This is a genomic window from Micrococcaceae bacterium Sec5.7 (genome assembly GCA_039636785.1).
GTDB lineage: Bacteria > Actinomycetota > Actinomycetes > Actinomycetales > Micrococcaceae > Arthrobacter.
The window spans coordinates 171,849-229,519 of sequence record CP144169.1 but is presented as its reverse complement, the minus strand read 5'-3'; the positions used below and the strand labels follow the sequence as shown (position 1 = coordinate 229,519).

Here is a 57,671-nt window from a genome sequence, read left to right as displayed (position 1 = left end):
GTTCGTGGCAGAATTGATACTCGTGCCGTGGGCTCCACGCCCGGGCATGGTCCGCCCTGGTGTAATGGCAGCACCCCGGCCTTTGGAGCCGTGGAGTATAGGTTCGAATCCTATGGGCGGAACTGCTGTGAATGGTGTCCAGTAGGATGAAGACGATGCTGCATCCGGACTGCCGGTCCGGACAGCATCGCGCACAGTCCACCGCGCAACCGAACAAGGAGAGCCTGTACGTGAGCCCCGAGAATACCGGCCCAGCCGCCGTTATCGTTTTAGCTGCAGGCGCCGGTACCCGGATGAAATCCCGTACCCCCAAGATCCTCCACGAAATCGGTGGTCGCTCCATGGTGGGGCATGCCTTGCTGGCCGCCCGGGCCATCAGCCCCCGGCAGCTTGCCTTGGTGGTGCGGCACGAGCGTGATCTTGTCGCAGCGCACCTCACGCAGCTCGATCCTGGGGCATTGATTGTCGACCAGGACGAGGTTCCCGGGACCGGCCGGGCAGTGGAAGCGGCGCTTGAGGCCCTCGATTCCCCGGAACCGCTCACCGGAACAGTGGTTGTGACCTACGGTGATGTGCCCTTGCTGACCGGGGGGATGCTCGCTGAGCTGGTTGCTGCTCACGAAGCCGATGGCAACGCCGTCACTGTCCTTACAGCGGTGCTCGACGACGCCGCCGGTTACGGCCGTATCCTTCGCGCCGAAGACGGAACGGTGACCGGGATCCGGGAGCACAAGGACGCTTCCGAGGCAGAGCGCGAAATCCGCGAGATCAACTCGGGCATCTATGCCTTTGATGCGGCAGTCCTGCGCGATGCTCTGGTCCACGTCACCACAGATAACTCGCAGGGCGAAAAATACCTCACTGATGTGCTGGGTCTGGCGCGGGAGGCCGGCGGCCGGGTTGCCGCCGTCGCCACCGCGGACCGCTGGCAGGTGGAGGGCGCCAACGACCGCGTCCAGCTGTCCGCCCTCGGTGCCGAACACAACCGCCGCACCGTTGAGGCCTGGATGCGCGCCGGGGTCACCGTGGTGGATCCCGCCACCACCTGGATCGATTCCACCGTCACCCTGCAGGAAGACGTCCGTATCCTTCCCAACACCCAGCTGCACGGCAACACCACAGTGGCGAGGGACGCCGTCGTCGGCCCTGACACCACTCTGACCGATGTCAGCATTGGTGAGGGCGCCAAGGTGACCCGGACGCACGGAACAGGGGCCACAATCGGTGCCAACGCCAGTGTCGGCCCTTTCACGTACCTTCGCCCCGGCACTGTGCTCGGCGAGACCGGCAAAATCGGCGCATTCTACGAAACCAAAAACGTAACGATCGGCCGCGGTTCCAAACTCTCCCACCTTGGCTATGCAGGTGACGCCGAAATCGGCGAGGACACCAACATCGGCTGCGGCAACATCACTGCCAATTACGACGGCGAGAAAAAGCACCGCACGGTGATCGGCTCGGGCGTCCGCACAGGTTCCAACACGGTCTTCGTTGCACCGGTCACGGTGGGGGACGGTGCCTACAGCGGCGCCGGCGCCGTGATCCGCAAGGACGTGCCGGCAGGCGCCCTGGCAGTGTCGCTGGCAGCCCAGCGCAACACTGAAGGCTGGGTTGTCAAGAACCGGCCCGGCACAGAGTCGGCCAGACTGGCGGAAGCCGCCACCAACGAATCCTCAAGAACCCCCGCAACTACAGAAGAGGTCAAGTAACAATGGCTGAAATTACGGCGCGCGGCGAAAAGAAGCTGGTGCTCGCCGCTGGGCGTGCACACCCCGAGCTTGCCCGGGAAATCGCCAAAGAGCTGGGAACTGAGTTGCTGCCGGTGGACGCATACGATTTCGCCAACGGTGAGATCTACGTCCGCGCAGGCGAAAGCGTCCGTGGAACGGATTGCTTCGTTATCCAGGCACACCCGGCACCGCTGAACAACTGGCTCATGGAGCAGCTGATCATGATCGATTCGCTGAAGCGGGCCTCTGCCAAGCGGATCACCGTGGTATCGCCGTTCTACCCGTACGCCCGGCAGGACAAAAAGGGCCGGGGCCGCGAGCCCATCTCGGCCCGTCTCGTGGCCGACCTCTACAAGACCGCCGGCGCGGACCGCATCATGAGCGTTGACCTGCACACCTCGCAGATCCAGGGATTCTTTGACGGCCCCGTGGACCACCTCATGGCCATCCCGCTGCTGGCGGACTATATCCGGACCCGGGTGGACGCCGAGAACATCACGGTGGTTTCCCCTGACACCGGCCGTGTCCGCGTCGCCGAGCAGTGGGCCGAGCGCCTCGGCGGTGCGCCGCTGGCATTTGTCCACAAGAGCCGCGACCTCACGGTGCCCAACCAGGCCATTTCCAAGACCGTGGTGGGCCAGATCGAAGGACGCACCTGCGTCCTCATCGACGACATGATCGACACCGGCGGAACCATCTCCGGCGCCGTCCAGGTCCTGAAGAACGCCGGAGCCAAGGACGTCATCATTGCGGCCACCCACGCAGTCTTCTCGGACCCCGCCGGCAAGCGGCTGTCCGAGTCCGGGGCGCGCGAAGTGGTGGTCACCAACACCCTGCCCATCCCGGCGGACAAGCGCTTCCCGCAACTGACGGTGCTGTCCATCGCACCGCTCATTGCGCGCGCCATCCGTGAAGTGTTCGACGACGGTTCGGTCACCAGCCTGTTCGACGGCAACGCCTGATTCCGGTGATCGTGCCCGTCTAGGCCCTGGTTTCGACAAGCTCAACCACAGGGTGTTGGGCCCGTTTACTGAAAACGGGCCCAACACTGGTAAGCTTCTTGACGATACCTTGGCGAGGGAGAGCACCTCCGGGAAACCGGACTGCATGTCTCCGTTATCGACTGGGTCTGAATCTCCTTCTTGAAGGGCCGTCATCCGGCCGCCCCGCGTTGAAGGTCGTGAACAGACCTCCGCCCTTGCTGAACACCGTTTAGTACTCAAGGAGAAACACATGGCTGAGCAGAAGTTTGCCGCAGAACTGCGCACCGAATTCGGCAAGGGCTACGCCCGCCGCGCCCGCATGAACGGCCAGATCCCGGCTGTCATCTACGGCCACGGCGCAGAGCCCATCCACGTTGCCCTTCCGGCCCGTTCCATCACCCTGGCCGTCCGCGCTGCCAACGCCCTTCTGACACTGGACATCGACGGCGAAGAGTACCTTGCCCTGGTCAAGGACATCCAGCGCGATCCGATCAAGCAGATCATCGAGCACATGGATCTCCTGACCGTCATTAAGGGCGAGAAGGTTACCGTGGACATCCCCGTACACGTCGTTGGCGAGCTTGCTCCCGGAAACGTCTTCAACCAGGAGCTCACGGTGATCTCCCTCGAGGCAGAGGCCACTCACCTGCCCAACGCCATCGAGATCGACATCGAAGGCCGCACCGCCGGCCAGCACATCCACGCTTCGGATCTCGTGCTGCCCAAGGGTTCTGTCCTGCTTGCCGACGCTGACGCCCTGGTGGTTCACATCTCCGAGGCCAACGAGTCTGCAGAAGATGAAGAAGCAGCCGCGGCTTCCAACGGGACGGCTGCAGCCGAGTAACAACTGTTCACTGCGTTGCCGTGGCCGGGTCCCCTTCGGGGCCCGGCCACGGCCGTTTCAGCGCACCCTGGCCGTCCGTAGCATTGCGCCCGAGCCGCCTCGGATCACGACGGCGGCTGCCCCACCTTAGGATTGATCCATGACTGACACCTGGCTGATCGTAGGCCTTGGGAACCCCGGAGCCGAGTACACCCGCAACCGGCACAACGTCGGCCAGATGGTGCTGGACGGGCTGGCCACCCGCATCGGCGGAAGCTTCAAGGCGCATAAGACCCGCGCACAGGTCCTCGAAGGCCGGCTGGGCATCGGTGGTCCACGCGTTATCCTGGCCAAGCCCATGTGCTACATGAACGTCTCCGGCGGCCCGGTCTCGGCTTTGGCGAAGTTCTACGGCATCGATCCGTCCCGGATAGTCGCCGTTCACGATGAGATCGATATCCCTTTCAACACGGTGAAACTGAAGACCGGCGGCGGCGAAGGCGGCCACAATGGACTTCGCGACATGTCCAAGGCCCTGGCCACGAAGGACTATCTCCGGGTCAGGGTTGGCGTGGGCCGGCCGCCTGGGCGAATGGAGACTGCGGACTATGTTCTCCGGGACTTCGCCACCTCCGAGAAAAAGGACCTGCCCTTCCTGCTGGACGACGCCGCAGACGCCGTTGAGATCCTGGTCAGGGAGGGCCTGCTTCCCGCCCAGCAGAGGTTTCATCCGGCCAAAGTCTGAGCTTGCGGGTTGAACAGGAGACCCGTCCGACTTCCACGGATGGAGCGGAGCGGAGGACCGGAATAATTGTGAAACGTTTCTCCCTGTCTTACTGTCGCTGGCAGGGAGTAGTCTTCTCCTAGGCGGGGGAGGCGGCGTTGCCTTAATCCGTCCACGGGGACGTAAGGACGAAGCATGTCAATCGAGCCACTCAGCTGGGGACGTGGGTCTACGGGGAGCACGCTGGCAGGGCCGACGCGCTTCACCGGCAGTGCTGAGCCTCAACGATGGTCGGTGCCGGCGCGAAGCGCAGACCTTGACGCCATACGGAACGCCCTTACCGATCCGGATTCCCTGGGAGTTGTTATTTCCGGCGCCCGCGGTGTTGGCAAATCGTCGCTGGCCCGTACCGCAGTTTCAGATCTTGGCCCGGATGTCTGGGCGCTCCAGCTGCGCAACACACTGGCCGGATCACGGACGCCGTACGGTTGCCTCGCCTTCCTGCTCGCCAGACTCCCGCAGGCGGCAATGGGATCGCCAACCGCCATTCTGCAGGGAATAACCTCCCTCATCCGCAGCGATGCTGCCGGCCGGGACTGCGTGATCACCCTGGACAGCGCCGGCAGTATCGACGACATGAGCGCGGGTGTCCTGCTCAATATCCTGCTCACCAGGACCGCCCGGATCATCGCAATTGCTCCTGGGACCAGCGACTTACCGGCAGACTTCCATTGGCTGCTGACGGAGCGCCGCCTGACCGAGGTCCGGCTGGACAACCTTAATGAGCTTCAAACCCGGCAAGTGCTGCTCACTCTGCTCGGGCACAGGGTATCCGCATCGCTGGTGAGTACTTACCACGGGATCGTGGGAGGAAATCCGTTGCTGCTCAAGGCCTTGGTGACGGAACAGCAGTTGTCCGGAAATCTGGTCCTTTCGGATTCGGTGTGGACGTTGCGGGACAAAGTGGTTCTGGACGGTGCCACCGGCCTGGACGATATTGTCAGGTCCCGCTGGTCCCGTGAAACCACGGACTCCCGTGAAGTCATTGAAATGCTCTCATGCGCCAGGAGCGTTTCGCTTGCCCGGCTGACCGCTATATTTGGCACCGATACCATCGCCGATATGGAGGACGCCGGACTGCTGGCGGTGGGGGACTCAGACGCACGTTGGGTCTCGCTGCGCGAGCAGTACCTCGGCGAGGTGGTCCATTCCTGGCTCAGCATTGCCAGGCGGCGTGAACTCCGCAGCCAGCTACTGGGCGGTGTGGAACCGGAGCTGTCCAAAATGACGGTGGAGGAGCTTATGGGCTTCGCCGCATGGACGCACGAATGCCAGGCCGAGCTGAGCCCATCGATGGCATTGGCGGCGGCTGAAGCTGCCGTCCATCTGTTCGATCCCCGCTTCGCCCTCAGATACGCGGAAAGCCTGAAGAGAACCGATATTGAGTGGGTGGCCGGGCAACGGCAGAAGGCCGCCGCTTACCTGTTGCTGGACCTGCCGTTGCAGGCAATGGCAGCTCTCGATGACATCTCCCAGCCACAGCTGGATCAGCTCGGCTCAGAGGACTTCGCCCAGGTTGTAGCCGCCAAGTGTGAGGTCATGGTGTGGCTGCCTGAGCTCAGCGGCAAAGTGCCGGGCCTGCTCACGCAAGCGCGTAGGCGTCTCGGTGTGGACGCCGGGGTGGCACCGCCCTGGCCGGAACCACTGGGCGCGGCCGCCAACCGCATCACTCTTAGCGAGTTTGAATATAAATCGTTCATCGGGGATTATGCCTCGATGATTCCCGCTCTGGAGCAGGCGGCGGATCCGCGGCTGAACGATGATCTCTGGTTCCGCATGAACTCGTCGATCATCCTGATGAGTGCGCTGTCTGTTACGGGCCGGGAGACGGACGCCCTGCAGCTGATGAGGCTGCTGGGGGGCCAGCTCTCGGATGCGGGACAGATAGTGGGCCTGCGGGAGAGATTCAGGTGGCAGGCATTCAACGTCCTGCTGCATGCCGGCCAATGGCGTCGGTGCATAGACCTGGTCAGCCCGCCGAAGGGTAGGGAAACCCACCGCCTGCCCTACCGGAGCGCGGCAACTGAGCTGGCCACCGGCCTGGCATACGTCTATTCCGGTCGGGGAGCTGTGGCCCTGGACTCGCTGTTGTCCGCGGTGGCCCAGCTTGAGCTCCGGCCGGTCCTGAACATTCTGCAGACCGCCTACGCCGCAACGGCTTTCGCTTACGCCCAGATCGGCAATGCCGGCCAGTCACGGAAGTACCTCGACAAGCTGCATTCATCGCGTGGGCCCACCGCCTTCGGCTCCAGGACCATCATCGAATTCTGTGCGGATATGGCGTGCAGATGGCTCGGAGATGCCGATGCCGTCAAGAGACTGCTGGCTTCCGCACGTCAGGACATCGCCCACGGACGCTATACCAAGGCAGGGATCAGCCTGCTGGGAGCCACCGTCAACGGAACTGACGAAGACTTCCGGCTGCTCGAGGAGGTTGCAGCTCACCGCCAGGGCGCGCTGGCCGAACTCTCCGGACTAATAGGCAGGGGCAGCCGCACCAAAGGCGCCAAAGTCCTCCTCACAGCCGGCGCATTGGCAGCAACGCTGGAACTCGATGCCGTGGAAGCCCGGTGTATGGCACTGGCAGTCGATTTCGCACGGCAGGCAGGCGATTCCGTGTCTGCCCGCGCGGCACAGGCACGATTGGATGACCTGGCATCCACCCTTTCGAGCCTGCCGATCGTTCCCAGCAGCGGCAGCCCGCTGTTAACAGCGAGAGAGCGGCAGATTGCCCGGCTTGCCGGGCGGGGTGCCTCCAACCGCGACATCGCCTTGGAGATGGGTGTCTCCGTCCGGACTGTGGAGGGCCATCTGTACCAGGTCTTCACGAAGCTCGGCGTCACGTCCAGGGGTGATCTGCCTGGACTCGTCTAACGGTCACAGTCCGAGACCCGGCCCGGTGCACAGGCAGCTCACAGGACGGCGTGATTCGCTGGACCGTGTCTGCCACATCATCCGCAGCCGCACCAGCCGTGCCGTGTTCCTGATGGCGGGGCCCGGCATCGGCAAGTCGATGCTGGCCGACGCCGTCACGGAACGGCTTTCCGCCGACATGACCGTCCTACGGATTCACGGCAGTTCCTCCCTGTCGTCGGTCCCGTACGGTGTGCTGGCGCCCTACACTTCGGGACTTTCGGCCGAGGAATCGGTGTCGCCTGTGGCCGTCCTCAGGTCTGTGTGGACATACTTCCAGCAGCTGAAGTCAGGCAAGGATGCCCCCATGCTCCTGGTGGTGGACGACGCCCACCACCTGGACGAATCCACGGCAAGCATTGTGGTGGACATGATCTCGGCCGGATGGGCCAGTGTGCTGGCTGCCGGCCGGCCGCGTCCCGGTCTTCCGCAGTCTCTCAACCAGTTGTGGTACGACGGCCTCGCCGAACGGATCGATCTGCTGCCCCTTGACCGGGATCAGGCCGCCGAAATGATGGCGCATGTCCTGGATGGGACGGTGCCGATGTGGACGGTCCAATGCCTTTGGTCCGCGTCGGGTGGAAATCCCCTGCTTCTGGACTGCCTTCTTGACGACGCCATTGCCGGGGGAGTGCTGGTCAAACGGAACGGAATCTGGCTGCTGCTCGGGCACCTTCCGGCTGACGGAGCCAGGCTTGCCGGCGTCGTCTCAAAGGACCTTCTCCGCAGGACATCGGAGGAGCAGGACGCATTGAAACTCATTGCACTGGCCGAACCCGTGAACCGGAGCATGATCGAGGAAGTATGCGGGGCCGCCGTCGTACGGTCGCTGCTGGACCAGCAGGTGATAACGGAGCATACCGGCGTTCCGTCCGAGCTTCGGCTGTGGCACTCCTTAATCGGAGAAGCCATACGGCGGCACGTGTCCATTTCGCGGAGCCTCCAGCTGCGCCAGAAACTCAGTAATCACCCGGATGCCCAGCCAGCCAGTCCCGAGGGACAGCTGAGGTGGGTTGAGTGGTCGCTTGAATGTGGCCTGGACGTCCCCGATCCGGAGCTGCTGCGTGCAGCGTCCCTTGCCCTGGCGATGTTCAGTAACACCAGCACCCGGAACCTTGCATCCCACATTAGTGATCCAGCACTCTTGCCCCACGCACAAGTAGTTATCGGCCGTGCCCTGTTCAACGCCGGAGACTACGGGGAGGCCGCACGCCTGCTGGATGCGTGTTGGCTGCAGCTGGAAGCGCACCCGGACGCCGCCCATATTCTGATGCTGAGGGCTTCGGCTCACCTGGCCCTGGGTCAGTCAGCGGAACTGCTTCGGGAAGAGTCGCGGGACCAGCATTCTGCGACGGCCGGCAACGCTGTCGACGGCGTTGCAGGCATCCCGTGGCAGGACAGAATACACGCGCTGCTGGACCTCGCCGCTGCCGGCGACCACGCGGGAATCCAACAAATAATCCGCGAGCTGGAAAGCGAAACAAGTGGACCCAGTGGCGCAGCTGCGCACACCATAGCGCTGGCCCTGTTGGCCCAGACCCTCGCCGCCTCAGGATGTGCGGAACAAGGAGTTACCGCGGCAATAGCTGCGGCAGCCGAGCTCCCGGGTCTGCAGGACGGACCCTATTTCTTCAACGAATTCGTCCTCGTCCGGCTGGTCATGGCATACCTCGGCATAGGGGACTGGACATCCGCAGAGCGGGAACTGGCCGGCTACAGCGCCCAGCAGACACAGGGCGCCACCACGTTCGGCGGCAGCATCGAGGTCCTTCGCGGGCTTGCCCTCCTGCGACAGGGCAGGATGGAACGTGCTTACCAGATACTGCTTCCTGCCACGGAGGCACTCCGTGTGAATGATCCGCTTCAACAGTTCCAGCTAAGTGCCGCCCTCGGATTCTACGCAGCCGCCCGGCTGGGGGATACGGACCAGGCGAAGCGGTTGGAAATGGACTACGAAGCAGCCCGGAACGCCGGCGGACCCGGTGAACTCCTGGAAGCGGCCTATGCGGCGGCAGCGTCAGAGTACTTGGACCGTGACGGGAAAGGGCTTGCCGAACTGCACGCCCTGGCCACAACCGATGGTGTGGTCATCAGATCTGCGACATTGCTGGAATGTCTGACGCTATGCTCTGATCTCGGCGACCACTCGGTGATGCCGCTCATCAGTACGCTGGCTGAAACAGTTGAGGGCCAACGGGCGGCGGGATGGCGGTCCCTGGCCCAGGCATGGGAATCAGGGGATGCCGATTTCCTGATGGGCACGGCTTCGGAGCTGGAGGAGTCCGGATTGGTCAATCTCGCACGGGAAGCCTACGCCAAAGCAGGAGCCCTGCTGGAGACTTCGGGGGAACGCCGGCGAGCCAGGCAAGCCGTGGCACTCCGGGAGAAATGTGACCACGAATTGGGTGAGCGGTTCAGGGAGAGTCCGTTCATTGATGCTCCGGCCATGGTCCATCTGACGCGCCGGGAGCAGGATATCGTGGAGCTGGCCGTAAAAGGCCTGACCGACAAGGAGATCGCCCAGCAACTCATGGTTTCGGTCCGGACCGTTGAAGGTCATCTGTACCGAAGCTACGTCAAGCTGGGAGTGCGCCGGCGTGATGAGCTCTCCCAGGTGCTCCCTAAGCCCTAGCGCTGCCAATTCTCACCAGAGCTCTTCCGGCGTGTTGCGGAGGCGAACACTGTGCGCCGGTACCAAGCAAGTGGTGCGGATACGAATCCGGGTATCGCCTGCCCGCACCCCGTAGTCGTTTCCCAGGAAAACGAGTACTCGCTACTCGTGCCGTGTCCCCCTCCACACGATTAACTGAGAGAGGCAACACAAACGGCTCCGAAAGATGGCCGCAAACGTTCCGCCAATGCAGTGCAGGCCTCGAATATGAAGATCTTCCGGTCCGAAAGGACCGGGTTCAGACGGGGCCGGCGACGTCAGAGTCTTCTGAGACCGAGGCTCTCCCCCCAGCCGTCGCCGGCCCTCAAATTTCCGGAGTTGACTCCTGACCGCCGTGGCGGCTTCCCTCATGTGGAAAGCCGCCATCGCCGTGTTGTGGGACAATTGAGTGTCTTCGATTGGCACCTCAAGGAGTTCCCATTGGCCCTAATATCAACGCCAACCACGCTGGAGCGCGCGCTGCCGGCCATGGACAACGCCGAGGTGCTGCGGATCAGAAATGACTTCCCGGTACTGGATCAGCTGGTCAACGGCCGTCGCCTTGTGTACCTGGACTCCGGCGCCACGTCGCAGAATCCGCTCAGCGTGATCGAGGCCGAGCAGGAGTTCTACGAGCAGCGCAACGCCGCTGTTCACCGCGGTGCCCATCATCTTGCGGTTGAAGCCACCGAGGTATTTGAGGATGCCCGCCAGACTGTGGCCGACTTTATCGGCGCGGACTATGAGGAAACCGTGTGGACCTCCAATGCCACGGAAGGCCTCAACCTGATCAGCTATGCGCTGTCCAACGCAGCTCTGTGGGCGAGCCAGGGCAGGGGGGACCCACGGCTGAAGGACCTTGCCGTGGGCCCGGGCGACGAAATCGTGGTCACCGAAATGGAGCACCACGCCAATCTCATCCCCTGGCAGGAACTGGCATTCAGGACCGGGGCAACTCTCCGGTACATTCCCATTGACGACTCCGGCGCGCTGCAGCTGGAACGGGCCAAGGAGATCGTGGGGGACCGCACCAAGGTACTTGCGTTCACCCACGCCTCCAACGTCCTGGGCATCATCAACCCAGTGCAGGAACTCGTGGCCCTCGCCAAGGGGGCAGGTGCACTCGTTGTACTGGACGCGTGCCAGTCCGCGCCGCACCTGGCCCTGGACGTCAAGTCACTCGGCGTCGACTTCGCTGTGTTCTCCGGCCACAAGATGCTCGCCCCCACCGGGATCGGCGTGCTGTATGGCAAGAAGGAACTCCTCGACGTTCTTCCGCCGTTCCTGACCGGTGGCTCCATGATCACCACCGTGACCATGGACAGGGCCGAGTACCTGCCGGCTCCGCAGCGCTTTGAGGCCGGCACCCAGCGTATCTCCCAGGCTGTTGCCCTCGCCGCGGCCGTCAACTACCTGACCGAGACCGGCATTGACCGCGTCCACGCCTGGGAATCCGAGCTTGGCCAGCGGATGGTGGCCGGGTTGGAAGGCATCGACGGCGTCCGGGTGCTGGGACCGGTCTCTGGCCAGGAGCGGATCGGGCTGGCGGCCTTTGACATGGCCGGAGTACACGCTCATGACGTCGGACAGTACCTGGATTCACGTGGCATCGCCGTCCGTGTGGGTCACCACTGCGCCCAGCCGCTGCACCGGCGCCTTGGACTGACAGCCACCACCCGCGCCAGCGCATACTTGTACAACACCACCGACGACGTAGATGAGTTTCTGGACGCCGTTTCCGGAGTCCGCGCCTACTTCCAGGCCTAGCGCCGGGATTCAAGAAACAGGTACCTGAGCATGAGTCTCGACCAGCTATACCAGCAGATCATCCTGGATCACTCCAAGGTCCGCCATGGAAGCGGACTGTCCACCACGGTTGCGCCGGACGGCGCTACCACCGGCCAGTCGCACCAGCTCAACCCCGTCTGCGGCGACGAAGTCACACTCCGCGTTGCCGTGGACCATGGCAAAGTCGCCCAGATCTCGTGGGACGGGGCAGGCTGCTCAATCTCCATGGCATCCGCCTCCGTGCTGAGCGAGATGGCCGAGGGAATGTCCGTGGCGGAGCTCCACGAGGTGATCGGCAACTTCAGGGAAGTATTGCGGTCGCGCGGAAAAATCCATGCCGACCCCGAAATCCTCGGTGATGCCGCCGCGTTCGAAGGCGTGGCCCGTTATGCAGCCCGGGTGAAGTGCGCCATGATCTCGTGGGTCGCCGCAGAGGATGCCCTGAACCAGGCGGCCTGAGCCGCCTCAGCCCTTCCGGGTATGGTCGAAAACGTCCGGGACGCCGTCGCCGTCGTCGTCGCGGGTTTCTTCCAGCTCCACCCGGCGGTAGTGCCGGTTCCGTGCACGGAGCACGACGGCGGCGAGCAGCGCCGCGAGCAGGGAACCGGCCAGGATGGCCACCTTCGCGTGGTCGTCATGCGCTGAACCGGCGCCGAAACTCAGCTCGGCAATGAGCAGGGATACGGTGAAGCCCACCCCTGCCAGCACGGCGAGGCCCGCCACATCGATCCAGGCCAGGCCGTCGTCGAGTTTTGCCTTGGTGGTTTTGGTGATCAGGTAGGTGGCGCCGAACACGCCGATGGCCTTGCCGGCAACCAGCGCGGCAACAATCCCCACGGCCACCGGGTCGGCGAAGGCCGAACTCAGCCCCGCCACACCGCCCAGGGCTACCCCGGCGGAAAAGAACGCAAACACGGGAACGGCAAATCCGGCTGACAGCGGCCGGAGCCTGTGTTCGATGCTTTCGGCCATGCCATGATCGGGCTCACCGGGTCTCATGGCTGCCTGCTCTTTTCTGGACGCGAGGACCGGCACCGCGAAGCCGAGCAGCACCCCCGCCACGGTGGCATGGATTCCGGACGCGTGCACCAGTGCCCAGGTGGCAGCTGCCAGCGGAACCAGCAAGTACCAGCTGCGGATCCGCTTTTGCACGAGGAAGGTAAAGAGCGCCAGCGGCACCAGGGCAGCCAGCAGCAGCAGCGGCTGCAGGTCTGTGGAGTAGAAGAAAGCGATGATGCCGATCGCCAAGAGGTCATCAACAACGGCGAGGGTCAGCAGGAACGTTCTCAGCGCTGCCGGCAGATGGGTGTTGATCACTGCCAGCACCGCCAGGGCAAAAGCGATGTCGGTGGCCGTGGGGATTGCCCAGCCCCTCAGCGCTTCCGGTCCGGCTGTCAGGTTGACGAGGGCGTAGATGATGGCCGGAACAGCCACACCGCCGATTGCCGCGGCGACGGGAACCACGGCCTTGGAGAACTTCCTGAGCTCGCCTGACACGAATTCACGCTTGAGTTCCAGGCCGGCAATGAAGAAGAAGACGGCCAGCAGACCGTCGGACGCCCAGTGTCCCAGGCTGAGCTGGAGATGCCAGGGTTCGTAGCCCACTTTGAGTTCACGGAGGTCGAAGTAGCTGTCCGCAACGGGGGAGTTTGCCCAGATCAGGGCTACCACGGTGGCCGCCAGCAGGAGGGCGCCACCCACGGTCTCCAGCCTCAGGATCTCGGAGATCCTGAGGTATTCCGGGTAAGTGGAACGGCTGAAGACCTTGGCGGCGCGGGCCGGAAGGGAATGGCGGCTGGTCAATGTGGCTCCTGGTGTTTAAGGGGTCGGCAAAATCATTGCCGACCAGACTTCCCGGCGCACCTTTGAAACAGCTTAGCTGAGCAGACCCGCTATGCCGATTGCCGCCGTCGCCGCGCCCAGCACCATGGAGATGCTGACCAGGACCACATGGACCGTGAGGAATTTGGTGGCCTTCCCTGCGGCGTCGCGGGCGCGGGAATCCTTCATGACCCGCCGCAGGAACCGGGGCCACACCACAAGGGACCAGATGCCGGCAATGATCAGGACCCAGGATGCGAAGGCCGGAAGCCCCATGGCGTTAGTGGCTTTCCAGCCAGGCCCGTGCCTGCTGTGACTGGATGTTCAGCGCCTTGCTCACCATGGGCTCCGCGGCTTCTGCGATCTTGCCGCCAAGGAACGGCACGGAGGATGTGACCTTTCCTTCAAGCTCAACACGGGTGCTGGCGCCGTCGGCCACAAGCCGTTGCTCAGCGGTGACGTCGATCGGCGCACCGGAGATCTTGAGTGTGATCCTGCTGTGACGGGAGCCGTCCGTGGCGGGTGCGTCCCAGTTTTCCACCTGTGTCACGGTGAGCCGTTCGCCCACGAACTTCCGGGCAATCTCGGGCAGGCGCGTGGTGGGGAGTGTGCGGACCGATGTGGTGCTGAAGGCTCCGGCAACATCGCCGGCCACGGCAAACGACTCCAGGGTGCCGCCCACCAGCTCACTGGTATGGCGCTGGAAATCCTCATCGACGAATACAGCTGCGACGCTGTCAACGGTGTGGGGAAGGGTTGTTGATGCACTCAGTGCCATGGATCCTCCATTGTTGGGGTCAAACACGCTTTTTGCTCCCCACATCCTACGGGTTCCCGGGGGCTCTTCCGCACTCCCACTGCCGTGCGGTAGCCGGCGAGGCTGCCGGCGGCCAAGGGCGGGGGTAGGCTGGGAGCACCCGGGATTCTCACGAATTTCGGGCTTTCGTGTTGCCTGCTTTCGCTTGAATACCTCAGGAGCTTCTGCCATGAGCCTCAACGGCCCGTCCCATAGCGGTCCCTCACTTGACGGCCTGCGCCGCGTTCTCGGCGCGGACAAGTCCTTCGCCCGTGTGCAGGCAGAGGCGGGCAGGGGCTTTGACATCCGCAGCGAGGACTACCAGATCAGCGCCCCAACCGGCCTACGTGCCGTCCTGCTGGCCGAGATGGCAGACGGACTGACGGCTTTCGCCACGGGAGATGACGGAAAACTGACGGCCGACGGCGACGCGCCTGCTGTTGCTGCGCCGGCAGTTGTACTTGCCGTCACCGCTACGGGACGCGAGGCAGAGGACCTGACCGCCGCGCTGCGTGCCTACCTGCCGGCGGGCTGTGTGGCTGAGTTCCCCAGCTGGGAGACACTTCCCCACGAACGGCTCTCGCCGCGCTCGGACACGGTTGGCAGGCGGCTGTCCGTCCTTCGCCGATTGGCGCACCCGGAGTCTTCCGCGGCGGGTCCCCTGCGCGTGGTGGTGGCCCCCGTGCGCGCGGTGGTCCAGCCGATTGTGGCCGGGCTCGGCGAGCTGGTGCCGGTCACGTTGAAGGTGGGGCAGGAAATCCCCTTCACCGACGTTGTGCGGAGCCTTGCGGACGCTGCCTACGCCCGGGTGGACATGGTGACGCACCGCGGTGAGTTCGCCGTCCGCGGCGGCATCCTGGACGTTTTCCCGCCGACTGAGGACCACCCCGTCCGTGTTGAGTTCTTCGGCGACGAGGTGGACCAGATGCGCTGGTTCGCCGTTGCCGACCAGCGCTCGCTGGCCTCGCCCGGCATCCACCACCCCACCGAGCTGCACGCCCCGCCGTGCCGGGAAATCCTGATCACGCCGTCCGTGATGTCGCGTGCCGCCACGCTCAAGACCCAGTTGCCGGCTGCGGCGGACATGCTGGAGAAGATCGCCGGCGGCATCGCCGTGGAAGGCATGGAATCCCTGGCGCCGGTGCTGGTGGACTCCATGGTGCCGTTTGTGGAACAGCTGCCGCCGGGGTCCATTTCCGTGGTGATCGAACCCGAGAAGGTGCGGGCCCGCGCCCATGACCTCGCCGCCACGAATGAGGAATTCCTGGAAGCGGCGTGGTCAACAGCCTCCGACGGCGGCATGGCGCCTCTGGCGCTGAACACTGATTTGCTCTCCCAGGCATCCGCGGATCTGCACTCGGCAAGCTTCCGCTCGCTCTCGGATACCCGTACCTCAGCACTCGGGCACAGCGTGTCCTGGTGGTCCATCACTTCGCTGGCCACGGATGAGGAGCTGCTGCCGGACATCGATGTCCTGAACCTCCATGCACGGGAGCCCCGTGGCTATCAGGGCGATGTTGCCGAGATGCTGGAGTTCATCGGCTCCCATGTGAGGGACCAGTGGCGCATCGTGGTGGTCACCGAGGGCCCGGGCCCGGCACAGCGGCTGGCCGAACTCTTCCATGATGCCGATATCCCGTGCGCCAGGGTGGACTCTCTGGACAACGAGCCCCAGGCGGGCATCATCGAGGTGACCACCGCCGCCGTCGGACGCGGTTTCGTCCTGGACGGGCTCAAGGTGGGACTCCTCACGGAAGCCGATCTGCTGGGGCGGACTTCTGCCGGTTCAACCAAGGACATGCGCCGCATGCCGTCCAAGCGGCGGAACGCCGTGGACCCGCTGCAGCTGCATGCCGGCGACCACGTGGTCCACGAACAGCACGGCATCGGCCGGTTTGTTGAGCTTATCCAGCGCAAGGTGGCAGGCGGAGGGGACGGTGTGCGCGAGTACCTCGTGCTGGAATACGCCTCGTCCAAGCGTGGCGCTCCGGGCGACCGGCTGTTCGTGCCGACGGACCAGCTGGACCAGGTGACGCGGTACGCGGGAGGGGATGCCCCCGCGCTCAGCAAGATGGGCGGCTCGGACTGGTCCAGCACCAAGTCCAAGGCGCGCAAGGCCGTCAAGGAGATCGCCGGCGAGCTGATCCGGCTGTATTCGGCCCGGATGGCTTCCAGGGGCTATGCCTTCGGCCCGGATACCCCGTGGCAGCGCGAGCTGGAGGAAGCGTTCCCGTATGTGGAGACCCCGGACCAGCTGACCACCATCAACGAGGTCAAGGCGGACATGGAGCGGGAGATCCCCATGGACCGGCTGGTCTCCGGCGATGTTGGCTACGGCAAGACCGAAATTGCCGTCCGGGCGGCATTCAAGGCCGTCCAGGACGGCAAACAGGTGGCGGTGCTGGTGCCCACCACCCTGCTGGCCCAGCAGCACTACGAGACGTTTACGGAGCGGTTTTCCGGCTTCCCCCTTCAGGTGAAACCGCTGTCCCGCTTCCAGAACGCCAAGGAAACCAAGGAAACCGTGGAAGGCGTCAAGAACGGTTCCGTCGATGTGGTGATCGGCACCCACCGGCTGCTGTCCAAGGACTTTGCGTTCAAGGACCTCGGCCTGGTGATTGTGGACGAGGAGCAGCGCTTCGGTGTTGAGCACAAGGAGGCGCTGAAGAAGATGCGCACCAACGTGGACGTCCTGGCCATGAGCGCCACCCCGATTCCACGCACCCTGGAGATGTCGCTGACGGGAATCCGCGAAACCTCCACGCTGGCCACGCCGCCGGAGGAACGCCACCCGGTCCTCACCTACGTCGGCCCCTACACGGACAAGCAGACCTCCGCCGCCATCCGACGCGAGCTGATGCGCGAGGGCCAGGTGTTCTTTGTGCACAACCGGGTATCCTCCATTGACCGGACCGCGGCGAAGATCCGCGAGCTGGTGCCTGAGGCGCGGGTTGAGGTGGCGCACGGCCAGATGTCCGAGAGCCGGCTGGAACAGGTCATCGTCGACTTCTGGGAGAAGCGCTTCGACGTCCTGGTGTGCACCACCATCATCGAAACCGGCCTGGACATCTCCAACGCCAACACGCTCATTGTGGACGGGGCGGACAAATACGGGCTTTCGCAGCTGCACCAGCTGCGCGGGCGCGTGGGCCGTGGCCGCGAACGCGCCTACGCCTACTTCCTGTACCCCTCGGAGAAGCCGCTGGGCGAGGTGGCGCTGGAACGGCTCAAGGCGGTCGCCGCCCACAACGAGCTCGGCGCGGGTTTGCAGCTGGCCATGAAGGACCTCGAAATCCGTGGCGCCGGCAACCTGCTGGGCGGAGAGCAGTCCGGCCACATCCAGGGTGTGGGCTTCGATCTGTATATCCGGCTGGTGGGCGAGGCCGTGGCCGACTTCCGCGGCGAAGCCGAGGAGAAGGCAGCCGAGATGAAGATCGAGCTGCCCGTCAACGCGCACCTTCCGCACGACTACGTACCCGGTGAACGGCTGCGCCTGGAGGCGTACCGCAAACTCGCAGCGGCGATCACCCACGAGGCCATTGATGAGGTCCTGGCCGAACTGGTGGACCGCTACGGCGAACCTCCGCTGCCGGCAAAAAACCTGATCTCCGTGGCGCGTTTCCGGGTGGGCGCACGCGAGGCCGGGCTCTCCGATGTGGCGCTGCAGGGCAACTTCATCAAGTTCTCACCCGCGCAGCTGCCCGAGTCCAAACTCATGCGCCTCACCAGGATGTACCCCGGTTCGCAGTCCAAGCCGGCCCTGGACGCGGTGCTTATCCCGAAGCCTAAGACAGCACGGATCGGCGGCCGGGACTTGCAGGATGCCGAGATCCTGGAATGGGCCAACGGCGTTATTGCCGCGATCTTTTCCGATGCGCCGCTGACGGTGGCTTAAGCCGTGATGGGAGGACATCACGCTGCGTCGGGAGCCGCGGCGTGGGTGGCCGTTGCCTCGACGGGGCCATATGCACTCGGCTGGTATCCGCTGGACGCCACCGGCATCCTGATCGGCGGTATGGCGACGGCGGGAACGGCGCTGGTGTGCGACTGGGACCACCGCTCCAGCACGGTGGCGCACTCGCTGCCGCCGCTGTCCAACGTGATCGCCGTGGGCATTGAAAATGCCAGCGGCGGCCACCGCCAGGGCACACACTCGCTGCTGGGCGCGGCCGGTTTTGTCGTGCTCGCGGGCATGGCTGCCCAGTTTCAGGTCAGCACGCCGTGGGGCCTGCTGTCCGTAGGTGCAGGACTGCTGTGCATGTTCATGATCAACATCGCCGCCAAGGCCTTGAAGCTCTTTCCGAAGTCTGGCTGGATCACCAACTGGATCTTCGGTCTCACCATGGCCGGACTGGTGACCTGGTTCGCGCCGCATCAGTGGACCTGGCTGCCCATGTCCATGATGGTCGGCGTGGTGGTCCATATAGTCGGAGACCTCGTGACCACAGGGGGAGTGCCGCTCCTGTGGCCGATCGTGATCAAGCCCCCGAAATTCCTGCGGAAGCTGCCGCTACTCAAGGATATCTGGAAGGCCAACGGTGCCCTGTCCATTCCCATCCTGGGACGGGCCGGCTCCCGCCGCGAGTGGCTCGTGCTGATTCCGGTCAGCGCTTACGCCATGGTGGGGATGTGGCTGGCCGGCTGGAACATGGCCCACGAACGCTGGACCTGGGTGGCGTCGGCCCTTCAGACCCGATAACAGCACACGACGACGCGACGCGGCTTGGTCGCCCAGCGCACCGGCGGCCGGGCAGTGTTAAAAGCAATGGCCCCGGACCAGATGCCCGGGGCCATTTCATTTGAAGGCTGAAGTCTTAGCTCTCGCCGGCGGTATCCGAGCGGCCAAGAATGGTCTGCGGGATCCAGAACGCCAGAGCGAAGAGGACAAGGCACACGGCCATGGGCCAGGCGTTGTCAAGCGACAGGAAGGACAGCGAGTAGAGCGATCCGAGGAACAGGGCCATCAATACGACGAACAGCAGGACGCTGGTGCCGAGCTTGTTCTCGTTCTCAGGGGTCTGGATCTCGGAAGTCTGGACAACGGTGTTCTCGGACATGCTTTTCTCCTCCGCCCCGCGGGGCTCAAACTGTGGCGGCTGCCGGATCAGATCAGTACGCGGACGAACCCTGTTCGCCCTTGACGATGGCAATTCCGGAGCTGGCACCAATACGTGTTGCACCTGCAGCAATCATAGCCTGTGCGTCGGCAAGCGAACGCACCCCGCCGGAGGCTTTGACGCCAAGATCCGGACCCACCGTGCGGCGCATCAGGGCAACATCCTCGGCTGTTGCGCCGCCGCCGTTGAAGCCCGTGGAGGTCTTGACGAAGTCCGCCCCGGCCTCCACCGAAGCCTCGCACGTCAGGACCTTCTGCGCGTCACTCAGCAGCGATGTCTCAATGATTACCTTCAGGATGGCTCCGCCTGCATGGACGGCCTCCGCAACCGCTTTGATGTCATCCACAAGCGCGCCCTTATCGTCCGCACGGGCCGCAGCGATGTTGATGACCATATCGATTTCATCGGCACCGTCCAGAACGGCACCGCGGGCTTCAAACGCCTTCACATCGCTGGGGGTTGCCCCCATGGGGAAACCAATCACGGAACAGGTCAGCACGCCTGAACCCTTGAGGGCCTTCTTGACGGTCTTGACCCAGACCGGGTTGACGCATACGGACTTGAAGCTGTACTCGGCGGCCTCTGCGCATACCTTGAGGATCTCCGCTTCGCTGGCCTCTGGCTTGAGCAGCGTGTGGTCGATGTAGGAGGCAATGTTCCCAGCTGCCGGGGTCCCTGCAGCGCCTCCCGAACTACTAGCGTCGGGTGTGGCTTCGTTGCTCATGATGGTCCTCTCCGTGGGCCTCGTGGGGCTGGCGACGCCGCGTTCTTCGTGGCTCCTCAGATGACCATCTTGCCACAACGGGCGGTCTGAAAAGCCGGGATATCCGGCTGCCGGCCCTACGCGGCGAGAGGTAGCCGCACGGCCCGAGCCGCCGTCATCAGCTGCGCGGCACAGACGCCCGCCGCGGACCCGGCTGCAACCAGCAGACCCAGCCTCACGCCGTCGAACGCGGCCGCATCCCCGATGGCCCAGATGCCGGGGACCGACGTACCGAAGTCCCGGCTGATGACGATGCCGCCGTTGGGTGCCGTCTTCACACCGGCGCTCGCGGCCAGGCTGTCGCGGGCGATGCGTTCTTCCGCCAGGATCACCAGATCGCCGTTCATCCTGCTGCCGTCCTCGAACAGAATCCCGGCAGCTGATAATACCGGGCCTGCGGTGGGAACAATCGCGGCCGGCCGGGCGGTGGTGCGGATGGGCCGCACGCCCCTGGCCCGAAGCACAGCCTCCGCCTGGCCGGCCGCGCCGGTGCCCACCAGGATTCCCAGCGGGCGCCTGCCCAGCACGCGCGTGGCTTCCTTGACGGCTTCACCGATCTTGGCGGCGTCGTCAATGGTGGAGTAGCTCAGGCAACAGCTGGCGCCGTCAACGGGGGAACCCGCGGGCGCTGATCCGGTGGCGATCACCAGCTGGTCGTAGCTGAATTCCATGCCGTCAGCCGTGGTCACCCGGCGGTTGACGGCGTCGATAAAGCTGGCAGGCTGCCCGAACCGCATTGACACCCGGGGCAGCGCGGCCAGTTCCAGCAGATCCGACGGGGCGTCGTCACGGTTGCTCAGCACGGTGATGCTGCCGGCGAACTGCGCACGGGCCAGTTGGCCCACCAGAGCCTGTGCGGCCGGACCGGCGCCGGCAATGACAATGCGCAGTGACGAGTCGGTTGAGGTGGACGGTGGGTTGGACAAGGAGTTGGACGGTGCCGGAGCGGACATGTGCGGGCCCTTTCGCTGATCAGGCCATGTGCGCGGGCCTGGAGTTGCTTGATGGACTCAGCGTAGGCCTCCGGCTTTTCCGGCTTGTTTCCCTGTCATTGCCGGAATATCGCCACTCGTTCGCCAATTTTTACCGGCTGGTAACAAAGGCACCCAGGGACAGGGACACCGGAGCCGCGTCAGACCCGCAGCCGGTAGCCGCGTTTGACCACGGTTTCGACAAGGCTGCCGTCCGGCAGGGAGGACCGCAGCCGGCTGACCGTCATGTCCAGGGCATGGACCGAGCCACGCAGTTCCAGGAGCTCCGAAAGGGACTCGCGGGACAGCACCGCCCCGCCGGCACCGAGGAGTGCGCGCAACAGGAGCAGGGGAGCTGGAGCGAGCTCCACAGACTCGCCGTCTATCCGCAGGCAGCGTCCGCGGAGCTCCACGCTGCCCGATCTGGTTTCCAGCCGGCGGACGTGATTCAGGGCCAGATGTTCGCAGACCAGCCTGATGAGGGCGCCCATCCGGAACCGTTCCGGAACGAGCGGTGAGAGTCCGGCGTCAATCAGCGGCTGGGCCGTGATGGGACCCACCACGGCCGTGGTGACGTTGGTCTTGAGGCTCGCCACGAGTTGCGTGTAGAGCCCCATTTCGTGGGCCGTGCTCCACATGGCATCCACAGCGGGGGCACTTGTGAAGGTCAGAACATCCAGGTTGCCGCTGCAGGCGGCCTCGATCAGCCGGGGGAGAAGATCCTCGCCGTCGGGCTTCACCCAGCGGTAGGGCGTAACCGTCAGGACCGTGGCGCCGGACATCCGCAGGCGTTCGAGTTGGCGGACATCGGTGTAGCCGTGCAGCTGGACGGCAACCGTTTTGCCTCGAACTCCTTCCGCGAGCAGCATGTCCACCAGTGTTGCCGTGGTTTCGTCGCTGCTGATCCCGACGTCGGCAAGGCCGGCCGCGCGGACGGCACCCCGGGCCTTCGGCCCCCGGACGAACATCCGGCAGGCTCCCAGGGTTTCCAACAGTTCTTCGCCGATGCCGAACGAGTCTGCGGCCTCACACCAGCGGCGCATGCCATAGGCGGTGGTGGCGATGCAGAGGTCCGGACGGGCGGCGATGATGGCCTTGGTGTCCTCGATGAGACCGATGTCCTCCTGGACCGGGGCGATTTTCAGCGCCGGCGCGTGAAGGACCTCGGCGCCGCGGCGCTCCAGGGCTTCGATCAGGTCTCTCGAACGCCGGTGCGACGTCACTCCGATCCGGAAACCCTCCAGCGGCGAATCGGCGGTCTCCGGCGGCTGTGCCTCCTGGTTGACAGGATCCTGCGCAGCACCGGAGTCCTTGACGGGCAGGTATTCGGCCGGGGCAATGGCGTTCATGGCGTTCATTGTTCCTTTCACGCGCCCAGCAGCGAGGCCGCCAGCCTGTCAAGATCGGCTGCGGCCTCGGCATGCCCGCGGTTGGCCTCAGCCACCCGCACCACCTCGCCGATGACCAGCACAGCCGGATTGGTGCACCCGGCAGCCGCGGTGACGATGGTCCCGAGCTCGGCAATAGTGGTGCGCTGTCCGGGCCGGTAGCCGCGTTCCACCACCGCCATGGGCATGTCGGCGCGCATTCCGGCCTTCCGAAGGCCCGCCGCCAGCTGATGAAGTGTCCCGATTCCCATGAGAACCACGATAGTCCCGCCCAGACCGGCAAGGTGGGTGTGTTCCTTTTCGGTCAGCGGCGCATGCCCGGAAACCACGGTGAACATGTGGCTCACTTCGCGGTGGGTTACCGGGATGCCGGCAGCGGCCGGGACGGAGATGGCGCTGGTGACGCCGGAGATGACACGGACGGGTACGCCAGCAGCCACGCAGGCGGCAACCTCTTCGCCGCCGCGGCCGAACACATAGGGGTCACCGCCCTTGAGCCGCACCACGTTCTTGCCGTCCAGCGCGGCCTCCACCATGAGCTTCTCAATGGCGGACTGGCTGACCGGGTGGTGGCCGGGGCGCTTGCCCACGTCCACCAGCTCGGCCGAACTCAGGGACGGCAGCTCCTGGTACGGGGCCAGGCGGTCGTAGAACACGACGTCGGCGTCCCGCAGCGCCCTGACGGCAGCCACGGTCAGCAGCTCGGTGGTTCCCGGTCCGCCACCCACCAGGGTGACGTGGCCGGTGGGTCCCGCAGCTGGTTCGACCGCGACGGGGATGCCGTTTTCGCGGCACCGTTCCAGCAACGGCTCCCAGCCGGGCTGGCCGTCATCCACTGCGGCCACCAGGAACGGGCGTTCCGGCAGCGGGCCGTCGTGCCGCGCACCCTGTGGGGTGCTGAGGCGGGAGACCACGGCGCCGGCCGCCTGATGGCGGCGGACGGCCTGGCGGGCAGCGTGGTCCGAACCGGTGACCAGGACTTCGCGGCCGCTGAGATCAATACTGAGCTGCATGGCTATACCTCATTTTCAACAGCGGAATCCGGGGTGGACGGACGGACCGGGATGGAGGCTCCGATCAGCACTTTGCCTTTTTCTTCAGAAGTGGCCGGACGGATCTGGCCCCGCTCCGGGACGAAGGAAATGGAATCGTCCTTCTGGTCCGGTGCATTGACGAACGAGCGGAACCGGCGAAGGCGTTCCGGGTCCTTGAGCGTTGCGGCCCATTCGTCCTCGTAGGTGTCCACGTGCTTTTCCATGGCGGCTTCGAGTTCCTCGGCGATGCCCAGGGAGTCCTTCACCACCACGTCCTCAACGTGCTTCAGGCCGCCGTCGAGCTCTTCCTGCCAGCGCGCGGTGCGCTGCAGGCGGTCCGCGGTGCGGATGTAGTACATCAGGTAGCGGTCGATGTACTTCAGCAGGGTCTGATCGTCCAGGTCCTGGGCCAGCAGCTGGGCGTGTGCCGGCTGGAAGCCGCCGTTGCCGCCCACATACAGGTTCCAGCCCTTGTCCGTGGCGATCACGCCCACGTCCTTGCCGCGGGCCTCGGCGCATTCACGGGCACAGCCGGAGACGCCCATCTTGAGTTTGTGCGGGCTGCGCAGCCCGCGGTAGCGGAGCTCCAGGTTGATGGCCATGGCCACGGCATCCTGGACGCCGAAGCGGCACCAGGTGGAACCGACACAGGACTTCACGGTGCGCAGGCTCTTGCCATACGCCTGGCCCGATTCGAAGCCTTCCTCCACCAGTTCCTTCCAGATTTCCGGAAGCTGTTCCAGCCGGGCACCGAACATGTCGATCCGCTGGCCACCGGTGATCTTCGTGTAGAGGCCGTATTTTTCGGCGACCGCGGCAATCACGCCCAGTTTCTTCGGCGTGATCTCACCGCCGGCGATCCGCGGGACCACTGAGTAGGTGCCGTCCTTCTGCATGTTTGCCAAGGCGCGGTCGTTGGTGTCCTGAAGGGTGCCGCGGCCGGCGTCGAGCACGTAGGCGCTGTTCTGGCTGGCCAGGATGGAGGCGATGGTGGGCTTGCAGATATCGCAGCCGGCGCCGGTGCCGTACTTGGCCATGATTTCCTCGAAGGACGTCAGGCCCAGCACGCGGATGGCATCGAAGAGTTCCTGCCGGGAGAGGCTGATGTGTTCGCAGAGAGCCTTGGATACGGTGATTCCGGACTTGGTCAGCTCGCCTTCCAGGAGTTTCTTCAGCATGGGGACGCAGGATCCGCACTGGGTTCCTGCACGGGTGCAGCCCTTGAGCTCGCCGAGTTCCTGCACCGGCTCGCTGCCATCGCAGGCGCCGCAGCCGTTGATGGCGTCGCGGATACTGCCTGCCGCCACGTTGTTGCAGGAACACAGGATGGCGTCATCCGGAAGCTCGGTGTCGGGGGCGTCACCGCCGCCGGCCGCGGTCAGGTAAGCGCCGGGTTCGGCGCTGAGCTCGCGGCCCAGGATGGGGCGCAGCGTCATGTAGGGGGAAGCATCGCCCACGAAGACGCCGCCCAGGAGCGTCTTGGCATCATCGGTGGTGACGATCTTCTGGTAAACGCCCCGGGCGGGGTCGGCGTAGACGATTTCAAGGGAGTGCTCGGTCTTGGCGAAGGCGTCGCCGAAGCTGGCAACGTCTACGCCGGACAGTTTGAGCTTGGTGGCGGTGTCGAAGCCCGGGAACGTTGCCCCGCCGCCGTGCAGGCGGTCGGCCACAATCTCGGCCATGGTGTTGGCCGGCGCAACCAGGCCAAGGCACATGCCGCCGAAGTTGGCCACCTCGCCGATTGCCCAGATGCCGGTGACCTTCGTTTCACAGGCGTCGGAAATAACCACACCGCCGCGGGGGCCGAGATCAAAGAGTGCTTCCTCGCCTTCGGCCGCGCGGAAGAGTTCATCGCGAGGCTTGACGCCGATTGCCACAATCACCAGGTCGGCGGGGATGGTGCGGCCGTCAGCCATCAGCACACCGGTGACCTGGCCGTCGTCGTCGGAAAGGACCTCGGACGGGAACACCCCGCCATGGACCTCAAAGCCCTTGGATTCGATGAGGCGGCCCAGGGCCTGCCCGGCGCCTTCGTCCAGCTGGGTGTTCATGAGCCAGGGCGAGCCGTTGATGACGATGGGGGTTGCGCCGAGCTGCTCGGTGCCGGCAGCGGACTCGAGGCCCAGCAGCCCGCCGCCTATGGTGACGGCGTTGACCTTGCGTCCGAGTTTTTCCGTCAGTCCTGCGATGGCCCTGTTGATGGACCAGACATCTTCGAGGGTGCGGTAAACGTGGGTGAGTTCGGCCCCGGGGATGGGGAGCCGGGCGGCGTCTGAGCCGGTGGCCACCACTAGATGGTCGTACTCGTAGCTGTTGCCCGCGGCCGTCTCCACGGTCTTGCCGGCGGCATTGATCTTGACCACGCGCTCGCCGGTCTTCAACGTGAGGGCGCTGTGGTCCCACATGGATGCGTTTCCAAGAGTGAGATCAACGGCGTTGTCGGTGAGCGCCTTGCTGAGCGCAACGCGGTCATAAGGAAGGTGTGCTTCCTCCGTCAGGACAGTGACCTGCCAGCCTTCGAGGCCGCGGGTGTGCATGGCGTCGGCGAAGCGGTGGGCTGCCGGACCGCCGCCGGCGACGACGATGCGGCGCTGGTTCTCTGTGGTTGAAGACTGTGAGGTCACTGGTGGGCCTTTCGCATGGGCCGCAGACGGTGCTCTGCAGCTTGTCCATTCAGACTAGGCAACTGCAGTTTCGCTTCAGTTTCCCTTTTGTTTCGTGAACTTAACTTCTGCATCACGAACACGTTTCCGGACAGGTGAGTTCTCTTTTACGCGCCGGACACATTGACTGCACGCCCTTGTAACACCTGCGCCCTAGCTTGGTTCTATGGCCGCACAGGTGGCCCAAGCAGGCACAGGGAGAGGAGCCGACATGACGGCAACACTGGAACTTGAGGAACTGGCCACCGGATTCGGCACGGCCTGGCACCGCGTCTGCGCCGTGGATGCACTGGAACTTGCCTGGGGTGAGGCGGCGCTCATTGCCGGCCGCCAGGTGGCACTATTCCGCACCGCACCCGGTGAGGTCTTCGCCGTGGCCCATGAGGATCCGGCCACCGGAGCCAACGTGATGGCCCGCGGCATCATCGGCTCACGCGGCACCCGCCCCACCATCGCGTCGCCCCTCCACAAAGAGGTCTACGACCTCGAAACAGGGCAGTGCTTTGGAACGCCGGAACTCACACTGGCCACGTTCAGCACCCGGGTTGAAGCCGGCTACGTGGAGGTTGAGCTCTAAAACCCGCAGTAACCGCCGGGGCGAGAACCCACGGGCCCTACAGCCGAGGGCCTACAGACCCAGGGCCTCGCGGACGTCGCCCAGCACCAGATCAAGGGCGGCACGCGCAGCCTGCCGGGCTTCGGGGAGTTCCGCGGCGGATCCCACGCTGCGGATCACCTCGAGGTAGCACTTGAGCTTGGGTTCGGTGCCGCTGGGGCGGATGATGACCCGGCTGGCATCCCTTGTCAGGTACAGCAGGCCGTCGGTCGGCGGCAGCTGCCCGCTGCCTTCTGCCAGATCGATGAAGGATTCGACGGCGGATCCGCCAAACGATTCCGGCGGGTTGACGCGCAGACGGTCCATCATGGCATCCAGCAGGCCCAGGTCCCCGACCCGGATGCTCAGCTGATCGCTCGCGTGCAGGCCGTGGACCAGGTAGAGCTCGTCCAGGGTGTCGAAGATGGTCTTGCCGTGCGCCTTGGCGGCTGCAGCCAGCTCTGCGATCAGGACGGCCGCGGAAATACCGTCCTTGTCCCGCACCAGCTCAGGCGCCACGCAGTAGCCCAGGGCTTCCTCATAGCCGTAGAGCAGCCCGGGGACACGGGAAATCCATTTGAAACCCGTCAGGGTTTCCTCGTGCGCAAGTCCGGCAGCAGCTGCGATGCGTGACAGCAGCCGTGAGGACACAATTGAATTGGCGAACACGCCGTCGGGCGTTTCCTCCCCGCCGGCGGCAAGCCGTGCCACAACGTGGGCGCCCAGCAGCGCCCCCACCTCATCGCCGCGGAGCATCCGCCACGCGCCGGTGTCCGGATCCTTCGCTGCCACGGCGGCACGGTCGGCATCCGGATCGTTGGCCAGCACAATGTCGGCGTCAACGCGGACAGCCGTTTCCAGCGCCAGGTCCAGGGCTCCGGGTTCTTCCGGGTTGGGGAAGTTCACGGTGGGGAAGTCCGGGTCCGGCTCTGCCTGCTCGGCCACCAGCGTGACGTCGGTGAATCCTGCCGCCGTCAGGACGGACACCGCCGTTTCCCCACCCACGCCGTGCATGGGCGTCAACACGATTTTGAGATCGCGGGCAGGGAAATGCGCGGGCACAGCCAATGCTGCCGTTGAGTTTTCGTAGTCCCTGGCAATGCTCTGCTCAAGCACTGTCCAGCCATCCGCTGCCAGGCTGATGGAATCCAGAGTGCCCACCCCGTCGATTTTGGCTGCGATCCGCGCATCGTAGGGTGCCACGATCTGCGCGCCGCGGCCGCTTTCCTCCACGGCGTGACGGCCGAGGTAGACCTTGTACCCGTTGTCCTGCGGAGGGTTGTGGCTGGCTGTGACCATTACGCCGCCGTCGCATTCCAGCGCCCGGACCGCGTAGGCCAGCAGGGGAGTGGGCAGCGCCTGCGGCATCAGGAACGTTTCGATCCCGGCGGCGGTGAAGATCGCCGCTGTTTCCTCGGCAAAAATATCGGAGTTGTAGCGGGCGTCATAGCCGACGACGGCGCGGGGCCTGGTCCCGGGGGAAACCTCACCCACGGCGCCGGTCAGGAAGTCAGCCAGGCCCGCGGCGGCGCGGCGCACCACGACGCGGTTCATGCGGCTCGGGCCGGGTCCCAGCGCAGCGCGCAGCCCGGCCGTGCCGAACTGCAGCGTGCCGCTGAAGCTGTCCCCCAGTTCCTGGCGCGCGGCCGGAACACCGTTCACTGACAGCCGGATCAGCTCCGTCAACGAGGCGGAAGTTGCGGGATCAGGGTCCTGAGCGGCCCATTCGCGGGCGTCGCTGTACAGCTGAAAATCGGCATCGGAAGACGTCATAGGAACAAAACTAGCGCCAAAGCGGCGCGAAGCCTTGCCCGACAAGCAATCGATCCGGTCACAGTTCGGACATTGAATGCTGCGTCCGTGCGGCGGCCGGCAGCGGGACGGGATTCTCCGGAAGTCCTTGACAGCATTTTTTCTGGACAAGTATTGTCGCGAATATGAAGATGAATCAGGGTGTCGAGTGGGCGCTGCACAGCTGCGTCAATATGTCCTGGGCACCAGTGGGTGAGGCGGTCAGCAGTGCGCGCCTGGCCGAGTTCTATAAATTGCCGGCGGCCTATCTCAACAAGCAGCTGCAGGCGCTGGTGCGGGCAGGAATACTGTCCTCGGTCTCCGGACCCAGGGGTGGTTTCCAGCTTGCCAGGAAGGCGGACAGGATCTCCGTCCTGGATGTGGTGCTGGCCATCGAAGGCACCGAGGTGGCCTTCCGGTGCGAGGGCATCCTGAAGAACGGTCCGGGCGGCGATATGGACGAGGATTACGCGCGCACGTGCCTGATTTCGCAGACCATGCGCCACGCTGAACTCGCGTGGCGCACCGAGCTGTCGCGGCAGACGGTGGCCGGGATTGCCCATACGATTGAACGCCGCTTCCCGGAGGCCAAAGGCAGCACGGTCAAACAGCTCATGGGGGTCCGGCTCTGATTTCCAGCTAAGAGCAACGCGGGGTCACTTACGGCCCATCTCGGGCATCGGAATGGGCCGTAAGTGACCCCGCGTTGGACTAAAGTCTGGCGATGATTTCCGCAAGCAGCTTGGAGATTCGAGGGCCGGCAGACTGGCCGGCTTCGAGCACTTCCTGGTGGCTCAACGGTACCGGGCTGATGCCGGCGGCCAGGTTGGTTACCAGCGAAATGCCGAATACTTCCATACCCGCGTGGCGTCCGGCGATGGCCTCCAGCGCCGTGGACATGCCGACAAGATCGGCGCCGATCCGCTTGGCGTACTGCACCTCGGCCGGGGTTTCATAGTGCGGGCCGGTGAACTGGGCATAGACGCCTTCCTCCAGGGACGGGTCCACTTCGCGTGCCAGGCCGCGGATGCGTGACGAGTACAGGTCTGTCAGGTCAACGAACGTTGCGCCTTCGAGCGGGGAGGCCGCGGTGAGGTTGATGTGATCGCTGATCAGCACCGGGGTGCCCGGAGTCCAGGCTTCATTGAGGCCGCCACAGCCGTTGGTGACCACCAGGGTTTTGCAGCCTGCAGCCGCGGCGGTGCGCACGCCGTGGACAACCGCGCGGACGCCTTTTCCTTCGTAGTAGTGGGTGCGTGCGCCGAGAACGAGTGCGCGCTTGCCTTGCTTGGTCAGCACCGAACGGATGGTGCCAACGTGGCCCTCCACTGCCGGGGCGTGGAAGCCCGGAACCTCGGACGCTGTCAGGGTTGCGGTGGTTTCGCCGATCAGGTCAGCAGCCTCGCCCCAACCGGAGCCGAGCACCAGGGCAACATCGTGGGATTCGACGCCGGTCTCGGCCGCAATGAAGTCGGCGGCTGCACGTGCGGCCTCGAAGGGATCAGTGTTCAGAAGTTCTGTATTACTCACTGGTACAAGTTATCGTGCCCGTGCCGTCCTGCACAGCGCAAAGTGAGTCCAAAGTCATGGCAAAACCGGCCCGGATGCAGGGCAGCCGTATTGGTGGTGCAGTCACCGATAAGCGAGAATGGTTGATTGTGACTACGCATCCTGATTTCAGCTCACCCCGCATCGCGATCCTCGGCGGAGGCCCGGGCGGATATGAAGCCGCTATGGTTGCCGCTTCCCTGGGGGCGCAGGTCACCATCATCGAACGCGCCGGCCTCGGAGGCTCCGCGGTGCTGACCGACGTCGTACCCTCCAAAACGCTGATCGCGACGGCGGATCTGATGACCCGCGTCGGTGAGGCGGGAGAGCTGGGCGTCAAGTTCGACGTCGATGGCGGTGACTTCGTACCGGTGATGCGTGCGGACCTCAAGCACATCAATGACAGGCTGCTGGGGCTTGCCCGTCAGCAATCCAATGACATCCAAATGGGCCTCGAAAACCAGCGGGTCCGGATCCTCATCGGCTCTGGCAAGATGTTGGACAACCACACCATCGAGGTTCTGACGGCCGACGGCACCGAGACCGTCGAGGCTGACGCGATCCTCCTGGCGGTCGGCGCCCACCCGCGCGAACTGCCCACCGCGAGGCCGGACGGCGTCCGCATCCTGAACTGGGCCCAGATTTACGACCTCGATGAACTGCCGGAAGACCTGATCGTGGTGGGTTCCGGCGTCACCGGGGCCGAGTTCGCCTCCGCCTACAACGGCCTGGGCGCCAAGGTCACCCTCATCTCCAGCCGCGACCGAGTGCTGCCCGGCTCCGACACGGACGCCGCCCAGGTGCTGGAAGAGGTCTTCGAGCGCCGCGGCGTCACCGTGCTGTCCCGCGCACGGGCCGAAGCCGTTGAACGCACGGACGACGGCGTGGTGGTCACCCTGGGCGACGGCACGAAGGTCACCGGCAGCCACTGCCTGGTCTGCGTCGGGTCCATCCCCAACACTGACGGGATCGGGCTGGAGGAGGCCGGAGTGGCGCTCACCGAGAGCGGCCACATCAAGGTGGACGGCGTCTCGCGCACCACCACTTCGAACATCTACGCTGCCGGCGACTGCACCGGCGTCCTCGCCCTCGCATCCGTTGCGGCGATGCAGGGCCGGATCGCCGTGGCGCACTTCATGGGAGACGGCGTCATGCCGCTCAAGCTACACCAGGTGGCCTCCAACATCTTCACTTCGCCGGAGATCGCCTCGGTGGGCGTCTCCGAAGCGGAGATCGAGTCCGGCAAGTACCAGGGCGACGTGGTCAAGCTGTCGCTGCGCAGCAACGCCCGCGCCAAGATGCGCAACCACAAGGACGGCTTCGTCAAGATCTTCGCCCGCAAGGGTTCGGGCACGGTGATCGGCGGAGTGGTGGTGGGCCCGAACGCGTCCGAGTTGATCTTCGCGATCGCCATTGCCGTCACCCATAAACTGCACGTCGACGACGTCGCCAGCACATTCACGGTGTACCCGTCGCTGAGCGGTTCCATCTCCGAGGCCGCGCGGCGCCTGCACGTCCACATGTGAGGCTTCCTGATCTTCCGGAACCGCTTGTCCTGTTCATCCGCGCGTGAGAAATGGTCCGTGCGCAGACGTCGGTTGTCCCGACTGCGGCAGACAATCCCGTCCGTGTGTTTACGCTGTCAAAAACCATCTCGGCGGCGTTTTGACTTGTCTTGATTCCGGTGACGGGTTCTGACTGTGATGGGCCCGGCCTGAGTGGTATTGGCGGCTGTCATTTTTTAGCCCTCGATGGCGTTGCTCATCTTAGACGCTCTCGTTCCGCCGTTCGACGTCGCCGGCCGCGACGTTGGCGATTGCTTGGACTGCGAGGGCCTTAGCAACGGTTTCGTTGACGCGCACTTTCAGGACCAGTTTCAGCGGTCTTCATGTTGGCCCTGGTTTTGCGGGCGGTCGGCATCGCGGGGATTCCGATCTGGGTCAGCTGGTGGATCGCTTCGGCCTGGTCCGGGTTCTACCGTCGACGTTGGGTTGGTCGGTTGTGTCGTCGGTTGCGCCGACGGTGGGTTGGTCGGTTGTGTCGTCGGTTGTGCCGACGGTGGGTTGGTCGGTTGTGTCGTCGGTTGTGCCGACGGTGGGTTGGTCGGTTGTGTCGTCGGTTGTGCCGACGGTGGGTTGGTCGGTTGTGTCGTCCGTTGTGCCGACGGTGGCATGGTCGGTGCCGGGCCGGTTCCAGGGGACGATTTCGGGGTGAGCGGCCCTACGCTGGGGCGGCTGAACGGGAGGGAAGCATCCGCAGGGGCGCTGATGGCCGCAGCACCTGCACCTGCAGCGCCGAATGCTGACGTAACGGCGACACTCACGTCCTCGGGTGCCGGCGCGGCCGTGGCGCTCACGCCGTCGGAAATCAGCGGCTGAGCCGCCAGACCCAAGCTGAGCAGAATTCCGGCGGTGGCGGTGAGGACGACGGCTTTTTGGCTGCCGGACCCGCTGACGAATGATGTGCCTCGCAAATGCCTGAAGGCAGGCCGTTCGTTAACGTGGGCTTCCCGGCGGCGGCCATGCTGCGTGGCAGGCCGTTCGTCAACGGGGGCTTCCCGGCGGCGGCCATGCTGCGTGGCAGGCCGTTCGTCAACGGGGGCTTCCCGACGGCGGCCATGCTGCGTGGCAGGCCGTTCGTCAACGGGGGCTTCCCGACGACGGCCACGCTGCGGCTGGTTAGATTGAGACGACATGCAAGAACCTCTCTCTCGATGCCTGCGAGGTTAGCTGCTGGGTTCGGGTGAGAGACATCCGGTCGCAGTGCCGGACCTGGTCCGGTAACTGCGGGCTTAACCCCAAGGGTTTTCCATGAAATCCCGCATTTGGTTCCCCGCCTCTGCCTGAGGTGAACGGAACCGGGGCAGCGGCAGAGTTCGGCATGATGCCCCGGTGTGCCCGTGAACTCACGGGGGCACGACTACGAAAGAGTACCGTAGGGGACGGGGAAAGTCACATTTTAATAACGATGAATGGTCTGGTCCGCCGCAGTATCAGGACGGATCGGGAAGCAGGGGCCGGCAGCGCACGCGGTGGTGCTCACGCTGCCGGAGCCCCGGCGCCGAAGTCTTGCCCAGGCGACCAAAACCTCCGCTGAGAGCCTTACCTTGACCATGCCCCCTAGACCGGCCCCAAACGCGGTGCCCGAACGCGACGGCGCGGCAAGGGGGTATCTGGCTCGCAGGCATACGGCTCGGTGCCGGAACGGCGATGGTTCACACATCGTGGCCACGCATATGCGCGCAGCCGTCCAAGCGACCGTGGCTGTCAGCTTCGTTGGCGGTTAATTCGCAGTCTGGAATGGCGGTTCTTGTTGGCGTTCATGCCGCGACTGCTCCACAAGAGATGGCAGTTGGTCCGTGGCGTATGGTCCGGAACCGCCGATTTTGACTGCGAAATTGGCACTCCCAACCAGCAGTCCCAGGTCAAGGAATGAAGTGCAGCCGGAGCAGTCCCAGCCATGTCTATGGCGTCATATTTGTGGGAATGTATAGAGGACTAGCCGCCCGCAATGTCCCGCAGGGTCTGCAGGTGTCCAGTCCAGGCCTCGCGTCCGTCCGCGGTCAAGCTCGCCGACGTTCGCGGCATTTTCCCGGCGAAACTCTTCTTAATCTTCACGTAGCCGGCTTTTTCCAATACGGACAGTTGCTTGCTGAGTACGGAATCGCTGACCTGGATGGCGTCGCGGAGGTCCTTGAAGTCCAGAGATTCCGCACCAGCCAGTGCTGCCATGATGGAAAAGCGGACCGGTGCGTGGATGAGCTCATTGAGCTTGTGACGGGGATGATCCGGGGCAGTGCTCATGCGCGCAGTTCGCGGAAGGCTGCGGCCAGGCCGACGCCGCCCAAGACGATGGCGGCGGGTATATAGAACCACAGGTTGCCGTCGCGGAAGAGGCTGACTCCCACGCCCAGCGCAACCCCGTACAGGACGAAGTAGGCGACCAGGGATGTCAGGAACCGCTTCGTGTACCCGGCTTTGGTCGACCTCTGGAACATGGGCCAGATGCTTGCAGTCGCGGCGGCCCAAACGCCCACAGACGTGGCCAGCAGCGGCGCGCCGTACCCGGTGTGTGAAACGAGTTGCATTCCGATCATCAGCATGGAACCCAGGATCGCCAGGCTGGTGAAGATCATGGCCACGGGCCAAGCCGCAGCGTTGGTCGATGTGGCGCCGATCGAATCGGCTCTGGCCAGAAGCGCTTGCGCCTGTGCTGGCGACGGGCTGGCCGTTGTCTCGTCCATGAAGGGGCCTCTCACTGTTGGTGGTTGATTCCATGAGTATAGGAAAGTACTTTCCATTTCGTCAAGTACTTTCCTAATGCGCAGAATTGCGTCGCCGCCCGTATCGAACAATGGGTGGTGCTGCTTTCCGTTTCCGGGCTTACCTCCTGTTCGGCTGGCCCTCCCGTGGGATGGTGTCTCTCAACCCTCGACCGGCTGGCAATGCAAATTGACGCCGACAACATGCGTCCCGAAAATGACCGATATCTTTAGTCCTGCTGCGCCCGTCCGTCATGTAGCCCACGAGGGTTTGGGGATCCGGTTGCTTCGTTGTGGATGGGTTAGCGTCTTGTCCGTCCATGAGGCAACTGACGGGAGCGGCGATGCGGGTAACGAAGGTATTGGATCCGGCAAGCGATGCGGTGTCTTTCACGCTGATCGGCGTGACCGGCGTGGTGGAACCGGCGGAGCGGTATCTGCGTTATTTGGCCGAGACCGAGCGGTCACCGAACACGATCAAGGCCCATGCCCACGATTTGAAGGACTGGTTCGTTTTCCTGGACGAATTCGGACACGACTGGAAGTCGGTGAAGCTCGAAGACGTCGGAGCGTTCATCCGATGGCTGCGGCGTCCACCGGACATGCGTGGCCAGGTCTTTTCAGTTCTTCCGGCCATTGGGCACCATTGCGGCGAGGCAACGGTGAACCGCAAGCTTTCAACCGTGTCCATCTTCTATCAGCATGCCGCCCGCCACGGCCTTGACCTTGGCGAGCTGATCACCTGCTGGGACCCCTCCGCCCGCCAGGGAGGATGGAAACCCTTCCTGCACCACATCAGCAAGGGAACCGCCAAGCAGCGGAGGACGGTGAAGCTTCCGACCACTGCCAGGATTCCCCGCCTCCTGGCCCCGAACGATGTCCAAAGCATTCTGGATTCGTGCGAACACCTCCGGGACCGACTGCTCTTCGCACTCCTCCATGACGCCGGCATCCGGATCGGTGAAGCCCTGGGCCTCCGGCATGAGGACATCGCCGTCGCCGAACGGGAAATCACCATAAGCCGGCGGGACAACATCAACGGTGCACGCGCGAAATCGCCCCATTCGCGCACGGTTCCGGTCACCGCGGAACTGATCCGTTTGTATGCCGACTATCTTGATGCTGAGTACGGTGACCTGGATTGCGACTACGTCTTCGTCAACCTGTGGGGCCGGCCCTACGGGCGGGCAATGACTTACGCCGCAGTGCACGATCTCGTGCGGCGGCTCCGGCACCAGACGGGCATCGGGTTCGAGCCGCACTGGTTCCGGCACACCTATGCCACCCGGATGCTGCGCGAGAAAGTCCCAATAGAGGTCGTCTCCAAACTGTTGGGCCACGCCAGCCTCACGACTACGGTCAAAACGTACGCCCATATCTCCAGCGATGATGCCCGCCGCGCACTGGCCGATGCGGGCTGGTTCGCCACCAGGACGGTGACGATATGACTACCCTGCATCCCGTGCCCACACGAAACGACCCGGCAACGACCCCCGGCGCGGACAGCAGCATCGACCAGCCGCCGCTCCGGACGAGGCCCATGGGGAAGGCCGGGGCGGGCGCCGCGCCGTGGGAGAACGAGTATCCCAAGGATGTCTGGCATGCCAGGTCCCTCGGTATCGCCGCCCGCAGCCACGTAACCGTCCACTTCGAAAACATCACCCGGCCCTGGTTGAAGCAGCTGGCCAAGCGCTGGGCCCGCTGGCGGCTGACGACCGGATTGACGGTTGAGTCCGCGGTACTGGGAACCAAGGCCGTGGAGAACTTCAACGCCTTTCTGGATTCAACGAGGATCTCGGTCACCGGCACCGCCGACATTGACAGGGAGGTAATCGAAGGGTTCCTGGCATACCTGCACACCCACAGCGCCGGGACGGTTTCGCACCGGACCCGGATCGGCCAGTTCAACACCTTCCTGCTCACCATGCGCCGGCACGGATGGGTCACCGATCTGCCCAGCACCGCCCAGATCTACACCGAGGACTATCCCAAAGAGACAGCCCGGCAACCCCGGGCACTGAGCGAACACGTCATGGCCCAGCTGGAACACCCGGCAAATCTCGCCAAAATGGCCAGCCCGCATCACCGGCTGATCACCTTGATTCTGATCCGGTGCGGGCTGCGGATCAGCGACACCGTGGCCCTGCGGCAGGACTGCATCACCCGGGACAAGGACGGCGCCCCGTATGTGCGGTATCTGAACCACAAGATGAAGCGCGAGGCGCTCGTACCCATCGATGAGGAACTTGAACGGGCCATCGCCGAGCAAATCAGCTACGTCAACGGCACGGGCAACTCCGGGACACATCTGCTTTTCGCCCATGACCGGGTGGACGTTTACGGCGCCGGACACATCAGCGCAAACTCATACAGCACCGCCCTTCGACGATGGGTCAGGCACTGCGATGTCACCGACGACAACGGCAACCCGGCTGTCGTAAGCCCGCACCGTTTCCGTCACACCCTCGGCACGAGACTGATTAACCTCGATGTCCCGCAGGAGGTCGTACGCCGGATCCTGGACCACGACTCCCACCAGATGACCGCGCACTACGCCAGACTCAGCGATACAAGCATCCGACGGCACTGGGAAGCCGCCCGGAAAGTCAACGCATCCGGCAGCGTCGTCGAACTCGATCCGGACGGGCCGCTCGCCGAGGCCGCCTGGGCCAAACAGCGCCTCGGCCGAGCCACCCAGGCGCTCCCCAACGGCTACTGCGGTCTCCCGGTGCAGAAGACCTGCCCGCACGCCAACGCCTGCCTGACCTGCCCCATGTTCATCACCACGGCCGACTTCCTCCCGCAACACCGCGAACACCGGACCCAGGTCGTACAGATCATCTCCGCCGCCGAAGCCCGCGGCCAACAGCGGCTGGCGGAAATGAACACCCGGGTGCTGACCAACCTGGACCGCATCATTGAAACACTCGACAACGAAACGCATGCAGGTCCCAACCACGTCCAGGAGGAGGACAACCGTGCGGGCAGATAACAGCCGCCACATCCGGCTGGCCGCGGAGCGCCGGCACGAGCTCACCCGTTCCAAAGCCGTGGCGGCGCTGCGTGAACTACAGAAAAAGGGCGCCCCCGTCACCTTCGACGCGGTAGCTGCTACCGCCGGAGTATCGAGGTCCTGGCTCTACACCCAGGCCGACCTGCGCGCGGACATCATCGGACTGCGCGACGACCGCCCACAACAACCCAGAGCAAGCCGAAGCAGCGCCAGCACGGAGTCCCTCCGCGCCCGCCTCAACGCGTCTCTGGAACGGAACCGCGAGCTGTCCGCAGAGATCGAGCACCTAAGGCACCAACTGGCCCTCGCATTGGGACACTCGCGGCGACGGAACGCCGGCGGCCCCCACGGAGCAGGTGGCCGGGCCTAGGGTTCGGGGTGAAATCCTTCATCGCGGGCGTTGAAAGGATCCCGGCTATTTCGGAATTGCGCCACTTGCTCATCTTTCCTCACCTTCCGGTTGATAAAGATCGTTGCGACGCCGCCAAGCGCTCCAGCCCCCACGAGGAAGAGAATCCCAAGCCATCCCAGCAGTTGGTACGACGCCCAGCACATTACCAAGTAGCCAACTGCCCCTATGACGCGCTTCGTCCACTTGCTCATGCCTCATCCTATGGCCGAGGTACTCCACAGACCCCGGGCAATATCAGCGTTGCTTGCAGGCGATATGCTCGGGCATCGCCGGCCCGGCAATCGAGTCCGCTTCCAAGGTAAGGAGCATCTCGAGTCGATCACGATTCCCGGTCTGCTCGTAAGCGTGCAGAGCGACATCAAAGTACGTCTTAGACACTGTCCGTAGCGCGTACGCCCCGACATCTAGGCACTGAATGATGAGGACTAAAGATATCGGTCGTTTCCACTACAAACAAACCGGTTCGTTTGTCAGTTTCCGAAGTCGTCTGCACGGGCTGCCCTGAAAGTACGGGAGTTGTGCAGGCCGCTATGGACACTTGGTGTCCGAAGTCCCCTGCACAGAAGCATTACGCCGACATCCAGCTCACTAAACGCAACCGTAGTACCGGAGCTCGCTGGTCCGTGCCGGCGCTGTGGATCCCATCGACGGCCCTTCCGATTTTTTCGGGAGTGCACCTCAGGCGGCGGTTGCCGCCTGGAAGTGTTTTTCGATGAGGCCCTTGATGTCGGAGTGGCAGCCGCCGCAGCCGGTTCCGGCGCGGGTGGCCTTGGAAACCTCCGAAACCGAAGAGCACCCGTCAACCACGGCAGCGGCAATTTTGACGCCGCTGACTCCCGCGCAACGGCACACCGTGCTCTCAGGATCCTGCGCAACGGCACGAGCACCCGGCTGGTCCGGACCGTCCAGGCGCAGCAACAGCGAACGGTCCGCGGGGAGCTCGGCGCCGCGCTCGAACAACTGCACCAGCTCCGCCGCCGTCCGCGGCATCCCGACAGTGACCAGGCCTTCCAGCACCCCGCCGCGGGTAGTCATTTTGACGTAGCGGCCGTGCTCCGGGTCGGCCCACTGGGCGATCTGGAGCCGGGGACGGCCGTTTACTGCTCCGGCCATCAAAGCTTCTTCATCCCATGGTTCTGCGGTGTTGTCTCCGGCCACGGCCATGTTCATGCCGCGGGCCTTGAGGACGATCACGCCGGGCTTCTCGGCTTCAAGCGCCGGCAGCGAGTCAGCCTCCGGTGAAGCCTCAGCCAACAAAGTGAGGTACTCGCCGAGCCATTCGGCCTGCCGCCACCCCGGGCCCACAAGCCCGGAGGGGCCGCGCGCCGTGCGGCACTCGACGCACTCCGGATCCGGGCAACGGACCTCGGCGCAGTCGCCGATGGCAAAGATATGCGGTTCGTGGTGGGCGCGCAGCCGGTGGTCCACCAGGATGCCCGTCGCGGTGGACAGCCCGCAGCCAGCGGCCAATTCGGTCCGGGGGCGGACGCCGCAGGACAGCACCAGCAGGTCGCCGTCGATCGCGCAACCGTCGTCGAGAAGCAGTGCCGAGAAGCCGCCGTCGGACGCATTGTGCTCCACACCGGTGGAGCGGGCGTTGCCGGCCATGCGCACGCCGCAGTTGCGCAGGCTAGCCGCGAGCACGGCGCCCCCGCCGCGGTCGATGTTCCGGCCCAGCGGGTGCGGTCCGTTGTGGACGACGGTCACGGTGGCGCCTTCCTCTGCTGCGGCCAGGGCCGTTTCAAGTCCAAGCACACCGCCGCCCAGCACCACCACGCGCTTGCCGCCGGAAACGGCACGGCGGAGGACCTCGGCGTCGCGCAGGTCCCGCAAAGCGGTCACACCGGCAGGCAGCACGGGTGCGGCCGGGTCCGGGTTTAGGCCCGTGAGGTTGGGGATCACCGGACGGGAGCCGGTGGCAAACACGAGCCGGTCGTACCCGGGGGAGGTGCCGTCTGTGAGGACAACCTGCTGCCTGGCGCGGTCCACCCGGCGCACCCGGACGCCCAGCCGGACGTCCACGCCGTCGGCTATTAGTGCAGCGGCATCGGACAACGCCAAAGCCGCCGGAGTGGTGCGTCCCACGCCGACGTCGGCCACCAGCACGCGGTTGTACGCGGCGTCAGTCTCCTCGCCGATCACGGTCAGGTGAGCCAGCCCGTCGCGCACGGCCGGCAGCAGCTCGTCCACCAGCCTTGCGGCCACCGGGCCGAAACCGACAACAACAATCCGCTCACTCATGAGGCCTCCTGGGCTTGAAGAACGCCGGTCCGGGACAGAGTGGACTCGGAATCAGCGGTGGCCGGCCGTACCCACACCCGGCTGGTCTTGAACTCGGGCATCCCGGAAATGGGGTCCGTGGCTGCCTCGGTGAGGCGGTTGGCGCTCTCCAGCTCCGGGAAATGGAACGGCAGGAACACGGTCTCGGGCCGGATATCGGTGCTCAGCTCGGCGCGGCACGTCACTTCGCCGCGTTCGTTGGACACCGAAACAAAGTCCCCGTCAGCGATTCCCTTGGCGGCCGCTGCGGCCGGGTGGATCTGCAGCCTGGCCTCAGGCTGGGAAGACATTAGTTCCGACACCCGGCGGGTCTGGGCGCCGGACTGGTAGTGCTCCATCAGGCGGCCGGTGATAAGCGTCATCGGCTTTGCCCCGATGCTTTCCGCGAAAGCAGAAGAAGTCCGACGGCGGCGGGGGACCACCGCTGTGAAGGCGGCCCTGCCGTCGGAGTGCGCAAAGCGGTCCAGGAACAGCCGGGGCGTGCCCGTGCTGCCGGCGGGGTACGGCCAGTACGCAGCCTCGCCCCGGTCCAGCATCGCGTAGTCGATGCCCGAGTAGTCCGCCAATCCTCCGGAAGAAGCCAGCCGCAGCTCCTCGAATACCGTTTCCGGATCGTCGCTGAAGGTGGAGGGTGCGTCCAGCGCTTCGGCGAGGCGGGTCATGATCCACAGCTCACTGCGTACGCCCGGCGGCGGGGCCAGGGCGCGGCGCCTGCGGAGCACGCGTCCCTCGAGGTTGGTCATGGTGCCCTCTTCCTCGGCCCACTGGGCGACAGGAAGCACCAGATCAGCCTCGCCGGCTGTCTCGGACATGAAGAAATCGCAGACCACCAGGAAGTCCAGGCTGCGCAGCCCTTCAATGACCGATCCGGCGTCGGGGGCGGAAACTGCCACATTGGCGCCGTGCACAAAGAGGCAACGGACGCCGTCGGGCTGTCCCATCGACTTGAGAAGCTCGACGGCGGGGACCCCGGGACCGGGGATCAGCGACTCCGGCACGCCCCACACCGTGGCCATATGGGCCCGGGCCGCGGGGTCTGTGATCTTGCGGTAGCCCGGGAGCTGGTCGGCCTTCTGGCCGTGTTCGCGGCCGCCCTGGCCGTTGCCCTGGCCGGTGAGCGTGCCGTAGCCGCTGCGCACCGAGCCCGGCAGGCCCAGCAGCAGGCTCAGGTTGATGGCGGCGGTGGCGGTGTCCGTTCCGTCCACGTGTTGTTCCACGCCGCGGCCCGTGAGGATGTAGGTTCCGCCCTTCGTGGCGCCGTCGGCCAGCCTGCGGGCCGTCTCGCGGATCAGCTCTGCGGGTACACCCGTGAGGGACTGCACGCGTTCCGGCCAGAAAGCGTTGACGCTGCGGACCAGGGCGTCGTATCCGCTGGTGCGCGCCTGAATGAAGTCCGTGTCGGCCAGGCCCTCATGGATCACCACGTGGGACAGGCCCAGCAGGAGGGCGAGGTCGGTGCCCGGCAGGGGCTGGAGGTGGATGCCGCCGCCGTCGGACGTAAACGCCGCCGTGGCGGAACGGCGGGGATCCACCACAATCAGCCCGCCGGGGTCGCGCGCTCCCTGGAGATGCTGCACGAACGGGGGCATGGTCTCGGCGACGTTGGAGCCGAGCATCATGATGGTACTGGCGGCGTCGAGGTCCTCCAGCGGGAACGGCAGGCCGCGGTCCAGACCGAACGCGCGCATGCCGGCTGCGGCCGCGGAGGACATGCAGAACCGGCCGTTGTAGTCGATCCGGGACGTGCCGAGGGCCAGACGGGCGAACTTGCCCAGCTGGTAGGCCTTCTCATTGGTCAGGCCGCCGCCGCCGAATACCCCCACGGCGTCCGCACCGAAGCGGGCTCGGGTTTCCTTGACCGCTGCCGTGATGAGCTTCAGGGCGTCATCCCAGCTGACGGGGCGGTGGACGCCGTCGGACCCCTTCAACATGGGTTCGGTGACGCGTCCCGGGTGGCTCAGGAGGGACGCTGACGTCCAGCCCTTGCGGCACAGCCCGCCGCGGTTGGTGGGAAAGTCCCTTCCGCTGACTTCCAGGACGGGTGGAGCCGGCACGGGCTCTGACCCCGGCTGGACAGCCGGGGTCAGAGCCGCTGGGGACTTGAGCGTCATGGCGCACTGCAGAGCGCAGTAAGGGCAGTGCGTGTCGGCGCCTTTGGTCATGTTAGACGTGTCCCATCGCGTTTCGGTTTGCGTTGCGGATGTAGCAGGCCCAGCAGACAACCAGCATCAGGACGTATGCCCCGACGAAGCCGTAGAACGCCGGAGTATAGGATCCGGTTGCAGTGTTGGAGGCGTTCAGCACCTGCGGGATAACGAACCCGCCGTAGGCGCCGATTGCCGAGATAAGGCCGAGCGCCGAGGATGCCAGGCGCTGGGTGGCCACCGTGCTGGCGCCGGAGCGTGCTGCCCGGCTGGAGGTGGCGAAGATGACCGGGATCATCCGGTAGGTGGCACCGTTTCCGAAGCCGCTGGCGGTGAAGAGGAACAGGAACAGGACCAGGAAGAGCCAGAAGTTCTTCAGGGGGAGGGTCCAGATCATGGTCAGGGTGATGGCGGCCATGGAGGCGAACGCGGCGACGGTCATGCGCGCTCCGCCCATCCGGTCCGCCATGCGTCCGCCGTAGGGGCGGGCCAGGGAACCGACCAGGGGGCCAAGGAAGGCCAGCGACAGGGCCACGGTGCCCACCCCGATGGAGGAGAAAGCGGGGAAGTAGTCCTTGATGAGCTTGGGGAAGACTCCGGCGAAGCCGATGAACGAACCGAAGGTGCCGATGTACAGCAGCGCCATGATCCAAAGGTGCGGTTCCTTCAGCGCGGCGAGGGAGCCGGCCACGTCACCCCTGGCGCTGGTGAGGTTGTCCATGTATTTGTAGGCGCCGAACGCTGCGAGCAGGATGAGCGGGACCCACATGAGACCTGCCATGGGCAGGTTTACCGCGCCGGCAGCCAGGAGGGTGATGGCAATGGGAACCGCAAGCTGTGCGACGGCGGCACCGAGGTTACCGCCGGCGGCGTTCAGGCCCAGGGCCCAGCCCTTTTCGCGGGCCGGGTAGAAGAAGGTGATGTTGGCCATGGAGCTGGCGAAGTTGCCGCCGCCGAAGCCGGCCAGGGCTGCCACGAACAGCATGACGCCGAACGGTGTCTCCGGGTTCGAGACACACATGGCCAGGCCCACCGAGGGAATGAGGAGCAGCATGGCTGAAACGATGGTCCAGTTGCGTCCGCCGAAGCGGGGGACCATGAACGTGTAGGGGATGCGCAGGGTGGCACCCACGAGGCTGGGCATGGAGATCAGCCAGAAGATGTCCGAGGTGCTGAATTTGAATCCTGCTGAGGGCAGCTGGACCACCACGATGGACCACAGCTGCCAGACGACGAAGCCGAGGAATTCGGCAAAGATGGACCAGTACAGGTTGCGCTTGGCAATGGAGCGGCCTTTGGACTCCCACTGCTCCTTGTTCTCGGCATCCCAGTTGGCGATCCATCGGCCAGGGCGGATTTCAAGGGCGGGGGCATCAACGGTGCGGGTGGTGCCGGGCTGTGCGCCGGACGAAGTGGCAACACTTCCGTGCCACGGCTCGGCGTCAAGTTCCGGGGAAATGCCGGATCCGGCATCTGCGGTGCGGTCAACAGTCACGGTGTACCTCCTTTGGGGGATGTTGTCCTCTAAAGGTAGGGAAGGCGCGTTTCGTGGACAGTCGCGCTTTGTTAACGTGCTGTGAAGTTTGCCTATCGGCGCCTTTGTGACGGTGTGAGACCGGAGCGGCGGTTCCGGTCCTGAGACAACCAAGAGTGTCCGAATGGTGGACATTTTGTCCATTCAATGGACGGACGGAACTAATATCGAACTCTAGGTATTTCCAAGCCGGGCCGTTTCCACCAGTGCCCGTCCGGTCCTCATGAAAGCGTTCCTACATGTCATCCACTGCAACCTCAACGGAGCATGGGTCAGTCAAGCCGGTGAACTCCAAGGGCAAAGTGATCTTTGCCAGCCTCATCGGAACGACGATCGAGTTCTATGACTTCTACATCTACGCCACAGCGTCGGTGCTCGTCTTCCCGAAGCTGTTCTTCCCGCAGGCAACGGACATCAACGCACTGTTGAGCTCCTTTGCCATCTTTGGTGTGGCGTTTGTGGCCAGGCCCATAGGATCTGTCCTCTTCGGCCACTTCGGCGACAAATTCGGCCGCAAGGGCACTTTGGTGGCCTCACTGCTCACAATGGGTCTTGCCACGTTCGTTATCGGGCTGTTGCCCACCGCATCAGTCCCGGGATGGGCAGTCTTCGCGCCCCTCATGCTGGTGGTCCTCCGCTTCGCGCAGGGCCTCGCCCTCGGTGGCGAATGGTCAGGAGCGGCCCTCCTGGCCACGGAAAATGCACCCGAGGGCAAACGGGCCATCTACGGCACGTTCCCGCAGCTTGGCGCACCGATCGGCTTCATTCTGGCAAACCTGCTGTTCATCTGGCTGAACTTCGCCGTGACGCCGGAGGAATTCCTCGCATGGGGCTGGCGTGTCCCGTTCCTGCTCAGCGCCATCCTGGTGATTGTGGGACTTTATGTGCGGCTGAAGCTCGTGGAGAGCCTGTCTTTCCAGAAGGTGCTCAAAGAGGACAAGGTTGCAAAGATGCCATTTGCGGCCACATTCAAGGGTCACTGGCGCACCGTCGTGGCTGGCACATTCATCATGTTTGCAACGTACGTCCTGTTCTACGTCATGACCTCCTTCACACTGACGTACGGCACCAAGCCTGCCAGTGTGGAAGCGGCGCAGGCGGCAGCCACCAAGGCAGGGAAGCCCATGTCAGCTGCGGAAATCGCCGACTTCGTTCCCGGTCTGGGCGTTGCGCGGGGCGACTTCCTTTGGATGCTGATTTTAGGCGTTGTGTTCTTCGGCATCTTCACCCTTGTGTCGGGACCTCTGGCGGAGAAATGGGGCCGCCGGAAGTTCCTGTTGGCCGTCACCGCAGGGATCTTTGTGTTCGGACTGCTGTGGTTCACCATGTTCGGTCCGGGCCAGATCGCAGCAATCGTCGGTCTCATTGTCGGCTTCACGCTGATGGGCCTGACATTCGGGCCCATGGCCGCGATCCTGCCGGAACTGTTTCCGGCAAATGTCCGCTACACCGGTTCCGCCGTGGCGTACAACCTGTCCAGCGTGATCGGCGCCGCCCCGGCGTCGTTCATTGCTATTGCGCTGTGGCAGGTCGGCGACGGCAGCACCTGGCTGGTGGGCGTATACATGGCTGCAGCCGCGGTCCTGACGTTCATCGCACTGTGGATCACGCGGGAAACCAAGGACACGGACTACGAGAACAATGTAGCCTGACGTTCCACCTGTTACCGCCGGAAATGCCCGGTGTGTCCACCAGACACACCGGGCATTTCTGCGTCCGTCGGCTACTCGGAGCCGTTGACGGCGTGCCTCGCCTGGGGCTGGGCAGCTGTATCGGCATGACGATGCACCAGCTTCCAGAATCCGTCTTCGCGCCGGAATATGCTGGTGACCCGCAGCGCGAATTCGTCCACGGAATCGCGGCCGTCCACTTTGGCCCTGAAGTGTTCCGTCTCCACCAGATACGCGGTGTCCCGAGCTGCGTAAGACGCCAGAGTCTCGAAGCCGAGCATTTCGCCGTCACGATAGTGCAACGCCGCCTGCTCGAGCCTGGACTCAACCTGCGCCCAACCCCGGGCTATACCGCCAAACGGATTTGCCAGGGTGGCGTCGGCCAGACGGGAGTAAAGCTCCTTCACCGGCTCAGGATTTCCCCTGGTTATCTCCGGCACGGCGCGGTGGTACCGCTCCACCTCTTCTTCAAAACTCGGTGCAATCAAAGCTGTTCCTCCGGCGTCTGGTCCTCGATAGTGGCAATCACTGCGCCGGCCGAAACAGTCTCCCCGGCCTTCGCGCCCAGCCCGGTGATGGTGCCGGCGCGGTGCGCGGTGAGCGGCTGTTCCATCTTCATCGCCTCAAGCACGACCACGAGATCGCCTTCGGCCACCACGTCACCGTCTGCTACGGCCACCTTGACGATGGTGCCCTGCATGGGGGACGTGAGGGCGTTGCCGCTCGCAGCAGCCGCAACGCCGCCGGAGCGGGAGCGCTTTTTGGACTTTGCCGGCTTTCCGCCTCCGTTACCGGAGGGAAAGCCGATGGATCCGAGGGACGCGGGCAATACCACCTCAAGGCGCTTGCCGCCCACCTCGACCACGACGCGGTGGCGATCGCCAGAGTCCTCGGCACCGCTGCCATTGGGGGTCCAAGCCGGAATATCGTTCACGAATTCGGTCTCGATCCAGCGCGTGTGGATGCTGAACGGTCCCTCAGCCGGCGCAAAGGCAGGATCGGTGACCACCGCGAGGTCGAACGGGATGACGGTGGGGATGCCTTCCACCACCATCTCCTCGAGTGCACGCCGGGCACGCTGGAGAGCCTGCCGACGGCTGGCACCGGTGACGATCAGCTTGGACAGCATGGAGTCGAAGTTGCCGCTGATCACATCGCCCTGCTCTACCCCGGAATCGATCCGGACGCCGGGTCCCGTGGGGTTCTTGATCAAGCTGATGGTGCCCGGAGCCGGCATGAAGTTGCGGCCCGGGTCTTCGCCGGTGATCCGGAATTCGAAGGAGTGCCCACGGACCTCGGGGTCGCCGTAACCGAGCTCTTCACCGCAGGCCAGCCGGAACTGCTCACGGACAAGGTCGATGCCCGTGACTTCCTCGGAGACACAGTGCTCCACCTGAAGGCGCGTGTTGACCTCGAGGAAGGAAATGGTGCCGTCCTGACCCACCAGGAATTCGCAGGTTCCGGCACCAAGGTAGCCGGCTTCTTTCAGAATGGCTTTGGAGGATTCGTACAAGCGGCGGTTCTGGTCTTCGGTGAGGAAGGGGGCGGGTGCTTCCTCCACCAGTTTCTGGTTGCGGCGCTGCAGCGAGCAGTCGCGCGTGGAGATCACCACCACGTTGCCATGGGCGTCGGCCAGGCATTGGGTTTCCACATGCCGTGGCGCATCCAGGAAGCGCTCAATGAAACATTCCCCTCGGCCAAACGATGCGGTGGCTTCACGGACAGCGGACTCGAAAAGCTCGGGGATTTCCTCGCGGGTGCGGGCCACCTTGATGCCGCGGCCACCGCCGCCAAAGGCAGCCTTGATGGCTATAGGCAGTCCGAACTTGTCCACAAACTCAAGGATTTCCTCTGCCGATTCGACCGGGTCGGCGGTGCCGGGAACCAGCGGGGCGCCCACTTTTTCGGCGATGTGGCGGGCCTGGACTTTGTCGCCCAAAGCCGAAATGGCCTCGGGGGAGGGCCCGATCCAGATGATGCCGGCCTCGATCACCTTGGCCGCAAACTGGGCGTTTTCCGCCAGGAAACCGTAGCCGGGGTGGATGGCATCGGCGCCGGACTGGCGGGCCACCTCAATCAGCTTGTCCATCACGAGGTAGGACTCGGCAGCCGTGTTGCCGCCCAAGGCATAGGCCTCGTCCGCGAGCCGGACATGCAGGGCATCGCGGTCAGGATCGGCGTAGACAGCCACGGAGGCAATGCCTTCATCGCGCGCCGCACGGATGATGCGGACTGCGATCTCACCGCGGTTGGCGATCAGCACCTTCGTGAGGTTCGACTGCACTGGACTTGCGGACTGCTCCGAATTTGCTGACAAGGCGACTCCTTCTTTCCTTCAGGGAGCCTAGCGCGATTTTGAGGGTTCCGCCGATATTACTTGCGGATTCCGCGCGTAACGCGCCCATCCTTTGTAGGGAAGCTACAACTGGCCCCGAAATCGGCGCCTTTCCGCTATGCCCAGAGTTCCGTGATCCTGACGTCAGCCCGGGACAGCAGGTTCCTCAGGGTGGAGACGGAAAGCCCGACGACGGCGTGCGGATCACCGTCAACCTTCCGGATAAATGCCCCGCCCAGGCCGTCAATGGTGAAGGAGCCGGCGCAGTGCAGCGGCTCACCGGTGGCAATGTAGGCGTCTATCTCGGCGGGATCCATCTCCATAAAATGGACCTCGGCGGAGGCGACCGCGCCGACGGTGGCGCCCGATCCGACGACGCCCGTACCGCCGTCGGCCGCTGTATCCCTGCAGTCCACCAGCCAGTGGCCGGTGTGCAGGACCCCGCTGTTGCCGCTCATACGGAGCATACGTTCACGCGCGACGCCGGCCGTGTACGGCTTGCCGTGTGCCTCGCCGTCGAACTCAAACACCGAGTCGCAGCCGATCACCAGGGCGCCGGCCGCTCCCGGCATCGATGCCACGGCCTCGGCCTTGGCGCGGGCCAGCAGGAGTGCGGTGTCGTGCGGATCGGTGACGCCGTAACGCGCCTGGACGGCGTCCTCGTCCACCTCCGACACAAGGACCTCGTGCCGGATCCCGGCGTCGGTCAGGAGTTTGGTGCGGGCGGGGGACTGGGAGGCGAGAATCAGGCGGGTCACGGCTCCAGCCTAGTTGACTGCCGGCTCCGGATCCCTGGTTTCGGTGGCCGGTTCGGCGGTGATCCGGCGGAGTTTCGAGCCCTCCACGTCAACGTCCGGCACGATGCGGTCCAGCCATCCGGGGAGCCACCAGGCCTTGCCGCCGAGCAGGTACATCACAGCCGGGACAATGGTCATGCGGACCACAAACGCATCCACCAGAACACCGAAAGCCATGGCAAAACCGAGCGGGCGGACCATGGTCAGGTGGCTGAAGATGAAGCCGGCAAACACACTGACCATGATGATCGCCGCAGCGGTGACCACAGCGGCCGCATGGCTGAAGCCGGTCCGTACCGCGTGCTTGGCTGATTCACCGTGCATATGGGACTCGCGCATGCCGGAGGTGATGAACACCTGGTAGTCCATGGCAAGCCCGAAAAGCACACCGATCAGGATGATGGGCAGGAAGCTCAGCACCGCGCCGGGGTTGGCAACGTCAAATACTGTACCCAGCCAGCCCCACTGGTAGACGGCCACTACGGCACCGAACGCCGCGGCGAGGGACAGCAGGAAGCCGCCCGTGGCCAGCAGGGGCACCACGATGGAACGGAACACCAGCAACAGCAGGAGCAGGGAAAGCCCGACGACGATTGCCAGGTAGTGAGGCAGGGCGTCACCCAGTTTGGTGGAGACATCCACGTTGCCGGCGGTCTGGCCGGTGAGGCCGATGCCCACTCCCGTGGCGTCCCTGATCTCAGCGTTCCTGGCGCGGAGCTCGGACACCACCTGCACAGTGCTGGCACTGGCCGGGCCCTCCTTCGGGATGACCTGGAAGACGGCCGTGCGGCGGTCATCGCTGAGTGCCACCGGCACGGCGGCGGTGACGTTGTCCACGCCCCGCAGGATGTCCGCGACGTCGAACTGCCTGGCCTGCGCGTCAGCCTCGCTGAGGCCTGCGGGGAACTCGCCCACCACCACGATGGGTCCGGTCGTGCCCTCGCCGAAGCTCCTGCCCGTGACGTCATAGGCTTTGTACGCCTGCGAATCAACGGGTTCCGAACCGCCGTCGGGCAGTGCGAGCCGCAGCTGGCTGGCCGGCAGTGCCAGGACGCCGAGCAGAACGACGCCGGCGAGCAGCGCGGCCACCGGATGCCGGGTCACGAATCCGCCCCAGCCGTGGCTGCTGCGGTGCTCTTCGTTCGCCTGGTCCGCTGCCTCGTGGCCCGGGGCAGTATTGTGCGCTTCGGCCTTCGCCCAGGCCCGCCTGGAGATCATTTTCCGGCCCACCAGCGACAGTACTGCGGGCGTAAGCGTCAATGCGACGACGACGGCGACAGCCACTGTTGCTGCAGCCGAAAGTCCCAGCAGGGCCAGGAACGGCAACCCCGGAACCACCAGGGCTGCCAGGGCGATGATAACGGTGAGGCCGGCGAAGAGCACGGCGTTGCCGGAGGTGCCGGTGGCCACGGCCACCGATTCTTCAGCGTCCATCCCGGCCAGGAGCTGGGTGCGGTGCCGGTTGACAATAAACAGCGAGTAGTCGATTCCCACGGCCAGGCCCAGCATCAGGGCAAGCATGGGGGAGATGGAACTCATGTCAATCACACCGGTCAAAGCGAACGTTCCGCCCACACCGGCGGCTACGCCCACCAGTGCCATCAGGAGGGGCAGCCCGGCGGCAATCAGGGTGCCCAGCATACACGGCCACGGCGTTGCCGATCAGTCCCACGGTGCCCAGCGGCGCAATGCGGATGATCCACCAGAGCACCTTCTGGATGACCGCCAGCGCGGAGGCATTGAGGTTCAGGAACGGCTCCGCGGCCTTGCCCACCTTGAGCGCGGCAACGCCGACGGCGATTGCGATCACCAGGATCTGGAGCACATTGAAGCTCACGGAGGTAGTGACAACGCCGGACTCGGCCACGGTGGAGCTTGCCCCGAGGCCCAGGAAGTTCTTGGGGAGCAGACCGGTCAGGAACGCCCACCAGTCACCGGTCTTGCCGGCGTACGCTGCTTCTTCTGAGATGCCGGTGTTGGCGCCCGGCTGAAGCAGCACACCAAGGCCGATGCCGATCAGCACGGCGATCAGCGAGGTGATGGCGAACCATAGCAGCGTGTTCCAGGCCAGCCTGGCGGCGTTGGAGACCTGGCGGAGGTTGGAGATGGAGCTGACCACGGCCGTGAAAATCAGGGGAACAACGGCGGTCTGCAGCAGCGATACGTAGCTCGAGCCGATGGTCTGTAGCGTGGCCCCCAGGGCATTGGGGGTTGCCTTGGTGCTGCCGGTGTATTTGGCCAGCAGGCCGAGAGTCAGACCAACGAGGAGGGCGGCAATGATCTGGAAGCCAAAGGAACCGGCCCATTTTGGCAGCTGGAAGCCGGACTTCTCAGGAGATTCAGGGGTACGGGTTTGAGTGCTCACCTGTCGACGGTAGGAGCTGGAGAATACTGCTTCCAGTCGGTGTTGAGAAATGTTATGCCGACCTCGATTCGCAGCAGCTCCGGATTCCCCGAAAACAGCCGTCGCTAAGCCATTCTGTGAAGATATTCCCAACGCCGCTGTGGCGAAAAGTCTCTTGTGAGCGGAGGATGGCGGCCATGGCACCGCTGAACGCGACTACGCCAGCAGCGCGCGCTTAAGCGTATCGAGTCCGACGGAACCGATGTTGAGGGCCTTGGTGTGGAATGCCTTGAGCTCGAAGCCCGGCCGGGCGTCGAGTTCGGTGCGGATCTGTTCCCACAGACGCTGCCCGACTTTGTAGGAGGGGGCCTGCCCCGGCCAGCCAAGGTAGCGGGTGAATTCGAACTTGAGCTGGCCTTCACTGATGGGCAAGTTGGCGCGGAGGAACTCCAGGCCCTTTTCTGCGGTCCAGGTGCCTGAGCCCCAACGCTCCGGAACTTGCAGTTCAAGGTGGACGCCGATGTCGAACACGACGCGGGCTGCGCGCATGCGCTGCATATCCAGCATGCCCATGTGATCGCCGGGATCCTTCAGGTAGCCGAGTTCCTGCATCAGTTTTTCGGCGTACAGTGCCCAGCCTTCACCGTGGCCGGAGGTCCAGCAGACGTTGCGGCGCCAGTTGTTCAGGAGCTCGCGGCGGTAGGTTGCGGTGGCAACCTGGAGGTGGTGGCCGGGCACGCCTTCATGGAAAACGGTGGTGGTTTCCGCCCAGGTGGTGAAGGTGTCCTCGCCCGCTGGTACGGACCACCACATACGGCCGGGGCGGCTGAAATCGTCGGAGGGGCCGGTGTAGTAGATCCCGCCCTCGTCCGTCGGGGCGATACGGCACTCCAGCGTCTTCATGATGTCCGGGATGTCGAAGTGCACGCCGGCGAGCTCTGCAACGGCCTTGTCCGAGAGCTCCTGCATCCAGGTCTTCAGCGCATCCGTGCCCTTCAGCTGGCGTGCGGGATCGTTGTTGAGGATTTCCTTGGCTTCCTTGACCGAGGCGCCTTGCCGGATTTCGGCGGCAACCCGCTCCTGCTCGGCAATGAGCCGGTTGAGTTCCCGGACGCCCCAGGCGTAGGTCTCCTCGAGGTCAACGGCCGCGCCGAGGAATGCCCGCGATGCCAGGGCGTAGCGCTCACGCCCCACAGCGTCCTTCTTCGGCGCTGCTGGAAGGAGCTCGGATTCCAGGAAGGATGCCAGCGCGGCGTAGGCACTGCGTGCTGCGGCAGCGCCGGCGTCGAGCCTTTCCTGCAGTTCCGCAGGAAGCGGGCCCTCAGCAGTCTTGGCAGCGGCCGCGAGCCTGGCGAAAAAGCCGTCTTCGGCCGCGTACTTTCCGGCCTGTTCGATCACGATAGCCACCTGGCGGGCGGCGGACACGTTGCCGGCTTCCTTGGCTGATCGCAGCGATTCAATGTAGCCGTCGATCGCGCCGGGAACGTTATGCGCGCGGCCGGCGATGTGCTCCCAGTGCTCCGCCGTGCCCGTGGGCATGAGGTCGAAGATGGCTCGGATCTCCTGCGCAGGGGATGCAATGTTGTTCAGCTCTGCCGCGTCCCATCCCGATTCGTGGATTTCCAGCTGCAGGCCCAGTCGCTCGCGCATGGCGTCCAGCGTTACGGCATCCACCTCGTCGTCGGGCTGAAGTCCGTCAAGAGCAGCCAGGGTTTCCCTGGCGGCGTCAGCAAACCCGGCAAGTCCGGCAGGCGAGTGGTCCTGATATTCGGTCTCGTGGCCCGGCAGTCCCAGCGTGGTTGCGAAGCTTGGATTGAGTCGGATGAGGGTGTCCGTATAGGCGTCGGCGACGGCGTCGATTGCGGTCCGGGGGCGCACGGAGGCTGGGGTTTGGATAGTCACCCAACGAGACTAACGGGGCACGCCCGGTTATGAAAGACTCACTGAACTTCTGGGTGTGTCAGCAGGGTCACGACCGTTAATTCCAGTGCGGGATTTCCGTTTGGAACCCACATCGGCAGTGCAGGGTCTTTGTGCCGAGGTAGCCCTTTGGCGCGCCGCCGGTTGGCACACCTGCGTAAATGGTGCGTTGCTTGGGGTTCCCGCTCTCCATCGCTTCGCCGCAATGGATGTATTCGCCTCCGAACTCAAGAATTCCCGGCCCGCTTTGTCTACGATTAAGGATCGCGGCGGCCCGCGGAACAGATGTGGCGTGGGCATAGAAACCGTCACATTCGATACAGGTGTATGAGACGTCCACAGCATCCGGAGCCAGCGGCGAGAGGGGCTCGACGGTCTCGATCATGAGGTAGACGTCAGTCCCGCAGGTCGTGCACCAGAGACGCTGGACCAGCGGGGGCCGGGGCCCGGCCGGGCCATGAGGGGGCGCGAAGATTGTCACCTGCGGTGCTCCTCCGGCTTTTTCGCTCGGAGACAGGAAGTTGTCCGCGAACGCATCCGTGACGTCTGCTGGATTATGTCAACGTCGGCGGACCGCCTAGGCATACCACTGCCAGCCCCGGGGAGTCCAACCCTCCGGTACGGTGCTGGCATCGTACTTTCCGCAGCGGGTGCACGTGTAACTCACATAGGGAGGCCGCTGGCCACCTCTGTTTCCTTCGTTCCTGGCCGGTACATATGATTCAAAATTCAGGTATGCATCCGTGGCACAGTCCGCGCAGGAGGGCGTCAGCGGCGGCTGGGCGGGGATGTCATGATGGCCGGTCTTCCGGCGTCGTTCCGGGCTTGTCAGAGTCACGCTGATCCCACGCTTTCCTCATCGACCTGCGGATGCCGGCATGGAGGCGATCGCATCCGCGCCGGCGATGCGCCCGCCCCGAGGCTGGTCGGTAGGCGAGCAAATTGGCATTTTGGTCCGCAGGAACGGGCCAGATTCTGTTGTCAGCGCCGGCGACTGATCCCAGCGCTCAAGTGATTCACATCACTATACTGCGAAAACGGCCATTTCGCGGGTTTACGCCAAAAGTGATAGTGAACTTTCGGATGAACGGCGGCGGTGCCGACAGCTGCCGCCAAGCCCCGGAACCCTGCGATTCGCCCTAGCCGCTGCGCCTCCAGGCGCCGGGACCAGGCGTCGGGGCGAGCCGCAGCTGCTGCCGCCGGACCCAGTGCCGGACGCTGGGCTTCGTCTGGTTGGCCGTTTCGGCAGTCCCCAGAGAAAGTACGACGGCGGTCAGTGCCGCCAGTTCTTCCGGCGTCGGATTTCCTTTGACAACGGAGAGAAAGGCTTCCGCCTCAGGGGTTTCAGAGGGCTTCCCGGCCTCACTCACAGCGGGATATTTCCGTGCTTTTTGGCGGGGAGGCTGGCACGCTTTTCACGCAGGGCGCGCAGTCCCTTGATGATCTGCAGCCGGGTGTCAGACGGTGCGATGACCGCGTCCAGATAGCCGAGTTCGGCTGCCTGGTAGGGATTGAGCAGCTCTTCCTCGTACTGCTTGATGACCTCTGCACGCCGGGCTTCGAGATCGCCGCCGGCCTCGGCAACGGCTGCCAGGTCACGGCGATAGAGGATGTTCACAGCACCCTGGGCGCCCATCACGCCGATCTGCGCCGTGGGCCAGGCCAGGTTCAGGTCCGCGCCGAGCTTCTTGGAGCCCATGACGATGTACGCTCCGCCATAGGCCTTGCGCGTGATCACGGTCAGCATGGGCACGGTGGCTTCTGCGTAGGCATACAGCAGCTTGGCGCCGCGGCGGATAATGCCCTGGAATTCCTGGTCCTTGCCCGGCAGGAAGCCGGGGACGTCCACCAGGGTAATGATGGGGACATTGAAAGCATCGCAATGCCGGACAAACCGGGCTGCCTTTTCCGAGGCCGAGATGTCCAGTGTGCCGGCGAACTGCATGGGCTGGTTGGCCACAATGCCTACAGTGTGGCCTTCAACGCGGCCATAGCCGATCATCACGTTGGGTGCGTAGAGGGACTGCATTTCAAGGAAGTGGGCGTCGTCCAGGATCTGCTCAATGACCTTGCGCATGTCATAGGGCTGGTTGGCGGAGTCCGGGATCAGTGAGTCCAGGGCAAGGTCGTCGTCGTCGATCTCCAACTCCTGCTGGTGCTCCAGCACGGGCGCCTCGGAGAGATTGTTGGACGGCAGGAAGTCCAGCAGCTCACGGACGAATTCAATGGCATCGGCTTCGTCAGTCGCCAGGTACGTGGAGGTGCCGGTGGTGGCATTGTGCTGGCGCGCCCCGCCCAGCGTCTCCATGTCCACGTCCTCCCCGGTGACAGTCTTGATAACGTCCGGTCCTGTGATGAACATGTGGGAGGTTTTGTCCACCATCACCACGTAGTCGGTCAGCGCGGGGGAGTAGGCCGCGCCGCCGGCGCAGGGGCCCATGATGAGGGAGATCTGCGGGACCACACCGGAGGAGTGCACGTTGTTCCGGAAGATGTCCGCGAACATGGCCAGCGAGGCGACGCCTTCCTGGATGCGGGCACCGCCGCCATCGTTGATTCCAACCATGGGGCAGCCGTTGCGGAGCGCGAATTCCTGCACCTTGACGATCTTCTCGCCATTGACCTGGCTCAGCGAGCCGCCGTAGACGCTGAAATCCTGGCTGTAGACAGCCACAAGACGGCCGTCAACCGTTCCATAGCCGGACACCACGCCGTCGCCCAGCGGTTTTTTCTTCTCCATGCCGAACACCGTGGAGCGGTGGACGGCCAGGGCGTCGAACTCAATGAACGATCCGGCGTCCACCAGCAGGTCGATGCGTTCGCGGGCGGTGTTTTTGCCGCGGGCATGTTGTTTTTCAATCGCCTCCGGTCCGGAGGGTTGCTCGGCACGGGCCTGGCGGTCGCGGAAATCGGCAATCTTTCCCGCTGTCGTTGTCAGATCGTGGCTCATCAAGTGTCTCCGGCTCTGTAGCAGATTGGTGCTCTAGCTGATTTTCAGTGGCCCACGGGTTGTGCAGGGATTAAGTAGCATCCGCACAAAAACCGGGCCCTGATGGCTAGTCTAATGACGCCAAAGGCGCGAACCGCTGTAGAAAACCTACAAGTTTCGGCAGGCGTGCCGCCACTTCCTGCATGTTACCCGCCGGTAACATAAGTCCGCTAGAGTGTCCTTATGACTTCAAGCAACGATGCTTCGGGCGCCGCCGCCGCGCCGTATCAGGCCGCCGGTTCCCTCGAGGGCCGCACCATTCTGATGTCCGGAGGCAGCCGGGGCATCGGCCTGGCCATTGCTATCCGCGCAGCGCGCGACGGTGCCAACATTGTGCTCATGGCCAAGACCGGCCAGCCGCACGCCAAGCTCGAAGGCACCGTCTACAGCGCCGCCGAACAGCTGGAAGCCGCAGGCGGCCAGGCCTTGCCGATTGTCGGCGATGTCCGCAAGGACGGCGACGTCGCCGGGGCCGTTGCCGCCGCCGTCGAACGGTTCGGCGGGATTGACGTCGTTATCAACAATGCGTCGGCGATCGATCTGTCGCGCACAGACGCCGTGGATATGAAACGCTACGACCTGATGCAGGACATCAACGTCCGCGGCACGTTCCTGCTGTCCAAGCTCGCCCTTCCGGCCCTCCGCAAATCTGCCAACGGTCATATCCTGACCCTCTCCCCGCCGCTGAACCTGGACCCCAAGTGGGCCGGGATGCATCTGGCTTACACCATGGCCAAGTACGGCATGAGCCTCACCACGCTGGGACTTGCCGAAGAGCTGAAGGCCGACGGCGTCAGCGTCAACTCGCTGTGGCCCTGCACCCTGATCGATACCGCAGCCATCCGCAACATGCCCGGCGGGGAGATGATTGTGCGGGCCGCCCGCGGGCCCCGGATCATGGCGGACGCCGCCCATGCCGTGCTCACCTGCAGCAATCTGGCGCAGGGCGCCGGTGCGAAGAGCGGAAACTTTTATACCGACGAGCAGGTGCTGGCCGCAGCCGGTGTCACCGACTTCAGGCCTTACAGCCTGGGTGCGGCCGAGGACCAGCTGGTTCCCGACATATTCCTCTGACCACGGGATCCGCCCGGCGCAGGATTCCGCGGGGGCAGGATTCAGCGGCGGCCATGGGGAGGGCAACTCGATAGGATTCAACTATGGATGCCGCACAAACACCCGCGAATGAAGCACCGGACCGCGAACCCCTCGACCGCGAAGCGCTCGCCGGCCAGGAGTTCCTGTCCGCGAACGGTATTTCACGGCTCACCGTGGTGGAATCCACCGGTTCCACAAACGCCGATCTGTTGCGGGCAGTCACTGTGGAACCCGCTGCCTGGCGTGACCTGGCAGTCCTGACGGCCGAGCACCAGACTGCTGCGCGCGGCCGGCTGGACCGGCAGTGGGAAGCCCCTGCCCGGAGCTCGGTGTCTGTCTCGATCGTGCTCCGGCCGGTTAACGCCGAGGGCCGGCCCCTCCCCACTCAGACCTATTCGTGGCTGTCGTTGCTGGCAGCGCTGGCCCTCCGCGAGACCCTCCTGGAGACGGCAGGAATCCCCGCCGACATCAAGTGGCCCAACGATGTCCTGGTCCGTGGCAGGAAAATCGCCGGAATCCTCGCCCAGCTGGGGCCGATGGGGGACGGATCAGTGCCGCCCGTGGTGTTAGGCACCGGGCTCAACGTCACAGTGACCTCCGCAGAGCTGCCCGTTCCAACCGCTACGTCAGTCCAGCTGGAAGAACCGGCCACCGTTGACCGAACGCTTCTGCTCAAGAGCTATCTCTCCCGTTTTGCCGCGCTGTACCGGAGTTTTTGC

General features: G+C 64.5%; 44 protein-coding genes, 1 tRNA gene, 2 pseudogenes and 1 riboswitch (1 of these 48 only partly in view). Of the genes and pseudogenes, 21 read left to right on the top strand and 26 right to left on the bottom strand.

Annotation, left to right across the window (positions count from 1 at the left end):
- Positions 1 to 50 precede the first annotated feature (50 nt).
- The 9 genes from V3C33_00980 (at position 51) to V3C33_00940 (ending at position 12,130) form a co-directional block, all read left to right on the top strand.
- A tRNA-Gln gene (locus tag V3C33_00980) sits at positions 51 to 122 on the top strand.
- Between the two features lie 108 nt (positions 123 to 230).
- A complete protein-coding gene (glmU, locus tag V3C33_00975; protein ID XAS67943.1) occupies positions 231 to 1,709 on the top strand; it encodes a bifunctional UDP-N-acetylglucosamine diphosphorylase/glucosamine-1-phosphate N-acetyltransferase GlmU in 1,479 nt (492 codons plus the stop codon).
- A 2-nt stretch (positions 1,710 to 1,711) separates the two neighbouring features.
- Positions 1,712 to 2,692, top strand: a complete 981-nt coding sequence (locus V3C33_00970; protein XAS67942.1) for a ribose-phosphate diphosphokinase — start codon at positions 1,712 to 1,714, stop codon at positions 2,690 to 2,692.
- Between the two features lie 271 nt (positions 2,693 to 2,963).
- Positions 2,964 to 3,557, top strand: coding sequence for a 50S ribosomal protein L25/general stress protein Ctc (locus V3C33_00965; protein ID XAS67941.1), 594 nt, complete (start codon positions 2,964 to 2,966; stop codon positions 3,555 to 3,557).
- 139 nt (positions 3,558 to 3,696) lie between these two features.
- Positions 3,697 to 4,281, top strand: coding sequence for an aminoacyl-tRNA hydrolase (gene pth / locus V3C33_00960; protein ID XAS67940.1), 585 nt, complete (start codon positions 3,697 to 3,699; stop codon positions 4,279 to 4,281).
- Positions 4,282 to 4,455: 174 nt separating this feature from the next.
- The gene (locus V3C33_00955; protein XAS67939.1) at positions 4,456 to 7,194 is read left to right on the top strand and encodes a helix-turn-helix transcriptional regulator; all 2,739 of its coding nucleotides are present in this window, start codon (positions 4,456 to 4,458) and stop codon (positions 7,192 to 7,194) included.
- 25 nt (positions 7,195 to 7,219) lie between these two features.
- Positions 7,220 to 9,865 carry a LuxR C-terminal-related transcriptional regulator gene (locus V3C33_00950; GenBank protein XAS67938.1) on the top strand — a complete coding sequence of 882 codons (2,646 nt, stop codon included), beginning with the start codon at positions 7,220 to 7,222 and terminating at the stop codon, positions 9,863 to 9,865.
- A 459-nt stretch (positions 9,866 to 10,324) separates the two neighbouring features.
- Entirely contained in the window at positions 10,325 to 11,650 is a 1,326-nt protein-coding gene (locus V3C33_00945) for a SufS family cysteine desulfurase (GenBank protein XAS67937.1), read from the top strand.
- A gap of 30 nt (positions 11,651 to 11,680) precedes the next feature.
- Positions 11,681 to 12,130, top strand: a complete 450-nt coding sequence (locus tag V3C33_00940) for an SUF system NifU family Fe-S cluster assembly protein (GenBank protein ID XAS67936.1) — start codon at positions 11,681 to 11,683, stop codon at positions 12,128 to 12,130.
- A gap of 6 nt (positions 12,131 to 12,136) precedes the next feature.
- On the opposite strand, the gene nhaA is transcribed toward V3C33_00940, so the two are convergent.
- From nhaA to V3C33_00925, 3 genes are all read right to left on the bottom strand, one after another.
- Complete coding sequence (gene nhaA, locus V3C33_00935) at positions 12,137 to 13,474, bottom strand: Na+/H+ antiporter NhaA (protein XAS67935.1); 1,338 nt, start codon at positions 13,472 to 13,474, stop codon at positions 12,137 to 12,139.
- Positions 13,475 to 13,546: 72 nt separating this feature from the next.
- On the bottom strand, positions 13,547 to 13,768 hold the full coding sequence (locus V3C33_00930) for a hypothetical protein (protein ID XAS67934.1): 222 nt from the start codon (positions 13,766 to 13,768) through the stop codon (positions 13,547 to 13,549).
- Positions 13,769 to 13,772: 4 nt separating this feature from the next.
- A complete protein-coding gene (locus V3C33_00925; GenBank protein XAS67933.1) occupies positions 13,773 to 14,270 on the bottom strand; it encodes a DUF2505 domain-containing protein in 498 nt (165 codons plus the stop codon).
- A 208-nt stretch (positions 14,271 to 14,478) separates the two neighbouring features.
- Between V3C33_00925 and mfd the strand changes: the two genes are divergently transcribed.
- Together mfd and V3C33_00915 are read left to right on the top strand one after the other, a co-directional pair.
- Positions 14,479 to 18,183: a transcription-repair coupling factor gene (mfd, locus tag V3C33_00920; GenBank protein XAS67932.1), complete on the top strand. Its 3,705-nt coding sequence runs from the start codon at positions 14,479 to 14,481 to the stop codon at positions 18,181 to 18,183.
- A 6-nt stretch (positions 18,184 to 18,189) separates the two neighbouring features.
- Complete coding sequence (locus tag V3C33_00915) at positions 18,190 to 18,987, top strand: metal-dependent hydrolase (GenBank protein XAS67931.1); 798 nt, start codon at positions 18,190 to 18,192, stop codon at positions 18,985 to 18,987.
- Positions 18,988 to 19,102: 115 nt separating this feature from the next.
- Here V3C33_00915 and V3C33_00910 read toward each other — a convergent pair whose 3' ends face one another.
- From V3C33_00910 to nirB, 6 genes are all read right to left on the bottom strand, one after another.
- Entirely contained in the window at positions 19,103 to 19,345 is a 243-nt protein-coding gene (locus V3C33_00910; protein ID XAS67930.1) for a hypothetical protein, read from the bottom strand.
- 52 nt (positions 19,346 to 19,397) lie between these two features.
- Positions 19,398 to 20,129 (bottom strand): deoxyribose-phosphate aldolase, encoded by a 732-nt coding sequence (gene deoC, locus V3C33_00905; GenBank protein XAS67929.1) that lies wholly within the window; start codon positions 20,127 to 20,129, stop codon positions 19,398 to 19,400.
- Positions 20,130 to 20,245: 116 nt separating this feature from the next.
- Complete coding sequence (locus tag V3C33_00900; protein XAS67928.1) at positions 20,246 to 21,121, bottom strand: FAD-dependent oxidoreductase; 876 nt, start codon at positions 21,119 to 21,121, stop codon at positions 20,246 to 20,248.
- A gap of 179 nt (positions 21,122 to 21,300) precedes the next feature.
- Complete coding sequence (locus tag V3C33_00895; GenBank protein ID XAS69603.1) at positions 21,301 to 22,488, bottom strand: uroporphyrinogen-III synthase; 1,188 nt, start codon at positions 22,486 to 22,488, stop codon at positions 21,301 to 21,303.
- A gap of 17 nt (positions 22,489 to 22,505) precedes the next feature.
- Positions 22,506 to 23,540, bottom strand: coding sequence for a uroporphyrinogen-III C-methyltransferase (gene cobA, locus V3C33_00890; protein ID XAS67927.1), 1,035 nt, complete (start codon positions 23,538 to 23,540; stop codon positions 22,506 to 22,508).
- 2 nt (positions 23,541 to 23,542) lie between these two features.
- A complete protein-coding gene (nirB, locus tag V3C33_00885) occupies positions 23,543 to 26,185 on the bottom strand; it encodes a nitrite reductase large subunit NirB (GenBank protein ID XAS67926.1) in 2,643 nt (880 codons plus the stop codon).
- 250 nt (positions 26,186 to 26,435) lie between these two features.
- Here nirB and nirD point away from each other — a divergent pair, with 250 nt between their 5' ends.
- On the top strand, positions 26,436 to 26,801 hold the full coding sequence (gene nirD / locus V3C33_00880) for a nitrite reductase small subunit NirD (protein XAS67925.1): 366 nt from the start codon (positions 26,436 to 26,438) through the stop codon (positions 26,799 to 26,801).
- 51 nt (positions 26,802 to 26,852) lie between these two features.
- Here the strand turns inward: nirD and V3C33_00875 are convergent, their stop codons facing one another.
- A complete protein-coding gene (locus V3C33_00875) occupies positions 26,853 to 28,592 on the bottom strand; it encodes a phospho-sugar mutase (GenBank protein XAS67924.1) in 1,740 nt (579 codons plus the stop codon).
- 164 nt (positions 28,593 to 28,756) lie between these two features.
- Between V3C33_00875 and V3C33_00870 the strand changes: the two genes are divergently transcribed.
- The gene (locus V3C33_00870) at positions 28,757 to 29,242 is read left to right on the top strand and encodes an Rrf2 family transcriptional regulator (protein ID XAS67923.1); all 486 of its coding nucleotides are present in this window, start codon (positions 28,757 to 28,759) and stop codon (positions 29,240 to 29,242) included.
- A gap of 79 nt (positions 29,243 to 29,321) precedes the next feature.
- On the opposite strand, the gene V3C33_00865 is transcribed toward V3C33_00870, so the two are convergent.
- Positions 29,322 to 30,140 carry a purine-nucleoside phosphorylase gene (locus V3C33_00865; GenBank protein ID XAS67922.1) on the bottom strand — a complete coding sequence of 273 codons (819 nt, stop codon included), beginning with the start codon at positions 30,138 to 30,140 and terminating at the stop codon, positions 29,322 to 29,324.
- Between the two features lie 128 nt (positions 30,141 to 30,268).
- Between V3C33_00865 and V3C33_00860 the strand changes: the two genes are divergently transcribed.
- Complete coding sequence (locus V3C33_00860; GenBank protein ID XAS67921.1) at positions 30,269 to 31,684, top strand: NAD(P)H-quinone dehydrogenase; 1,416 nt, start codon at positions 30,269 to 30,271, stop codon at positions 31,682 to 31,684.
- Positions 31,685 to 32,368: 684 nt separating this feature from the next.
- Positions 32,369 to 32,536 (top strand): hypothetical protein, encoded by a 168-nt coding sequence (locus tag V3C33_00855; GenBank protein ID XAS67920.1) that lies wholly within the window; start codon positions 32,369 to 32,371, stop codon positions 32,534 to 32,536.
- A 320-nt stretch (positions 32,537 to 32,856) separates the two neighbouring features.
- Positions 32,857 to 33,049: riboswitch (cyclic di-AMP (ydaO/yuaA leader) on the bottom strand.
- 606 nt (positions 33,050 to 33,655) lie between these two features.
- On the opposite strand, the gene V3C33_00850 is transcribed toward V3C33_00855, so the two are convergent.
- Entirely contained in the window at positions 33,656 to 33,961 is a 306-nt protein-coding gene (locus tag V3C33_00850) for a transcriptional regulator (GenBank protein ID XAS67919.1), read from the bottom strand.
- Positions 33,958 to 34,401, bottom strand: coding sequence for a hypothetical protein (locus tag V3C33_00845; GenBank protein ID XAS67918.1), 444 nt, complete (start codon positions 34,399 to 34,401; stop codon positions 33,958 to 33,960). The genes V3C33_00850 and V3C33_00845 overlap by 4 nt, the downstream gene beginning before the upstream one ends.
- 338 nt (positions 34,402 to 34,739) lie before the next feature.
- On the opposite strand from V3C33_00845, the gene V3C33_00840 reads away from it, so the two are divergent.
- The 3 genes from V3C33_00840 to V3C33_00830 are packed head-to-tail and all read left to right on the top strand — an operon-like array spanning position 34,740 to position 37,802.
- Entirely contained in the window at positions 34,740 to 35,867 is a 1,128-nt protein-coding gene (locus V3C33_00840; GenBank protein XAS67917.1) for a tyrosine-type recombinase/integrase, read from the top strand.
- Positions 35,864 to 37,411, top strand: coding sequence for a tyrosine-type recombinase/integrase (locus tag V3C33_00835; protein ID XAS67916.1), 1,548 nt, complete (start codon positions 35,864 to 35,866; stop codon positions 37,409 to 37,411). Before V3C33_00840 ends, V3C33_00835 begins: the two co-directional genes overlap by 4 nt.
- Positions 37,398 to 37,802 (top strand): DUF6262 family protein, encoded by a 405-nt coding sequence (locus V3C33_00830; protein XAS67915.1) that lies wholly within the window; start codon positions 37,398 to 37,400, stop codon positions 37,800 to 37,802. The genes V3C33_00835 and V3C33_00830 overlap by 14 nt, the downstream gene beginning before the upstream one ends.
- On the opposite strand, the gene V3C33_00825 is transcribed toward V3C33_00830, so the two are convergent.
- The 4 genes from V3C33_00825 to V3C33_00810 form a co-directional block, all read right to left on the bottom strand.
- Positions 37,799 to 38,035 carry a hypothetical protein gene (locus tag V3C33_00825; GenBank protein XAS67914.1) on the bottom strand — a complete coding sequence of 79 codons (237 nt, stop codon included), beginning with the start codon at positions 38,033 to 38,035 and terminating at the stop codon, positions 37,799 to 37,801. The genes V3C33_00830 and V3C33_00825 overlap by 4 nt on opposite strands.
- Positions 38,036 to 38,522: 487 nt before the next feature.
- A complete protein-coding gene (locus V3C33_00820) occupies positions 38,523 to 40,085 on the bottom strand; it encodes an FAD-dependent oxidoreductase (GenBank protein XAS67913.1) in 1,563 nt (520 codons plus the stop codon).
- Complete coding sequence (locus V3C33_00815) at positions 40,082 to 42,286, bottom strand: molybdopterin oxidoreductase family protein (GenBank protein XAS67912.1); 2,205 nt, start codon at positions 42,284 to 42,286, stop codon at positions 40,082 to 40,084. The genes V3C33_00820 and V3C33_00815 overlap by 4 nt, the downstream gene beginning before the upstream one ends.
- Before the next feature lies 1 nt (position 42,287).
- Positions 42,288 to 43,763: an MFS transporter gene (locus tag V3C33_00810; protein XAS67911.1), complete on the bottom strand. Its 1,476-nt coding sequence runs from the start codon at positions 43,761 to 43,763 to the stop codon at positions 42,288 to 42,290.
- A 278-nt stretch (positions 43,764 to 44,041) separates the two neighbouring features.
- Between V3C33_00810 and V3C33_00805 the strand changes: the two genes are divergently transcribed.
- Positions 44,042 to 45,454: an MFS transporter gene (locus V3C33_00805; protein XAS67910.1), complete on the top strand. Its 1,413-nt coding sequence runs from the start codon at positions 44,042 to 44,044 to the stop codon at positions 45,452 to 45,454.
- Between the two features lie 71 nt (positions 45,455 to 45,525).
- Here the strand turns inward: V3C33_00805 and V3C33_00800 are convergent, their stop codons facing one another.
- The 9 genes and pseudogenes from V3C33_00800 to V3C33_00760 form a co-directional block, all read right to left on the bottom strand.
- On the bottom strand, positions 45,526 to 45,960 hold the full coding sequence (locus tag V3C33_00800; protein XAS67909.1) for a DUF4440 domain-containing protein: 435 nt from the start codon (positions 45,958 to 45,960) through the stop codon (positions 45,526 to 45,528).
- Positions 45,957 to 47,789: a biotin carboxylase N-terminal domain-containing protein gene (locus V3C33_00795; GenBank protein XAS67908.1), complete on the bottom strand. Its 1,833-nt coding sequence runs from the start codon at positions 47,787 to 47,789 to the stop codon at positions 45,957 to 45,959. Before V3C33_00795 ends, V3C33_00800 begins: the two co-directional genes overlap by 4 nt.
- A 134-nt stretch (positions 47,790 to 47,923) precedes the next feature.
- Positions 47,924 to 48,565: a nucleoside triphosphate pyrophosphatase gene (locus V3C33_00790; protein XAS67907.1), complete on the bottom strand. Its 642-nt coding sequence runs from the start codon at positions 48,563 to 48,565 to the stop codon at positions 47,924 to 47,926.
- A 9-nt stretch (positions 48,566 to 48,574) separates the two neighbouring features.
- Positions 48,575 to 50,245: pseudogene (locus V3C33_00785) on the bottom strand (MMPL family transporter).
- Positions 50,244 to 50,969 (bottom strand): annotated as a pseudogene (locus tag V3C33_00780) (cation:dicarboxylase symporter family transporter). The pseudogenes V3C33_00785 and V3C33_00780 overlap by 2 nt, the downstream one beginning before the upstream one ends.
- A 195-nt stretch (positions 50,970 to 51,164) precedes the next feature.
- Complete coding sequence (locus V3C33_00775; protein ID XAS67906.1) at positions 51,165 to 52,850, bottom strand: DUF885 domain-containing protein; 1,686 nt, start codon at positions 52,848 to 52,850, stop codon at positions 51,165 to 51,167.
- A 76-nt stretch (positions 52,851 to 52,926) separates the two neighbouring features.
- Positions 52,927 to 53,253, bottom strand: coding sequence for a hypothetical protein (locus V3C33_00770; protein ID XAS67905.1), 327 nt, complete (start codon positions 53,251 to 53,253; stop codon positions 52,927 to 52,929).
- 754 nt (positions 53,254 to 54,007) lie between these two features.
- Positions 54,008 to 54,238 carry an acyl-CoA carboxylase subunit epsilon gene (locus V3C33_00765; GenBank protein XAS67904.1) on the bottom strand — a complete coding sequence of 77 codons (231 nt, stop codon included), beginning with the start codon at positions 54,236 to 54,238 and terminating at the stop codon, positions 54,008 to 54,010.
- Positions 54,235 to 55,818 (bottom strand): acyl-CoA carboxylase subunit beta, encoded by a 1,584-nt coding sequence (locus tag V3C33_00760; protein XAS67903.1) that lies wholly within the window; start codon positions 55,816 to 55,818, stop codon positions 54,235 to 54,237. The genes V3C33_00765 and V3C33_00760 overlap by 4 nt, the downstream gene beginning before the upstream one ends.
- 222 nt (positions 55,819 to 56,040) lie before the next feature.
- On the opposite strand from V3C33_00760, the gene V3C33_00755 reads away from it, so the two are divergent.
- Together V3C33_00755 and V3C33_00750 are read left to right on the top strand one after the other, a co-directional pair.
- Positions 56,041 to 56,931 carry an NAD(P)-dependent oxidoreductase gene (locus V3C33_00755; protein ID XAS67902.1) on the top strand — a complete coding sequence of 297 codons (891 nt, stop codon included), beginning with the start codon at positions 56,041 to 56,043 and terminating at the stop codon, positions 56,929 to 56,931.
- A gap of 83 nt (positions 56,932 to 57,014) precedes the next feature.
- A protein-coding gene (locus V3C33_00750) for a biotin--[acetyl-CoA-carboxylase] ligase (GenBank protein ID XAS67901.1) crosses the window boundary here: on the top strand, positions 57,015 to 57,671 show its 5' portion. The gene runs 270 nt beyond the window's last position; 657 of the gene's 927 nt are visible here — the first part of the coding sequence; its start codon is at positions 57,015 to 57,017; its stop codon lies beyond the right edge, outside the window.

Bases quoted from the DNA above. Each gene is read 5' to 3' on its own strand.
- deoC (XAS67929.1), bottom strand. From the start codon at position 20,129: ATGAGCAACGAAGCCACACCCGACGCTAGTAGTTCGGGAGGCGCTGCA.
- V3C33_00970 (XAS67942.1), top strand. From the start codon at position 1,712: ATGGCTGAAATTACGGCGCGCGGCGAAAAGAAGCTGGTGCTCGCCGCT.
- V3C33_00820 (XAS67913.1), bottom strand. From the start codon at position 40,085: ATGAGTGAGCGGATTGTTGTTGTCGGTTTCGGCCCGGTGGCCGCAAGG.
- cobA (XAS67927.1), bottom strand. From the start codon at position 23,540: ATGCAGCTCAGTATTGATCTCAGCGGCCGCGAAGTCCTGGTCACCGGT.
- V3C33_00965 (XAS67941.1), top strand. From the start codon at position 2,964: ATGGCTGAGCAGAAGTTTGCCGCAGAACTGCGCACCGAATTCGGCAAG.
- V3C33_00915 (XAS67931.1), top strand. From the start codon at position 18,190: ATGGGAGGACATCACGCTGCGTCGGGAGCCGCGGCGTGGGTGGCCGTT.
- V3C33_00760 (XAS67903.1), bottom strand. From the start codon at position 55,818: ATGAGCCACGATCTGACAACGACAGCGGGAAAGATTGCCGATTTCCGC.
- V3C33_00805 (XAS67910.1), top strand. From the start codon at position 44,042: ATGTCATCCACTGCAACCTCAACGGAGCATGGGTCAGTCAAGCCGGTG.
- V3C33_00900 (XAS67928.1), bottom strand. From the start codon at position 21,121: ATGTCCGCTCCGGCACCGTCCAACTCCTTGTCCAACCCACCGTCCACC.
- V3C33_00755 (XAS67902.1), top strand. From the start codon at position 56,041: ATGACTTCAAGCAACGATGCTTCGGGCGCCGCCGCCGCGCCGTATCAG.
- pth (XAS67940.1), top strand. From the start codon at position 3,697: ATGACTGACACCTGGCTGATCGTAGGCCTTGGGAACCCCGGAGCCGAG.
- V3C33_00845 (XAS67918.1), bottom strand. From the start codon at position 34,401: ATGGACGAGACAACGGCCAGCCCGTCGCCAGCACAGGCGCAAGCGCTT.
- V3C33_00815 (XAS67912.1), bottom strand. From the start codon at position 42,286: ATGACCAAAGGCGCCGACACGCACTGCCCTTACTGCGCTCTGCAGTGC.
- V3C33_00895 (XAS69603.1), bottom strand. From the start codon at position 22,488: ATGAACGCCATTGCCCCGGCCGAATACCTGCCCGTCAAGGACTCCGGT.
- V3C33_00770 (XAS67905.1), bottom strand. From the start codon at position 53,253: ATGATCGAGACCGTCGAGCCCCTCTCGCCGCTGGCTCCGGATGCTGTG.
- V3C33_00940 (XAS67936.1), top strand. From the start codon at position 11,681: ATGAGTCTCGACCAGCTATACCAGCAGATCATCCTGGATCACTCCAAG.
- V3C33_00930 (XAS67934.1), bottom strand. From the start codon at position 13,768: ATGGGGCTTCCGGCCTTCGCATCCTGGGTCCTGATCATTGCCGGCATC.
- V3C33_00870 (XAS67923.1), top strand. From the start codon at position 28,757: ATGAAGATGAATCAGGGTGTCGAGTGGGCGCTGCACAGCTGCGTCAAT.
- V3C33_00955 (XAS67939.1), top strand. From the start codon at position 4,456: ATGTCAATCGAGCCACTCAGCTGGGGACGTGGGTCTACGGGGAGCACG.
- mfd (XAS67932.1), top strand. From the start codon at position 14,479: ATGAGCCTCAACGGCCCGTCCCATAGCGGTCCCTCACTTGACGGCCTG.
- nirD (XAS67925.1), top strand. From the start codon at position 26,436: ATGACGGCAACACTGGAACTTGAGGAACTGGCCACCGGATTCGGCACG.
- V3C33_00875 (XAS67924.1), bottom strand. From the start codon at position 28,592: ATGACGTCTTCCGATGCCGATTTTCAGCTGTACAGCGACGCCCGCGAA.
- V3C33_00840 (XAS67917.1), top strand. From the start codon at position 34,740: ATGAGGCAACTGACGGGAGCGGCGATGCGGGTAACGAAGGTATTGGAT.
- V3C33_00835 (XAS67916.1), top strand. From the start codon at position 35,864: ATGACTACCCTGCATCCCGTGCCCACACGAAACGACCCGGCAACGACC.
- V3C33_00850 (XAS67919.1), bottom strand. From the start codon at position 33,961: ATGAGCACTGCCCCGGATCATCCCCGTCACAAGCTCAATGAGCTCATC.
- V3C33_00825 (XAS67914.1), bottom strand. From the start codon at position 38,035: ATGAGCAAGTGGACGAAGCGCGTCATAGGGGCAGTTGGCTACTTGGTA.
- V3C33_00925 (XAS67933.1), bottom strand. From the start codon at position 14,270: ATGGCACTGAGTGCATCAACAACCCTTCCCCACACCGTTGACAGCGTC.
- V3C33_00910 (XAS67930.1), bottom strand. From the start codon at position 19,345: ATGTCCGAGAACACCGTTGTCCAGACTTCCGAGATCCAGACCCCTGAG.